At 50.4% G+C, this 57,671-nt stretch carries 48 protein-coding genes, 2 pseudogenes and 2 riboswitches (1 of these 52 only partly in view); of the genes and pseudogenes, 39 read left to right on the top strand and 11 right to left on the bottom strand.

What is annotated here, in order from left to right:
• The first annotated feature begins 3 nt into the window (after positions 1-3).
• The 6 genes from QOR60_RS02850 to QOR60_RS02825 all read left to right on the top strand — a co-directional run bounded on the left by QOR60_RS02850 (position 4) and on the right by QOR60_RS02825 (position 7,567).
• Positions 4-945 (top strand): alpha/beta hydrolase, encoded by a 942-nt coding sequence (locus QOR60_RS02850; protein ID WP_283581846.1) that lies wholly within the window; start codon positions 4-6, stop codon positions 943-945.
• A 107-nt stretch (positions 946-1,052) separates the two neighbouring features.
• Positions 1,053-2,390, top strand: coding sequence for a D-serine ammonia-lyase (locus QOR60_RS02845; RefSeq protein WP_283581845.1), 1,338 nt, complete (start codon positions 1,053-1,055; stop codon positions 2,388-2,390).
• A 427-nt stretch (positions 2,391-2,817) separates the two neighbouring features.
• Positions 2,818-3,963 (top strand): NAD(P)-dependent malic enzyme, encoded by a 1,146-nt coding sequence (locus QOR60_RS02840; RefSeq protein WP_283581844.1) that lies wholly within the window; start codon positions 2,818-2,820, stop codon positions 3,961-3,963.
• 58 nt (positions 3,964-4,021) lie between these two features.
• Entirely contained in the window at positions 4,022-4,993 is a 972-nt protein-coding gene (locus QOR60_RS02835) for an AEC family transporter (protein ID WP_283581843.1), read from the top strand.
• Between the two features lie 38 nt (positions 4,994-5,031).
• Positions 5,032-6,714: an alpha-keto acid decarboxylase family protein gene (locus QOR60_RS02830; RefSeq protein ID WP_283581842.1), complete on the top strand. Its 1,683-nt coding sequence runs from the start codon at positions 5,032-5,034 to the stop codon at positions 6,712-6,714.
• A gap of 85 nt (positions 6,715-6,799) precedes the next feature.
• Positions 6,800-7,567 carry an alpha/beta hydrolase gene (locus tag QOR60_RS02825; protein WP_283581841.1) on the top strand — a complete coding sequence of 256 codons (768 nt, stop codon included), beginning with the start codon at positions 6,800-6,802 and terminating at the stop codon, positions 7,565-7,567.
• 70 nt (positions 7,568-7,637) lie between these two features.
• Here the strand turns inward: QOR60_RS02825 and QOR60_RS02820 are convergent, their stop codons facing one another.
• Complete coding sequence (locus tag QOR60_RS02820; RefSeq protein WP_283581840.1) at positions 7,638-7,925, bottom strand: chromosome partitioning protein ParB; 288 nt, start codon at positions 7,923-7,925, stop codon at positions 7,638-7,640.
• A 131-nt stretch (positions 7,926-8,056) separates the two neighbouring features.
• A riboswitch (Fluoride riboswitch) is annotated at positions 8,057-8,117 on the top strand.
• 60 nt (positions 8,118-8,177) lie between these two features.
• Here QOR60_RS02820 and eno point away from each other — a divergent pair.
• A complete protein-coding gene (gene eno / locus QOR60_RS02815) occupies positions 8,178-9,464 on the top strand; it encodes a phosphopyruvate hydratase (protein ID WP_283581839.1) in 1,287 nt (428 codons plus the stop codon).
• 66 nt (positions 9,465-9,530) lie between these two features.
• Complete coding sequence (locus QOR60_RS02810; protein WP_283581838.1) at positions 9,531-11,798, top strand: HAD-IC family P-type ATPase; 2,268 nt, start codon at positions 9,531-9,533, stop codon at positions 11,796-11,798.
• Between the two features lie 65 nt (positions 11,799-11,863).
• Here QOR60_RS02810 and QOR60_RS02805 read toward each other — a convergent pair.
• Positions 11,864-13,012: pseudogene (locus QOR60_RS02805) on the bottom strand (MFS transporter); the annotation flags it as partial.
• A 105-nt stretch (positions 13,013-13,117) separates the two neighbouring features.
• Here QOR60_RS02805 and QOR60_RS02800 point away from each other — a divergent pair.
• The 7 genes from QOR60_RS02800 (at position 13,118) to QOR60_RS02770 (ending at position 18,685) form a co-directional block, all read left to right on the top strand.
• Positions 13,118-14,047, top strand: a complete 930-nt coding sequence (locus QOR60_RS02800; protein WP_283581837.1) for a GDSL-type esterase/lipase family protein — start codon at positions 13,118-13,120, stop codon at positions 14,045-14,047.
• Positions 14,019-14,630, top strand: a complete 612-nt coding sequence (locus QOR60_RS02795; protein ID WP_283581836.1) for a YpmS family protein — start codon at positions 14,019-14,021, stop codon at positions 14,628-14,630. The genes QOR60_RS02800 and QOR60_RS02795 overlap by 29 nt, the downstream gene beginning before the upstream one ends.
• Before the next feature lie 12 nt (positions 14,631-14,642).
• Positions 14,643-14,870 carry a YozE family protein gene (locus QOR60_RS02790; protein ID WP_283581835.1) on the top strand — a complete coding sequence of 76 codons (228 nt, stop codon included), beginning with the start codon at positions 14,643-14,645 and terminating at the stop codon, positions 14,868-14,870.
• 49 nt (positions 14,871-14,919) lie between these two features.
• A complete protein-coding gene (gene ylqF / locus QOR60_RS02785) occupies positions 14,920-15,768 on the top strand; it encodes a ribosome biogenesis GTPase YlqF (RefSeq protein WP_283581834.1) in 849 nt (282 codons plus the stop codon).
• A gap of 2 nt (positions 15,769-15,770) precedes the next feature.
• Positions 15,771-16,184 carry an EbsA family protein gene (locus QOR60_RS02780; protein ID WP_283581833.1) on the top strand — a complete coding sequence of 138 codons (414 nt, stop codon included), beginning with the start codon at positions 15,771-15,773 and terminating at the stop codon, positions 16,182-16,184.
• A 101-nt stretch (positions 16,185-16,285) separates the two neighbouring features.
• Positions 16,286-17,938, top strand: coding sequence for a formate--tetrahydrofolate ligase (locus tag QOR60_RS02775; RefSeq protein WP_283581832.1), 1,653 nt, complete (start codon positions 16,286-16,288; stop codon positions 17,936-17,938).
• A gap of 234 nt (positions 17,939-18,172) precedes the next feature.
• Positions 18,173-18,685 (top strand): hypothetical protein, encoded by a 513-nt coding sequence (locus QOR60_RS02770; protein ID WP_283581831.1) that lies wholly within the window; start codon positions 18,173-18,175, stop codon positions 18,683-18,685.
• Between the two features lie 53 nt (positions 18,686-18,738).
• Here QOR60_RS02770 and QOR60_RS02765 read toward each other — a convergent pair whose 3' ends face one another.
• Positions 18,739-20,184 (bottom strand): APC family permease, encoded by a 1,446-nt coding sequence (locus QOR60_RS02765; RefSeq protein ID WP_283581830.1) that lies wholly within the window; start codon positions 20,182-20,184, stop codon positions 18,739-18,741.
• A gap of 244 nt (positions 20,185-20,428) precedes the next feature.
• Between QOR60_RS02765 and QOR60_RS02760 the strand changes: the two genes are divergently transcribed.
• Positions 20,429-22,564, top strand: coding sequence for a putative ornithine decarboxylase (locus QOR60_RS02760; RefSeq protein WP_283581829.1), 2,136 nt, complete (start codon positions 20,429-20,431; stop codon positions 22,562-22,564).
• A 44-nt stretch (positions 22,565-22,608) separates the two neighbouring features.
• On the top strand, positions 22,609-23,373 hold the full coding sequence (locus QOR60_RS02755) for a DUF1003 domain-containing protein (protein WP_283581828.1): 765 nt from the start codon (positions 22,609-22,611) through the stop codon (positions 23,371-23,373).
• 64 nt (positions 23,374-23,437) lie between these two features.
• On the opposite strand, the gene QOR60_RS02750 is transcribed toward QOR60_RS02755, so the two are convergent.
• Together QOR60_RS02750 and QOR60_RS02745 are read right to left on the bottom strand one after the other, a co-directional pair.
• Positions 23,438-24,802: a DHA2 family efflux MFS transporter permease subunit gene (locus QOR60_RS02750; protein ID WP_283581827.1), complete on the bottom strand. Its 1,365-nt coding sequence runs from the start codon at positions 24,800-24,802 to the stop codon at positions 23,438-23,440.
• A 142-nt stretch (positions 24,803-24,944) separates the two neighbouring features.
• Positions 24,945-26,504, bottom strand: coding sequence for an MFS transporter (locus QOR60_RS02745; RefSeq protein ID WP_283581826.1), 1,560 nt, complete (start codon positions 26,502-26,504; stop codon positions 24,945-24,947).
• A gap of 204 nt (positions 26,505-26,708) precedes the next feature.
• Here QOR60_RS02745 and QOR60_RS02740 point away from each other — a divergent pair, with 204 nt between their 5' ends.
• The 3 genes from QOR60_RS02740 to QOR60_RS02730 all read left to right on the top strand — a co-directional run bounded on the left by QOR60_RS02740 (position 26,709) and on the right by QOR60_RS02730 (position 35,099).
• Positions 26,709-30,536 (top strand): PD-(D/E)XK nuclease family protein, encoded by a 3,828-nt coding sequence (locus QOR60_RS02740; protein WP_283581825.1) that lies wholly within the window; start codon positions 26,709-26,711, stop codon positions 30,534-30,536.
• A complete protein-coding gene (addA, locus tag QOR60_RS02735; RefSeq protein WP_283581824.1) occupies positions 30,526-34,695 on the top strand; it encodes a helicase-exonuclease AddAB subunit AddA in 4,170 nt (1,389 codons plus the stop codon). The genes QOR60_RS02740 and addA overlap by 11 nt, the downstream gene beginning before the upstream one ends.
• 44 nt (positions 34,696-34,739) lie before the next feature.
• Positions 34,740-35,099: an MFS transporter gene (locus QOR60_RS02730; RefSeq protein WP_283581823.1), complete on the top strand. Its 360-nt coding sequence runs from the start codon at positions 34,740-34,742 to the stop codon at positions 35,097-35,099.
• Positions 35,060-35,158: riboswitch (purine riboswitch) on the top strand. (Overlaps the previous gene by 40 nt.)
• Before the next feature lie 126 nt (positions 35,159-35,284).
• On the opposite strand, the gene QOR60_RS02725 is transcribed toward QOR60_RS02730, so the two are convergent.
• Together QOR60_RS02725 and QOR60_RS02720 are read right to left on the bottom strand one after the other, a co-directional pair.
• Positions 35,285-35,668: a VOC family protein gene (locus tag QOR60_RS02725; protein ID WP_283581822.1), complete on the bottom strand. Its 384-nt coding sequence runs from the start codon at positions 35,666-35,668 to the stop codon at positions 35,285-35,287.
• A gap of 18 nt (positions 35,669-35,686) precedes the next feature.
• Positions 35,687-36,217 carry a GNAT family N-acetyltransferase gene (locus tag QOR60_RS02720; RefSeq protein WP_283581821.1) on the bottom strand — a complete coding sequence of 177 codons (531 nt, stop codon included), beginning with the start codon at positions 36,215-36,217 and terminating at the stop codon, positions 35,687-35,689.
• Between the two features lie 129 nt (positions 36,218-36,346).
• On the opposite strand from QOR60_RS02720, the gene QOR60_RS02715 reads away from it, so the two are divergent.
• The 5 genes from QOR60_RS02715 to QOR60_RS02695 all read left to right on the top strand — a co-directional run bounded on the left by QOR60_RS02715 (position 36,347) and on the right by QOR60_RS02695 (position 40,763).
• Positions 36,347-37,030 carry a DUF554 domain-containing protein gene (locus tag QOR60_RS02715; RefSeq protein WP_283581820.1) on the top strand — a complete coding sequence of 228 codons (684 nt, stop codon included), beginning with the start codon at positions 36,347-36,349 and terminating at the stop codon, positions 37,028-37,030.
• Positions 37,031-37,107: 77 nt separating this feature from the next.
• Positions 37,108-38,103 carry a DNA-processing protein DprA gene (locus QOR60_RS02710; protein ID WP_283581819.1) on the top strand — a complete coding sequence of 332 codons (996 nt, stop codon included), beginning with the start codon at positions 37,108-37,110 and terminating at the stop codon, positions 38,101-38,103.
• Between the two features lie 9 nt (positions 38,104-38,112).
• A complete protein-coding gene (locus QOR60_RS02705; protein ID WP_283581818.1) occupies positions 38,113-38,532 on the top strand; it encodes a nucleoside 2-deoxyribosyltransferase in 420 nt (139 codons plus the stop codon).
• A gap of 619 nt (positions 38,533-39,151) precedes the next feature.
• Positions 39,152-39,730 (top strand): hypothetical protein, encoded by a 579-nt coding sequence (locus tag QOR60_RS02700; protein ID WP_283581817.1) that lies wholly within the window; start codon positions 39,152-39,154, stop codon positions 39,728-39,730.
• Positions 39,711-40,763: a hypothetical protein gene (locus QOR60_RS02695; RefSeq protein ID WP_283581816.1), complete on the top strand. Its 1,053-nt coding sequence runs from the start codon at positions 39,711-39,713 to the stop codon at positions 40,761-40,763. The genes QOR60_RS02700 and QOR60_RS02695 overlap by 20 nt, the downstream gene beginning before the upstream one ends.
• Before the next feature lie 90 nt (positions 40,764-40,853).
• Here the strand turns inward: QOR60_RS02695 and QOR60_RS02690 are convergent, their stop codons facing one another.
• Complete coding sequence (locus tag QOR60_RS02690; protein WP_283581815.1) at positions 40,854-41,210, bottom strand: MmcQ/YjbR family DNA-binding protein; 357 nt, start codon at positions 41,208-41,210, stop codon at positions 40,854-40,856.
• Between the two features lie 215 nt (positions 41,211-41,425).
• Here QOR60_RS02690 and QOR60_RS02685 point away from each other — a divergent pair, with 215 nt between their 5' ends.
• A complete protein-coding gene (locus tag QOR60_RS02685) occupies positions 41,426-41,842 on the top strand; it encodes a hypothetical protein (protein WP_283581814.1) in 417 nt (138 codons plus the stop codon).
• Between the two features lie 72 nt (positions 41,843-41,914).
• On the opposite strand, the pseudogene QOR60_RS06920 reads toward QOR60_RS02685, so the two are convergent.
• Positions 41,915-43,042 (bottom strand): annotated as a pseudogene (locus QOR60_RS06920) (tyrosine-type recombinase/integrase).
• A gap of 163 nt (positions 43,043-43,205) precedes the next feature.
• Between QOR60_RS06920 and QOR60_RS02670 the strand changes: the two are divergent.
• Positions 43,206-44,465, top strand: coding sequence for a tetratricopeptide repeat protein (locus QOR60_RS02670; protein ID WP_283581812.1), 1,260 nt, complete (start codon positions 43,206-43,208; stop codon positions 44,463-44,465).
• A gap of 68 nt (positions 44,466-44,533) precedes the next feature.
• Here the strand turns inward: QOR60_RS02670 and QOR60_RS02665 are convergent, their stop codons facing one another.
• The gene (locus QOR60_RS02665) at positions 44,534-45,430 is read right to left on the bottom strand and encodes a YitT family protein (RefSeq protein ID WP_283581811.1); all 897 of its coding nucleotides are present in this window, start codon (positions 45,428-45,430) and stop codon (positions 44,534-44,536) included.
• A gap of 147 nt (positions 45,431-45,577) precedes the next feature.
• Between QOR60_RS02665 and QOR60_RS02660 the strand changes: the two genes are divergently transcribed.
• The 10 genes from QOR60_RS02660 to rseP all read left to right on the top strand — a co-directional run bounded on the left by QOR60_RS02660 (position 45,578) and on the right by rseP (position 55,527).
• The gene (locus QOR60_RS02660; RefSeq protein ID WP_283581810.1) at positions 45,578-46,792 is read left to right on the top strand and encodes a CCA tRNA nucleotidyltransferase; all 1,215 of its coding nucleotides are present in this window, start codon (positions 45,578-45,580) and stop codon (positions 46,790-46,792) included.
• Positions 46,792-48,693, top strand: a complete 1,902-nt coding sequence (locus QOR60_RS02655) for an ABC-F family ATP-binding cassette domain-containing protein (RefSeq protein ID WP_283581809.1) — start codon at positions 46,792-46,794, stop codon at positions 48,691-48,693. Before QOR60_RS02660 ends, QOR60_RS02655 begins: the two co-directional genes overlap by 1 nt.
• A gap of 18 nt (positions 48,694-48,711) precedes the next feature.
• Entirely contained in the window at positions 48,712-49,668 is a 957-nt protein-coding gene (locus QOR60_RS02650) for a thymidylate synthase (RefSeq protein ID WP_283581808.1), read from the top strand.
• Positions 49,669-49,679: 11 nt separating this feature from the next.
• On the top strand, positions 49,680-50,183 hold the full coding sequence (locus tag QOR60_RS02645) for a dihydrofolate reductase (protein WP_283581807.1): 504 nt from the start codon (positions 49,680-49,682) through the stop codon (positions 50,181-50,183).
• Positions 50,184-50,325: 142 nt separating this feature from the next.
• Positions 50,326-51,135: a 7alpha-hydroxysteroid dehydrogenase gene (gene hdhA / locus QOR60_RS02640; protein ID WP_283581806.1), complete on the top strand. Its 810-nt coding sequence runs from the start codon at positions 50,326-50,328 to the stop codon at positions 51,133-51,135.
• A 174-nt stretch (positions 51,136-51,309) separates the two neighbouring features.
• Entirely contained in the window at positions 51,310-52,032 is a 723-nt protein-coding gene (pyrH, locus tag QOR60_RS02635) for a UMP kinase (RefSeq protein ID WP_283581805.1), read from the top strand.
• 1 nt (position 52,033) lies between these two features.
• Complete coding sequence (gene frr / locus QOR60_RS02630) at positions 52,034-52,597, top strand: ribosome recycling factor (RefSeq protein ID WP_283581804.1); 564 nt, start codon at positions 52,034-52,036, stop codon at positions 52,595-52,597.
• 71 nt (positions 52,598-52,668) lie between these two features.
• Positions 52,669-53,454 carry an isoprenyl transferase gene (locus tag QOR60_RS02625; protein ID WP_283581803.1) on the top strand — a complete coding sequence of 262 codons (786 nt, stop codon included), beginning with the start codon at positions 52,669-52,671 and terminating at the stop codon, positions 53,452-53,454.
• Positions 53,455-54,240: a phosphatidate cytidylyltransferase gene (locus QOR60_RS02620; protein ID WP_283581802.1), complete on the top strand. Its 786-nt coding sequence runs from the start codon at positions 53,455-53,457 to the stop codon at positions 54,238-54,240.
• 15 nt (positions 54,241-54,255) lie between these two features.
• Complete coding sequence (gene rseP / locus QOR60_RS02615; RefSeq protein WP_283581801.1) at positions 54,256-55,527, top strand: RIP metalloprotease RseP; 1,272 nt, start codon at positions 54,256-54,258, stop codon at positions 55,525-55,527.
• A gap of 156 nt (positions 55,528-55,683) precedes the next feature.
• Here the strand turns inward: rseP and QOR60_RS02610 are convergent, their stop codons facing one another.
• Complete coding sequence (locus QOR60_RS02610) at positions 55,684-56,106, bottom strand: YjdF family protein (RefSeq protein ID WP_283581800.1); 423 nt, start codon at positions 56,104-56,106, stop codon at positions 55,684-55,686.
• Between the two features lie 233 nt (positions 56,107-56,339).
• Between QOR60_RS02610 and QOR60_RS02605 the strand changes: the two genes are divergently transcribed.
• Complete coding sequence (locus QOR60_RS02605) at positions 56,340-57,578, top strand: beta-ketoacyl-[acyl-carrier-protein] synthase family protein (protein ID WP_283581799.1); 1,239 nt, start codon at positions 56,340-56,342, stop codon at positions 57,576-57,578.
• 10 nt (positions 57,579-57,588) lie between these two features.
• Positions 57,589-57,671, top strand: the 5' portion of a protein-coding gene (locus QOR60_RS02600) for a beta-ketoacyl synthase N-terminal-like domain-containing protein (protein ID WP_283581798.1). 1,114 nt of this gene lie beyond the right edge of the window; the window shows 83 of its 1,197 coding nt (coding positions 1-83); its start codon is at positions 57,589-57,591; its stop codon lies beyond the right edge, outside the window.

Here is a 57,671-nt window from a genome sequence, read left to right as displayed (position 1 = left end):
CAAATGTGGAAACGGATAGTGCGGTGGGGAACATGCCTGGTGGGTGCCGTGGTGATTTCTATTATCGTTGCGGACCTGTATTTTTTTCACGTGGCGTTTGTCCCAGCAAAAAAGGACTTTCTTGAAAAGCCCCTTCCCCTTAGACCCGGGACGGCCCTGTACCAGCAACGGTTGTGGTATCACGATGTTCCTAAGCAACACTGGACGATGGAATCAGCCACCGGCCGTTACCGGTTGGGCGCCAACTATATTCCAGCCCGTCATTCTGATAAGGCAGTGCTAATTTGTCACGGCTACATGCAAAATAAGAACGATATGGGGGCATATGCGGCCATGTTTCATCAAATGGGATATAATGTTTTAGTCCCTGATGCCCGGGGAATGGGGGATAGTCAGGGGAAGTATGTCGGGTTTGGCTGGCCGGAACGCTATGATGAACGGAAGTGGATGAAACGGTTGGTTCATCATCTCGGGCCGCACGTCAAGATTGTAATGTTTGGGGTCAGCATGGGCGGTGCCACCACGATGATGACGAGCGGGTTGCACCTTCCTAAACAGTGTGTTGCGATGATTGAAGACTGTGGGTATACCAGTGTAAAGGCGGAAATTACCCATGAAGCAAAGGACATGTACCACATGCCCGCCATTCCCCGGTGGCCACTGATCCCGGTCTTAAGTTTGATGACTAAGTTGCGAATTGGGTACTTTATGGGCGAAGCTAGTTCGGTGCGGATGCTTCATCACAACCACCGGCCCATGCTCTTTATTCACGGAGCCAAGGATACGTTCGTGCCAACGCGGATGGTTTATCAGAATTACCGGGCGGATCGGGGGCCAAAAGAGTTATGGGTTTGTCCGGATGCAGACCATGCACATTCGCTCCGGACCCATTCAAGGGAATATGAACGCCACGTCCAGCAATTCTTGAATAAGTATGTGCATTAAAAAGAAGATTTGCCGCGTAAAACCGCGTCTAGTAGGTGTCTTTTTACACCGGAAGCATGGTAAAATACGGGTGATGACGATAGTGAATGGATAGTGGAGGAAGCACCATGGCAATTGACTTACAACCATACATTGATGCGCAACCAGAACTCGCTGGAATTTTTAAGGGTCAGCCTGGTTTTTGGTTGAACCCGTTTATGAAGGCGACGGAACAGGAGATTTGGGAAAACGAACGGTTGGGATTGGCGGACATTAAAGCAGCTGATGCCGACCTCCGGCGATATGCCCCGCTGATTGCGGCGCTTTTCCCGGAAACCAAACCAACTAACGGAATTATTGAATCAGCACTGGAGCCGATTCCGCAAATGCGGGCGCGACTTGCTAGCCAGCATGAACTTCATGGGGACCTCTTTTTGAAGATGGACTCTGACCTTCCGGTGTGTGGCTCCATTAAGGCCCGCGGAGGAATGTATGAGGTGCTCAAGCATGCGGAGGAACTGGCCTTAGAGCATGGGTTGTTAGCTTCTAAGGACGATGATTACACGAAACTGGCAACCCCGGAAGCTAAGCAGTTCTTTGGTCAATATAAGGTCCAGGTTGGTTCGACAGGAAACCTCGGCCTCTCAATCGGGATTACTGCGGCTGCCCTTGGATTCCAGGCAATCGTTCATATGAGTAGTGATGCGAAGGAGTGGAAACAAACCCTTCTCCGGCAATGGGGAGCCACCGTGCGCGAGTACGACACTGACTTCAACACGGCAATTAAGACGGGACGGAAGGAATCAGCTGCTGACCCGTACAGTTACTTTGTGGATGATGTGCGGTCACAGACGCTGTTCTTAGGATACGCGACCGCAGCCCTGCGGTTAAAGGATCAGTTAGCGGCGCAACATGTGCTGGTTGACGAGGATCACCCGCTATTTGTTTACAGTCCGGCCGGAGTTGGGGGCTCTGCCGGCGGGGTAGCGTTTGGGTGCAAGGCTGTCTTTGGTGCGGCCGCACACGTCTTCTTCGTTGAACCGGCACCGTGTCCAAGCATCATTTTGGGGATGTTAACCGGCAAGAATAACGATGTTTCCGTGATGGATATTGGATTAGACGGGAAAACCGAAGCGGATGGGTTGGCATGCCCGAGTCCGTCCGCCTTAACGCCGGATATTTTAAAGCCGCTTCTAAGCGGAATCTTTACCGTTGCGGACGGCGCACTCTTTGATTACCTGCGGGATCTTCATGACAGTGAGGGAATGACCATCGAGCCTTCCTCGTGCGCAACGTTTGAGGGTCCGACCAAACTCTTTGAATCACCGCAGGGGCAGCAGTACTTGGCGGCGCACGGGTTAACCGATAAGGTCGATAACATCCACCACATTGGCTGGGCAACGGGCGGTTGCATGGTGCCTGCAGAAATTAACGAACAAAACCTAAACACACATATTGACTACTAATTACCATTTGCGGGGGTGGTAAGGCACACCCCGTTTTTGGTCATTGCGGATAATTTAATTAACGAGTGTTGCAAACGTGCACAGACCAGCGAATCACCACTTTGTGATTCGGTCGACGCACGGGTTGTGGCACTCGTTTTTGCTTTATTTGAACTGGGAGAAAAATAGTTTGGAATAATTTTTAATTTCACAAAACGCACAATGAATTTTACAAGATAAGAATTATGAGGTGAAGTTAATCGCTTTCAACTGCCGTTAATTCGGCGTTTACAGTCGTAACTTAATGCGGAGATTGTGAAAACTCTCATTGTGTATTCGCATACAAACACCGGCAATTCAGCGTTTGCGGCATAAAACGAAAGCCCTTTTTATTTCACAAGCGCTGTGATTTGCGCTATAACAAAAATCGAAAGGAGATGCATTCCACATGGCAGAGGATGAAATTTTGAAAATGCATGGGGGTGCTGAACCCGGGGTTTTAAGTATGGAACCTCGGTTTGACGTCACTAGTAAGACTGATCTTGGAAAAGCCTATACACCAGGGGTCGCTGAGATTGCGAAGTTGATTCAGGCCCACCCGGAAGCGAAGGCGAAGTACACGATGAGCGGAAAGCTGGTTGCCATCGTTACGGATGGAACGGCGGTGCTTGGTTTGGGAAACACTGGGCAGGCTGGTGGATTACCGATTATCGAAGGGAAGGCTTTGTTATACAAGGACCTTGCTGGGGTTGATGCGGTTCCGTTGGCCCTTAATCAGGTTCCGGTTGACGAACTGGTAACGACACTGAAGAACATTTCAACGTCGTTTGCCGGATTCCACCTGGAAGACATTGCAGCGCCGCGGTGTTTCGAGCTGGAAGAAAAGCTTGCAGATGCGGTTGATATTCCGGTTTACCACGATGACCAGGAAGGAACGGCGATTGTTGTCCTGGCTGCACTAATGAACGCTGCTAAGGTTGTCGGCAAGAACCTGAAAGATTTGCGGATTCTCGTAAACGGGGTTGGCGCTTCCGGCTACGCAACCGCTAAATTATTGATGGATGCTGGCATCATGAACATCACGTTAGTTGATGCTGACGGACCGATTACGGCAGATGATGACCGGTTCAATTCATACCAGCGGGCTTTGGCTAAGCGGAGTGCGGTAAGTGAACGCTTCACGTCCCTTGATGATGCCATTGAAAACCAGGACGTCTTTATTGGGCTATCCGTTGGTGATATTTTAACGGCTGACCAGATTAAGAAGATGGCTGATCAGCCAATCGTCTTTGCACTGGCAAACCCACGGCCAGAAATCGACCCGCAGGTTGCTCACGATGCAGGGGTGGCCGTAATGGCAACTGGTTCAAGTCAATATCCGAACCAGGTGAATAACGTGCTGGTCTTTCCGGGATTATTCCGGGGGTTACTCCGTTCCGGGATTAAGAAGGTGACCCCAGAACTTGAGGTTGCCGTTGCACGGGGGTTGAGTGCGTTGGTTGCTCAGCCACAGGCGGAAGAAATTATTCCGGGTGTCTTCAACAGTAAAGTGGTTGACACCGTAACGCAGGCTGTTATTCAGTTTGCACACTAAAATATGTTAGTTTTGCCCAGGCTAAGAGAGAAAAATTCAACTAAGGGAGTGACCTTAAATGGGCGTTTTTTGGACATCAATTCAGAGTGTCTTATCAATTGTAATCATGATGGCAGTGGGGTACTTCTGTCGGGCCAAGGGGTGGTTTGGTGATAAGTTCTCTAAGGGACTGTCTCAAGTGATCATGAAAATCGCATTACCATGTGCCATCTTCATGTCAATGCTGCAACGGTTTCACCTTAACCAGTTACGGAGCCTTTCCAAGGGATTGGTTTACACGATCCTTGCAATTCTGATTGGTTACGTAATTAGTTGGATCGCTGTGCGGGTCTTCAAGATTCCGCGGGGGCGGCGGGGATTGATGATGACCGGAATTAACGGTGCCAACACCGTTTTCATTGGGTTGCCATTAAACGTTGCCCTGTTCGGGAACGTTTCAATCCCATACCTGCTGGTTTACTACATTGTTAACACGATTATTATTTGGACGCTTGGTGTCTGGGTCATTGCGGCTGACGATCCAACGACGGATCAGGGGAAGGCCCACATTGACTGGAAGCATTTCTTACCAGCACCAATCTGGGGTTTCATCATTGCCCTTCCGTTCTTACTGTGGATGCCAAACGCCGCAACGCAACTGCCGCCGTTTATCACGCGGACATTAACTGATATTGGTGGGTTAGTTACCCCGTTGTCACTGATGTACATCGGGATTATGCTGCGGGACTTCGGAATCAGCAACATTCGCTTTACGAAGAGCTTAAACCTGTCACTGATTGGGCGGTTTATCGTGTCGCCATTAATCATGTTTGCGATTATCACGGTTGGGCTGCACGCCGGCATTACGTTAACGCCAATCTTCCACAAGACGTTAATTATCCAGGCTGCAACGCCATCACTTGCCGTCCTGCCAATCTTAGCTGACCAGTATCACGGGGACGTTGAGTTTGCAACGGACCTGGTTGTGGCAACCTCTGTGCTGTTTGTGATTGTTGTGCCGGTTATTATGCTGATGATGAGTTACCTCTAATTTATTAATTAAAAATCAAACGAAAGGGTGGATTTTAAATGGCAAAGATTACGGTTATTGATTATTTAATTGAACGGCTACACGAAATTGGCGTTGATGATATCTTTGGGGTGCCAGGGGACTACAACCTGTCCTTCCTGGATGACGTTGAAAAGAGCGACCAGGTGAACTGGATTGGTGATTGTAACGAACTAAATGCGGCTTACGCTGCTGACGGCTACGCCCGGAAGAAGGGTGTTGGAGCGTTAATCACCACGTTTGATGTGGGTGAATTAAGTGCTTTAAACGGGGTTGCTGGGAGTTATGCTGAACACATTCCAGTAATTGCCATTACCGGGGCTCCAACAACGAAGGTTCAGGAAAACAAGATGCTGATGCACCACACGGACGCAACGGGAAACTTTAAGCGTTCGTACCGGGCATACAAGCAGTTCACGGAAGCACAGGCACTGCTAGGCTTTGAAAACGCCGGGCGGGAAATCGACCGCGTTTTAACGACGGCAATTATTAAGAGCCGGCCGGTTTACATTTCACTGCCACTGGACGTTGCCCACAGTAAGATTGATGCTCCGGCAGAACCATTGAACTTGACGGTCGAGAACACCGACCACACGGAGCGGGTTGCTCAACGGCTTGCTGACGAATTAAAGAAGGCCAAGAAGCCGGTAATCCTTGCCGGAAACGAAATCATGACGTTCCGGGCCCGGGAAGCCTTTGAAAAGATGATTAACCAGTTGCATCTGCCGGTCGCAACCGTATTGTTAGGGAAGTCATCAATCAACGAAGAGAACCCGTACTTCATTGGAACGTACTACCCACAGTTCGGTGATAAGCGGGTCTTAAACTACGTTAACGAAAGTGACCTCGTTGTCATCTTTGGGAGCAAGCTGATTGACGTTAACACCGGAAGCTTTACCCAGTGCTTCACGCAGGATCACACCGTGGTTTTGAACTCAGACAACACGGACTTCTTTGGGACGAAGAGTCGGGGAGTAAACATTAACAACCTGATTGCTGATGTTACTAAGAAGGCAACGCCGTTTAACTTTGACAGCACTGGATTACAAAACGTTGAACCAGACGTTAAGTACGAAGACAACGATGATGCTGAGTTGAACCTTGGCCAGTACATGTACGCCTTCAAGAACTTCATGCAGCCAAACGACACGATTTACACCGAAACGGGAACTTCCCAGTACGGATTATCATTTATGAACCTGCGTGAAGGTACAGACTTCCAGGCCCAGCCGCTGTGGGGTTCAATCGGCTACACGCTGCCAGCTGTTCTGGGAAGTCAGATTGCTGATCCGGAAGGGCGGCACATCCTGTCAATCGGTGATGGTTCTGCTCAGATGACAGTTCAGGAGTTGAGTCTGATTCAGCGGCACCACCTGAAGCCAATCATCTTCCTGGTGGACAACGACGGATACACCATCGAGCGGGTTATTCATGGGGCCCACGCTCAATACAACGACATTGCTGCATGGGACTACACGAAGATTCCAGCTGCTCTTGGAATTACGCCGGACGTGATGGACGTGAACGTGGCAACAACGAAGGACGAACTGAACGCCATCATGAAGGAAATTGCGGATGATCGGAGCAAGGCCCACTTCGTCATTGTTAAGACCAAGCCACTGGATGCTCCAGAATTAGTTAAGAAGATTGGGAAGTCAATGAGCTTGATTGATAAGTCACACTTCTACGGTGAGGAAGACTAATACTGTTAGTAGTTAAAAAGAATCGGGCGGTAACTTTTATCGCCCGGTTCTTTTATTTTATAATCGGAGTAAGGAAGTGATTCAAATGGAAGCAACGGTTTTGCGTGATGGTTTAACCTTACGTGGTTTTTATGATGTTCCTGCGGGGAAGCCAGCGTTTGATTGTGCCATTATTTTTCACGGGTTTACGGGAAACTGTGGGCGGCAGAAGGAATGGATTGAGTACCAGGCGGCCCAAACGTTACTTGATGCCGGGATGGCCGTGGCCCGGTTTGACTTTAACGGGCACGGAAAAAGCGATGGTCGCTTTGAAGACATGACGGTGTTAAACGAACTGGATGATGCGCGCGCGATCCTCCGTTTTGTCCGGCAGCAACCCGGTGTTCAGCGGATTATGCTGGTGGGCATGTCTCAGGGTGGGGTGGTTGCTAGTATGCTGGCTGGTTACTACCACGACGCGATTGATCAGGTGGTGTTAATGTATCCAGCCGCAACGCTCAAGGAAGATGCCCAGCACGGTGAAATGCAGGGGCTCCATTATGATCCCCAGCAGATCCCCGCCGTTCAGGTCTGGCATTCAGATCACGGTGATTTTCCGGTAGGGGATTTTTATTTCCGGACGGCCCAGACGCTGCCGATTTATGAGGTGGCGAAGCAGTATCGTGGCCCGGTTTTGCTTATGCACGGGGATGCGGACCCAATCGTTCCCCGGAGCGCCTCGGAACGGTATCTGCCGGGATACAAGCACGCTGAGTACCACGTAATCCCGGGCGGCGACCACGGGTTCCACGCTCCCGCGGCCAGAAAGGAAGCGCTGCGGTTGCTCAGGGAGTTTGTGGATAAAAGCGAATAGTTTAGCGGAAGGTAAAAGAAGAATCCGGGAAAATTATTCCCCGGATTCTTCTTTGCTTAAAATAGTATTCTTATAACCCGATTTCGGCGAGGGTATTAACCGCCGCCCGAATTTCATCACGCTGTTTTTCACGTTTGGCAATTGGACCATCAACCTCCGTCATTACGATCCGGACGATGTTTGTCCGGCGCAGATCAACGAGGGTTTTATCGTTAATTTTAAGGCAAATAAAATCGTCATCATAGCTCTCAACGGCATCGTGCCAGATATCCGCTCCGGTTTTGGCAGAAACAATGCCCCGCTTAATAATTGTTGCGCCGTCGACGGTGTGGAACTTAACGTTATAGAACTTTTCCATGTGATCAGGTCCTTTCAGTAACCGTTTTCTACCATTAATATACCATTTTTGATAGAGAATGAACATTTGAGGATATTATTATAAACGGTGTTGTTTAAGTTGCATTATAAAAAAAAGATGTTAGAATGAGGATGTATCAAGGCAATGACGTTTGCCATAACCGCTTAATAAGCTGATAACGTCTATCAACCTGAGGGGTTGGTGGACGGTTGTCTAGCAACCTCCTCAGGATTTTCGGGGAGGTTTTTTTAAATGGTTGCAAAAATCGAAGAAGTTAAGGCACGGGAAGTTTTTGATTCACGTGGGAATCCGACCGTTGAAGCTGATGTAATTTTAAGCGATGGAATAATGGGGCGGGCGGAAGTTCCTTCTGGTGCTTCTACCGGTGAAAAGGAAGCCATTGAGCTTCGTGACGGTGGTAGCCAGTTAATGGGTAAAGGAGTATTACAAGCTGTAAAAAATATCAATACGGAAATTAATACTGCTCTCCATGGGTTAAACCCATTAGCCCAAGCTCATGTTGATCAAACGATGATTGCCCTTGATGGTACTTCGAATAAAGCGCGACTAGGAGCTAATGCAATTCTTGGTGTTTCCATGGCCGTTGCACGGGCGGCAGCGAACGAAACCAAACAACCGCTTTACCGCTATTTAGGTGGAACGGACTTGGAGTTACCCCAGACATTTCATAATGTCATCAATGGAGGAGAACACGCTGCTAATGATATTGACATGCAGGAATTTATGATTACGCCAGTTCAGCGGACAAGTTTTCGGGATGGGTTTGAAAAAATTGTAAATACGTATCATACCCTGAAGCAAATCCTTGAAGAACGAGGGTACTCAACTGGTCTTGGTGATGAAGGGGGCTTTGCGCCTAACCTGAAATCTTCCGAAGAAGCACTCCAGTTATTGCATGATGCAATTAAAGTTGCCGGCTATGTTCCGGGAAAGGAAATTGCAGTAGCGTTTGATGCGGCAGCGTCTTATCTATATGATTCTCAAACGGGAAACTATCGGTTAGAAGGAAAAACGTACACACCGGATGAATTAGGTAAGTATTATGGCGCCCTACTTGATAAGTATCCAGAGATTATATCGATTGAAGATCCGTATGGTGAGGACGATTGGGAAAACTTTACGCGTTTTACTAAACAATACGGCCACCGCGTCCAATTAGTAGCCGATGATCCGGTGTGCACAAATCCTATTTTGGTGCGAAAAGCAATTAAAATGGGAATGGGGAATAGTATTTTAATTAAGTTGAATCAAATTGGAACAGTAACAGAGACGTTGGAAACAATTCGGCTTGCACGCAAAAATGGGTATACAACGATGATGTCACACCGGTCGGGGGAAACGGGCGATACCTTTATCGCTGACTTTACGGTTGCTACTAACGCTGCTGAATTAAAATCAGGCGCACCTGCCCGCTCCGAACGGGTTGAAAAGTACAACCAGTTACTCCGAATCGAAGAGGAGCTCGGTGAGGATGGAACGAGACTTGCGCATTATCCAAACGATGTTGATAAGGATTAAGTTCATAATGAATTGGCCCTGATTAGGGGGCAATCTCCTGTCAGGGAACTGATGGGAGGTTTTTTTATGAATCAGGGGTTGTCTAGCAAAGTTGCAGCCCAAAGATTAGCTACGGACGGTCCGAACGAAGTAAAAATGAATAAAACTAATTTATGGACTTTGATTGGACGACGGTTATGGGAGCCCACTGCGTGGATAATTGAAGGTGCGTTGGTTATTGAATTAATCGCGGGAAACATGCTCCAAGCTGGTTTTATCGTTGCATTGTTATTTTTTGCGGCTATTAATGGCGCACTCCAAAATCAGCGGGCGGTTCGAGCGCTTGCTCCATTAACCAAACAGGTTGTTCCGGATGTTAGTGTTCTTCGCGATGGACAGTGGAAAATGATTCCAGCGCGCTTACTTGTTAGGGATGATGTGATTAATTTACGGAGCGGAAACTTGGTTCCGGCTGATGTTCAGATTATTGATGGAATGATTGCAACAAACGAGAGCCTTATTACCGGAGAGAGTGAGGCAATTCAACGGAGTGTTGGGATGACGTTGATGGCTGGTACTCAGGTTGAACGCGGGGTTGCAACTGCTATTGTTCTTAGGACAGGGGCAGCAAGTCAGGTAGGGAAAATCACCCAGTTAGTGACTACCTCCCATGCACCCGGACGATTACAACATCTTCTTCAGCGAATTATTAATTTACTTGCAGCTGTTGATGCGGTTCTGGTGGTGGTTTTGGCTGGGGCAGCGTTGATGCGGCATGAACCACTGCTTAATTTGCTACCGTTAATTGGCGTCCTTTTTATTGCAACAATTCCAATCGCGATGCCTTCAAGTTTTAGTGTGGCTAATTCACTGGAAGCGCGAAAGTTGAGTGATGAACGTATTATTGTTCGTGAGTTGAATGGAATTCAAACGGCGGCAACGGTTGATACGGTTCTCTTTGATAAAACGGGAACGCTAACTACAAATAAGCCAGTGATTGACCAGATGGTTAATTTAAGTGATTATCCAGATAAAATTATTATTGCGTTTGCACAAGCGTTAACTGATTGGCGGCAACCCAGTCGTGTTGATCAAGCATTGCAGAATCTATCAAATCCAGTAAAGGATGAAGTTACGATAAAAGATTATCAGGAGTTTAGCACCCTTACAGGATATTCAGCGGCGACGATTATGTGGAACCATCATCAATATAATGTCCAGTTAGGGGCACCACGGATAGTTCATAATGGATCGTATTTAGTAACGATGAAGTTTAAGCGGCCGGTGGTAGGACAGGTAATTGTTCTTACGATTAATAACCGACCAGCAGCACTTTTTGCACTTGATGATCAACTGCGATCAGATGCCCAAGAAACTATTAATCGATTAATAGCCAATAAAATTCATCCCGTAATGGTTACGGGCGATAGTATTCAAGCAGCGCGAATAGTTGCTAAAAAGCTCGGAATTCCCGGAAGGGTTATTACAGGAAACGAATTGGCAAGGATAAAATTATCTGACGTAGGTTGTGTTGCGGAGGTATTACCGGAAGGAAAACTGGCACTTGTTCAGCAGTTTCAAGCTGCTGGACACGTTGTTGCAATGACAGGAGATGGGGTGAACGATGCACCCGCATTGAAAAGAGCAGACGTAGGAATCGCGATGTATAATGCATCGGCGGTTGCTAAGAGAACGGCTAAAGTAACAATGCTTGATGCAGGACTCTTACCATTATTACGTTTGTTTGCGAGTGGTCATCGGGTCTATCAACGAATGATGACGTGGACGATTACTAAACTAGCACGCACCGCTGAATTAACTGTCATTTTAACATTAGGGTACGTAATAGCGGGAATCCTACCTGTTAGTTTAAATGCGATTATAATGTTAGCCATTTTAAATGATGTAGTTACAATGGTTTTGGGGACCGATCGGGTTCAGGTAACATTTCAACCCGAAAAATGGAACTTTAAACGTCTAACATTAATTGCAGGGTTATTCACCGTTTTTTGGACTGCCTTAGGATTAGGATTGTTTAGCTGGCTCTACTATGGCGTTTATGTACAACCAACGACGATTGAAACAGTTATGTACCTGTATTTAATGTTCACCGCAATGGATACGATTTGGATGACGCGGACAACGGGGTTATTTTGGAAAGAGATCCCTAGTGCAGCCGTTATATACACTACTTTAGGGAATTGTTTATTATCGTTTGTTTTTGCGGTAGGAGGAGTTGTGTTAGCACCAGTTCCTTGGCAAGTGGGGGTAATTATTTTTGGAGGATGTCTTCTTTTAAGTTTTGTAGTTGATGGATTAAAGGTGATGTTTTATCGCCGTGAAATCAAAAATTAATAGGATCATTTTAAAAAAGCGGCTGAAATAGTGTTTCTATTCCAGTCGCTTTTAGTTAAGTTAGTTTATTCGTCAGTAAGAGTAACGTCGTGACTTTCTGGTTCCTTTTTCAGTGAAAGGGCGATCAAAACCCCAACCACCGTCAAAACAACGGTAAATGCCATCCCAAAGTGAACCCCGTTAGTGAATGCTGCAGCGTGGTTAGCGCCGTGGTAAGCTGCCGTCCCCAGTCCTAGAAAACTTGTTGCTAACGCCGTGGCGATGGCGCCGACAATTTGCTGGAGAGTATTAATAATTGTACTTCCATCCGCAGATTCAAATAGTTGCAGGGCGTTAAGCGCGTGCGTTTGGGCGGGTGACATTGCTAATGGACATCCCACCATTAAAATAACGTGGGCGGAAATGACGTACCAGCCGGCAGAATGGGGTGTAACGCAGGCAAGCATCACGGCCCCCACGGTGGCAATCAGGAACCCGAGTGTCGTCAGCATCTTCGCACCGTAGTTATCAAAGAGGCGGCCGGCAAGGCCTGAAACCAGTGCGTTCACAATTCCTCCCGGAAGCATAATAATTCCCGTGAGGGCGACCGGAAGGAGCAGGCCGTTTTGGATGTACTGGGGTAACAGGTACATTGCGGATAAAATCACCCCAAAGTTAATCATTACAAGAAGCGTCCCCTTAGTAAACGAACTGTTTGCAAAGATTCGGAGGTTTAAGATCGGGTGCTGCTGGGTTAACTGCCGGTGCGTGTATAACCCCAGGACGATGATCCCAATTAGTAAGCATCCTAAAACAATGATGGAAGTCCAGCCGAAGCGCGCTGCAAAGCTAAAGCCCATTACAACCAGCCCGAATCCGCAAGCAGAGAGAATGACTGCGAGGAAGTCCACGGGTTCACGGGTCAGTTTGCTGATGTTTGGCAAGAACTTGAGGTCAAAGAATAAAGCAATCAGCAGGAATGGGACAAAGAGCCAGAAAATCCAGTGCCATGAAAGTTTGGCCAGGATCAGTCCTGTCAGTGTCGGTCCAACCGCCGGGGCAAACATAATGACCAGTGAGCAGGCGCCCATGGCTGTTCCGAGCTTTTCAGGCGGGAAAATGTTCATCGCCACGGTGAACATGAGGGGCAGGATTGTTCCTGTTCCGATTCCTTGAATCATCCGTCCAGCCAAAAGCAGGGGAAAGTTAGGAGCCAGTGCTGAAATAATTGCTCCACTTGATGTAAGTTTTTTTGATGGTGGTTTAAAAATAATTGGCTTTGGCTAGTCAAGGAGTTTTTTTCCCACTATAATGGAAATAATTTGATTGGAGGGAACGGGATGCGGCTGGTTAAACGGGTAGCTCAATATTTAGGATTCCTCGCAGGACTGGTGGCAGTTTTCTTTGCGCTGGGATGGTTGCTAATGTGCCCAGCCCGGCATTCCCAATCGAGGCACCCCGTAAGGCGCCAACCAATTCAGCTGGTTGCTGTTGGTGATTCCCTTACCCAGGGTGTTGGCGATTCACAAACGGCGGGGGGCTTTGTGCCGCTCGTTGCCCACACCCTTGCACACAACGCGCCAGTTCAGGTAAGCACGGTAAATGCCGGGGAGGCGGGTGATACGACCGCGCGGATATTAACCCGGATTAACCGCAATTCGCAGTTGCAGCGGCACCTGCGTCAGGCAAATATTATCACCGTGACGGCGGGTGGAAACGACGCGTTAGGGGCGATTAGCGCAGCCCGCAAAGAGCTTTCCCAAGCCAATGCGGAGCACTTGATTGCTCCGGCAGCCGCAACATATACCCAGCATTTGCGGGCTCTTTTAGAACGCATTCGGCAACTGAACAGTACCGCTCCCGTTTTCGTGCTGGGGGTTTATAATCCGTTTTACGTAGAACTGGCAACGAACCCAGTTTTAAATACCGGGGTGACAATTTGGAACCAAGCAATTCGGCGGGTTACGCGGCAGCAGCGGAACATGTACTACGTCGATATTAGTAGGATAGGATACGGTCAATACGGGGAAACGCGGCCTTCCCACCGGTTACGTCAATTTGCGGCGGCCAACACACCACTGCTTGCTAGTGCGAGTGTTTCGCAGTTGCTGGTAACTGCTCAGGGGAAGAATGCATGGCTTTCCCCAGCAGACCGGCTCCACCCTAACGCACGGGGATACCGCTACATTGCCCAGCAGGTTGCCCATCAGATTAACCAACAACAAAGGAAGTGGCTTCATCATGGAACAACGACGACAGCAAGGCCGTAAATCCCGGCAGGTGAACCCGTGGAAGTGGGCGTTTACCATCTTGGTAGCACTGATTATTGCGGGGGGAGCACTCCTTTTTTGGCGGATTACGACCCCAAGCGTTCCGCAAAGTGAAAGTGAAACTAGTGTCCCGGCAACGGGCGCTTCGCTGACAACGACGTTAAATAATAATCAGCTCACGGCAATTTTAGACTGTTTTTTAAACCAGCAAACGGACGGAAACATCCGGTATCATGTGCAGTTAACTCCGAATGAAGCATTAATCACGGGGCGAACCAGGGTGATGGGGCAGGCGGTCACCTTTACGATTACAACGGTTCCCACGACAACCCGGCAAGGGAATTTACGGCTGGCTGTTCACCGGATTACGTTTGGTCGGGTGGCGGTTCCCATTGGGCTAACAATGCGGTACTTTAAAAACAATGTTGCTCTCCCGGCATGCCTTATCATTCAGCCAGCTAAAAAGCAGGCAATTCTTAATTTAAATCGCCTTGTGCCCAAACAGCGGTTTAGTGTGCGGATGACGCACCTTGACCTCAAGAATGGCCGGTACCGCGTTTTGGTTGGTTTACCGCGAAAATAAAGGAGGACGTTAATGAAGTACCGTCAAAGTTTTTACCAGTACCTGATGACCCAGCGAAACCCGGATGACCACCGGGCATTGGCGGAATTTGCCAACCGGGCCTTCTATGACCAGAGTTTTCCTAAGCAGTCCTGTGATTACGACGAGCTCTCCCAGTACCTCGAGTTGAACGGAAGTTACCTTCCTGGGATGACCGTTTTTGATGAGGCGTGGCAGAAGTACCTTGCTCAAATGGAATAGTAAATGTCTCCGAATGATTATAGATTTTTAAGGCGAAAGGGTGGTTAGTATGGCAAATATTCAGTGGTTCCCGGGCCACATGGCAAAGGCGATGCGGCAGGTAAAGGAAAACCTGCGGCTAGTCGACATTGTCCTTGAATTGGTGGATGCCCGGTTACCGGAGTCTTCCCGGAATCCCCAGATTGCATCGGTGTTAAAAAATAAACCAAGTATCATTGTCCTTACCAAGCGGGACCTGGCGGATCCTCAGATGACCAAGCGGTGGGTTGACTACTATGAACAACACGGGCAGCCGGCCATGGCGTTTGATAGTACCCAGGATAATCTCCGGTCGCTTGAAACTAAGATCCGGGAAGTGCTGGCCGACAAGCTGGCACAGCGGGCTGCACGGGGAATCAAGTCCCAACGGGTAAAGGTAATGTGTTTGGGAATTCCTAACGTGGGAAAGTCAACGTTACTGAACCACCTTGTTCATAAGAAGATTGCCCAGGTTGGAAACCGCCCCGGGGTAACGAAGTCCCAGCAGTGGTTAAAGGCGGGAGATAGCTTGCAACTGCTGGACACGCCTGGAATTCTGTGGCCGAAGTTTGAGGATCCGGTTGTTGGCAAAAAGTTAGCCCTAACCGGCGCCATTAAGGACACGCTGTTCGCCAAGGATGATGTTGCCCTGTACGCCCTCGAACACTTCGTTAACCACCACGCCCAACTACTTGAGAAGGTCTACCACCTCACACCGGAGGAATTGGATCAGCCGACCGTTGAGGTCCTGCTGGCCCTGACAAAGCGGATGGGCTTTCGCGATGACTACGACCGGGCCAGTGAGCGGTTAATCTTTGACTGCCGGAAGGGAAAACTTGGCCGGTATACGCTTGACAAAATTCCTGCAAAGAAGGGGTAAAAATGACAAAGAAACTCTACGTTCAACCGGATTGGCCGACAAGTATCATTTGCTGGGCCTTTTCGCTGATGATTCTTGATATGAGTTTATTACTATGGCTTGAAATTACGGTCTTTCAGGTGTGGACTGTGCTGGCATTTTTGTTGTTTATTGCGGTTGCCGCCGTTCAAGTTATCGGCCGGTACGTTGTTTTTGGGGAAGACGTTCTGACCGTTCATACCGTGATTAGCTTTAATTCCAAGAAGATTAAGTATGATCAGATTAAGCAGGTAACGGTGTTGCGGACCCAGGTAATAATTGCGGGGCGGTACCAAACGATTAAGGTGCTTGCTTCTAAAAAGGTCCGGCAGCAAATTGTTGATGGGATACAGAAACACGCTCCTTTAGTGAAAATCACGAACAATTTTGCGAAGTAATGCCAAATAAATTCGGAAAACCATAACATAACGGTTAAATCCATGGTATGCTAATGGTGACGATAAGGTCACTTTGAGGAACACACCGAGGAGGAACGCACATGAACGACATTGAAATTGCGCAGCAGGCCACGATGGACCCAATCACGAAGATTGCGGACCAGGCTGGATTTGCCCCTGAGCAGGTTGAACAGTACGGAAATTACAAGGCGAAGTTAACGGTTGACCCAAATAAGCCACTTCGGGGAAAACTGATTTTGGTTACTGCCATTAACCCCACCCCAGCAGGTGAAGGGAAATCAACCGTTTCAATCGGGCTGGCGGATGCCCTGCAACTGGCAGGGAAGAAGGCTATGCTGGCTTTGCGTGAACCTTCCCTGGGTCCTGTAATGGGGATGAAGGGTGGCGCCACTGGTGGGGGTTACTCCCAGGTGCTTCCGATGGATGACATTAACCTGCACTTTACGGGTGATATGCACGCATTAACGGCGGCTAATAACACGTTGGCAGCGCTTATCGATAACCACATTTACCAGGGCAACGAATTAAACATTGACCCGCGGAACGTAACGTGGAAGCGGGTCCTTGATATTAACGACCGGGCTTTACGGCATACGGTAATTGGCCTTGGCGGACTCAAGCAGGGGGTCCCGCGGGAGGACGGGTTTGAAATCACCGTTGCTTCCGAGTTGATGGCCGTTCTGTGCTTAGCCACTGACATGGCTGACTTGAAGGCCCGGATTGGCCGGATCGTAATTGGGTATACCTACGATGGTGATCCCGTTACCGTCGAACAGCTGGGGGTAGTTGGCGCCATCGCAACGCTCTTGAAGGATGCCATCAAGCCTAACCTGGTGCAGACCATTGCCCACACGCCGGCGCTGGTTCACGGTGGTCCGTTTGCCAACATTGCACACGGGTGCAATAGCGTGATTGCGACGCAGACGGCCCTGCAGTACGCCGACTACGCCGTTACGGAGGCCGGCTTCGGGGCGGACCTCGGGGCCGAGAAGTTCTGCGACATCAAGGTGCCGGTTCTCGGGAAGACCCCGGATGCCGTGGTTGTTGTGGCAACGGTCCGGGCCCTGAAGATGAACGGTGGGGTCGCGAAGGACCAGCTTGAAACTGAAAACGTGGCTGCTGTCACGAAGGGAAGCAGCAACCTCATCCGCCACATCAAGAACATGCAGCAGTACGGGGTAAACGTGGTGGTTGCGCTGAACCGCTTTACCAGTGACACGCAGGATGAAATTAAGGCTGTTCAGGACGCGTGCGCTTCACTCGGAGTGACGGCCCACGTTGCTGACGTATGGGGCAAAGGCGGTGCTGGTGCGCAGGAACTTGCCCAGGCGGTCATTGATGCGTGCGAACAGCCGCATTCGTTTGAAGCGGTCTACGCGGCTGACGACGACCTGCAAACAAAGATTGAAAAGATTACGAAGAAGATCTACCATGGAGCGGCGGTTGAGTACGGTCCGAAGGCTAAGCGGCAACTGCGCGAATTTGCGGCCCACGGGTGGGACCACCTCCCGGTCTGCATGGCAAAGACGCAGTACTCGTTTACGGATAACGCGAAGTTACTCGGTGCGCCGACCGACTTCACGCTTCATGTCCGGGAATTCATGCCAAAGCTTGGGGCGGGCTTCATTGTTGCCCTGACTGGGAACGTTCTGACGATGCCGGGGTTGCCAAAGGTACCGGCCGCAAATGGAATTGACGTGGATAATAACGGCCGGATCAGCGGGTTGTACTAAACTAAGACGGCTAAACTGAATGACGATAGAAACGGGATTTGCTGAGGCAGGTCCCGTTTTTGGTATGGTGGGGTTAGTCTAAATTACGGCGGGAAACCATTTTTTGACACCATTCTAGCAATTTATCCGTTGACACGGCTCTCCTAATTGATATACTAAAACCAGAACATATGTTCGATAATAAGTTGATGCTTTCCCGGTTAAGGGAAGCAGGCGAAAGGGGAGCAGACCTGAATGACAAAGATTGATGCAGCTGGATTTACCCCAACGGAACACGCGGTTAAGCGTCTTAATCAGCGGTTTAACGTTCCTAAGTGTGATGCTCACCGGTGGGTGCGGCGCTTTATGGTGGATGCGACGGCAATTGATGATCCATCTAATAACAACCCGAAAGCACGGTTATTTCGTCGGGGACAGTGCATTGCGGTTGTCAACCTGACACAAAAGCGGGTGATTACCGTTTATCAGTTAACCCCGGTTAATAAGGTTAGTAGTTGGGGACAACGCCTAATTCCCTACCTGCAGCCGTACGGAAAGCGGATTTGCCGGCATTACCAACGCGACCTTGCCGCTAATTTATGTCGGTCATTCATTGGGCTCGTCTGGGGTGCCATTGATTACCAGTTCATGCACCATGATGAGGATGTGCTTACGGCACTGAGCGAGCGAGCAGGGCAGTTACGTGATACGTTAGCGATGGGGGCCGATGACCTGCAGATGTTCCGGCAGTTGTTTCGGACAAAATAAAAAGCACCTCCGGTTAACTTCGGAGATGCTTAGTAGGTCATCTAACGCCGTCATTAATTAGTTGCTTTCCGGCGGAGTTCCAGTTTCCGCAGGAGTGGTAACAGGAATCCAAGGACAATCAAGAAGCCAACGGTTACAAAGTTCATGATTAACTGGTGGTTAAAGGCGGCTGTTCCCGGATTAGCGTCCTGTGGGATAAAGCCGAGGGTGGCGCATACAAACGTAAAAATGAAGCACCATAGTCCCATTGCGAGGGCGCCCGTTCGGTTCTTAATATAAACGTAGTCCGAATGGAATTCCTTTTCGTGCCACCGAATAGCCAGGAAGGCCACGAAGACCAGAGCCGTCTTGTACGGCGAAACAATTCCGTTCAGGTTTAGTAACCAGTTATAAATTGAGTTAATACTTGGGAGGGTGCCACTCAGGAGAAGAATTAACAGGCTAATCCCGGCAGTTAAGATGTAACTGTTAACGGGTTTGCCGTTCTTATTCTTCTTGGTTAACCACGTTGGCATGTATTTATTGGCCGTGTCACTCGCAAAGACCCGGGCTGCCGCATCGATTAGGATTGCCAACTGGGCAAGCATAAAGAGTAACTGAACAACGGCAAATACGTACATGAGCGATTTTCCAAGCCCACACTGTTCTCCGAGAAGACGGAAGGCGTAGTACGGGCCGTTCATCTTAAAGTCGTGCGGAATGTGGTTGGCGTTGAAGAAAACGGCGAGGGCTAACGTTCCAAAGATTGTTAGGAATGCCGTCATCAGCGCTAACGCCCACATGGCCTTCGGGAACTCTGATTTCGGGTTTCGAAGGCGGATAATGTACGGGGCGGCCAGCTCAGCCCCGGACATCGCAAAGATTAATAGTCCGGTTGTTGAGAAGTAGTGGAGGCTAAAGCTTGGCTTAAACGCTCCCCAGCTGAAGTGGGTGGCGATGTGGGCCCCGTGGAGCAGCGCCCAGCCCGTCATAAAGACAAACAACATTGAAATGAGGAACATTGCGCCCCCACCGATGAATGACAGAATCTCCAAAGAGTTTTTGACCTTGTTTTCAAAGAGAATAAATAACAGGATGATGATGAAGGTCATCAAGCCGAACGTCGTTGTCGACATGTGCTTGTTCAGGGTGTTGTTCCCAAGAATAATCCAGCTAATGGAGACAACGACGGAGTTGGAGACGTCTACCAGGTACGGGATTGTCTGTGTCCAGTACATCCAGGACGTGATGTAACCAAACAGGTCGCTGTGGGTTCCCCGCCGAATCCATGAGGCAAGTCCCCCAGACTGATTATCAAACGTTAACCCAAGCTGCGTCGCGATTAACGCGTAGGGGATAACGTATGAAAATAGCAGGAACAGCCACGAAATGACGACTGATAATCCCTGGTTTTGAAACGGATAAAAAATGTTTTCAAAGCTAATGATGGTGACGAAGTCTAGCAGTGCTAGCACTGGCCAACTCATGTAATGCTTCTTTGGTTGTAGTGTGTTTTCCATTGTCCTTCCTTTCATGGTTCTTAGTAACGAATAAATAGAACCATGCGGGGCGGATGGTGGTTAAACCGCGACAACGAGCAGTTCAATGTCTTTCCCTCACTCTCTTTTTCATTTAATGAAAATTGATTATGAAACAATCAACGCCTATTTTACGGCACGGGTCCGCCGTCCGCAACGGGTGAAATAGCTTATAAGCGGGCAAGTGCGGTAAGATAGGGGTAGTTTACTGAAAGAAGGGTGAAGGATGAAGTACCTTAAGATTGCGGTGACTCCTGGGATGGAACGGCTAGTACCACCGGATTGGGAATCCGTAGCACTAGCGCCAACACTTAATCCGGCGGAACTAGCAACGATTGTCGTTACGGACGCCGCTTCGGCTGCCATGGCTCAGCGGTTGGTTGAACAGTCGGGGTTATCAGTGCCCGTTGTTCGGGTTTATGCGGCAGCGCAACCAGCAACCGTTCAGCAGCAAATTGCGGATACTGCGGCGGAATACGTTCACCAGAACGTGCCGGGGTTCTTACGTGATCTTGTGGCGTTTGCTGACCAACGACCGGTAAGTTTTACCACTCCGGGACACCACAACGGGCAATACTACGGTCTTCACCCGGCCGGCGTTGTCTTTAACCGGTTCTTTGGAAACAACATGTTGTATGCTGACACGAGCGATACGGTTGCTGAGTTAGGCGATACAATGACGCATGCCGGAACACCCCTGGAAGCGGAGCAAAAAACGGCGGCGGTTTATCACGCGGATAAGGCGTACTTTGTGCCTAACGGGACAACGGGGTCAAACGATATTTGCGTGAGTGCGGTGGTGCGGCCCGGTGACCTGGTTCTATTTGACCGGAACAACCATAAGTCTTTGTATAACGGGGCGTTGGTGATGAATGGGGCCCAGCCTGTTTACGTTCCCACCGATCGGAATGCGCACGGGTTAATCGGTGGCATGGATCCTGCAATGCTGACCCAGGAAAAACTGCGGGCGGCCGCCGCTCAGGTTGACCCACAAAGGGCTAAGCAACCGCGGCCGTTTCGGATGGCGGTTGTTCAGTTGGAGACGTATGATGGGGTGTTTGCGAACGCCCAGTGGCTCCTTGACCGCATCGGACAGTTATGTGATTATGTGTTGTTCGATTGTGCCTGGGGTGGGTACGAGCAATTTGTTGACGTGCTTGCGGACCTAACACCGTTGACCCGCACGTTTGGTCCCGAAGATCCGGGGATTCTCGTTACCCAGTCACTCCACAAACAGCAGCTTGGAATGGGGCAGGCTTCCCAAATTTTAAAGAAGGATGCGCACATTAAGGGGCAAAAACGGTACGTCGACCACCTGCATTTTAATAACGCATACTTAAAGTACGTAACGTCGAGTTATAACTATCCGCTCTACGCCTCAATGACGGTTAATCCGTACGTAGCGGGGAGTTCAGCCAACCACGACTGGTGGCAAGCGGTGATGCAGCGGGGGATTGCGGCCCGAAAACGACTTTTACGGGAGTCGACACTCTTTAAGCCGTTAGTTCCGTCAACGATTGACGGGCACCCGTGGGAGCAGGTTCCTGACGACCGGCTTCTGCACGACCCGCAATGTTGGGAGTTAACGTCAGCGGGCCAATCCTGGCATGGTTTTAAGAAGGTGGCAGGAGGACAGGCCCGGCTTGACCCGCTGAAGTTGACGATTACCACGCCGGGAATTGACGAAGCTACGCAGACGTACACTTCTTCCGGAATTGCGGGGGACATTGTCGCGGAATACCTCACGGAGCACGGGATCTTAAAGGCTAAGGCGGACCTCAACTCCCTCCTGTTCTTATTGACTCCAGGTGACACAACTGCGGATTTGGATCAACTTGTAGACGCTTTATTGGCCTTTGAACGACTTTACAATGAAGATGCCCCGCTTGAAGAGGTCCTTCCACGGTTAACGGCCCGCTATCCGCAACGGTATGCGGGATATTCGCTTCGTCAATTGTGCGATGAAATGCACGCGTATTACCGGGCTCACCAAACGTTTAGTCTGCAGCAACAGCTATTTAGTAAGGATAAGATGCAGGAATACACCCAAACACCGGCGCAGGCTGACCTGGAGTTTCGGCGGAATCACGATGAGCTGGTTGATCTCGATCAGGTTGTGGGCCGAATTGCGGCTGAAGGGGCGTTACCGTACCCGCCAGGCGTGTTTATCGTGGCACCGGGGGAAAGGTGGCGGCCAGTTGACCAGCAGTACTTCCAGGTTTTAGTTGGCGCGATGGAGCGGTTTGCTGGTTTTGTGCCCGAAATCCAGGGAGTCCATTATCAAGAGCGCCCAGACGGTCACATTACTGTCAAATGCGCTGTCTTAACCGAAGAAGAAACGCTACCCAATTCAGACGACTGATGATAAGATGATTAGCGGAAAACGGATAGGAGAAGGGTGAGAAAATGGCAAATAAGAACCGCGCCACCTGCGTAATGTGTGGCAAATCATATACAGCATTGGAAGGCTTCTTCATTAAAAGCCTGGGAAGGGATTTAGTGGAAGCAATTAAGGAACGCAACCCGCAGGTGCGCCCGTCTTCGTTTATTTGCCTGAATGACCTTCAGCGGATTCGGTTGCATCAAATGGAACAAACCATCAACCGTGACCTGGATTCAAACCGAAAGATTAACGATAAACTCGAAAAGGAACTTAATAGCAACACCTACGTCATTAAGAACACCAACGAAATGAAGGTGACGTTTGGTGATAAACTGGCCGACTTAATTGCGAAGTACGGTGGGTCGTGGTGGTTCATCATTGGCTTTTGTATTTTCCTGTTCTGCTGGATGACGGCCAACACGCTGCATATCTTTGGGATTCACTTTGACGAGTACCCGTTCATCCTGTTAAACCTGTTTCTGAGTTGTTTGGCGGCCTTCCAGTCCCCAATCATCATGATGAGCCAGAACCGGCAGGCTGAACGTGACCGGTATGACGCCGAAAACGACTACCGGACGAACATGAAATCGGAGATGGAAATCCGGAACCTGCACGAAAAGATTAACCAGTTAAACGAAGTGCAGTGGCCCCACTTGTTGGACATTCAAAAGACGGAGATTGAAGTTTTAAACGAAATCGAACTAGAAATCCAGCAGTTAAAGGTTCGCCAGGATGAGCTGGTAAGAAGCAGGCAGCGGCAAACGCGCCACCGGAGCAGGCGAGAATAAATTACTGAATTTAAGCCTAAAAAAACAGGAGGTGATGACGAAAGTCACAACCTCCTGTTTTTGTCTAGTTTGTTTGCGTTCGTTTTTCCCGCATAAGGTACCACGAGAAGAGCACGATAATCCCCACCGCAAGGCTACTGATAATTGCGACGGCCAAGTGGGTTCCCACGGTCAGGGAGCGGGGAATTCCTGCCAGAACAACGCACAGGGTAACGGCAATGGCCCCAGCCACCTGCCGGAGGGTGTTGTTCAGCGCAGTTCCGTGACTGTTTTCTTCTGGTGTTAGGTCTTTAAACGCCTCAGACATCGCCGGTGAGAAAATCAGGGAGTTTCCCGCCAATCGGACCGCGTAGTCAACCGTAATTAACCAGAGTGGGGTGTGTTTGCTCATCCATACGAGTGGAAGCGTCGCAACCAAAATCAGTGCGGCGCCGAGGAACACGGGATACTGCGGTCCCGAGTTGTCGTACCACCGCCCGGCAAAGACCGCGACCGTTGCGTTGACAAGCGCTCCCGGAAGAATTACTAACCCCGCGACAAAACTTGAGGTTCCCGTAACGCCTTCCGTAAAGACCGGAATAAGTTGTTCGGTTCCTAAAAGAATCATGAATGCGAGAATGCAGATGACTGTCATGGTTGAAAAGGAGCGGTATTTAAAAATTCGGAGCTGCAGGACCGGGTTGATTAACTTAAACTGCCGGACCGCAAAAATACTGAGAAGAATAACCCCGCCGATCAGAAGAAGCCATGCCTGGTGAGCATTGGTGGTAAACGTGGTGATGCTGGTCAGGGCCATGCTGGCGCCAACGAGGGCCAACCCGACGGAAAGTACGTCAATTTTGATATTACGGGTCGGGGAGAAGTTGGGCAGTTTTACGAACCCAATCACCCACACGATGACCATCACGGGCAGGACAATGATAAATAGCCAGCGCCACGATAAGACCTGCAGAATGAATCCCGCCACGGTGGGTCCGATTGCCGGTGCCGTGGAGACGATGAGGCTGGAAATTCCCATAATGGTCCCCCGTTTTTCCGGCGGATAAATCGAAATCAGGGCCGTCATGGTGTACGTCATTAAGATACCGCTTGCGCTGGCCTGAACGAGGCGGGCTAGCAGAAGAAGCCAAAACTGGTGAGCCCAACATCCCATGAGGGTTCCGGTGATAAACGTGCCGATGATGCCAAGAAACACGGTCCGGTTCGTGAACTTCTCGTAGAGGTTGGATGAAAGGGGGGTAACGATCCCGATTACCAGGGTATACCCCGTTGTCAGCCACTGCGCGGTATCAAGGGTAACGTGCATTAAGTGCTGGATTACCGGCAGAGCGGTGACCATCATTGTTTGACTGGCAAGGCTAAAGAAGGTTGCAGTCAACAGGATTGCCGCCACAATAATTCGGGTTTGCTTACTAATTGTTTTTTGCATGGGAAATCCTTTCTTGGTAAGGGCTACACAAAAAAAGAACCCACCCACACAAAAGTGAATGCGTTCTTAGGAAGTTGTGGGTAGCACCAGATAACCGTAATTGCTACGGTCATTCTACCAGTAATTACGGCAGTGATGCAACCTAGTGCTGGTCGAGGGGAACGTCACTGGACGGCTTCCGCTTCAGGAGGAACCAGCAACCCACCGTTGACAGGACAAAGATTACCGTGATGACACACAGAAGGCGGTGGACCCCATCATAGTACGCGTGCTGGATAAGCGGCAGAATGTGGGGTACCCGGGCGAGGTGCTTGGCAAGTGCCATTCCGGCAAACGGCCCGGCGGTGACGATGTGCTGGGCGAGGACGGAATGGTGAAGGCCGTTCATGATACTGGTCCGGTAGCCAGCACTTAGAATTAATCCCTGAACAACGATTCCAAAACAGTTGCCGAGCTGCCGGAACACGCTGTTGATTCCAGAAGCCATCCCCATGTTTTGGGGGGCAATGTTTTCCAGGGCCGCGTTTGAGATGGCAGGATTAATCCCAGCATTTCCCAGTCCCATAAAGATAAAGGCAGGAATTAAAACCATCCAGGTAAGGTGATAGCCCAACATGACGTGCATCAGGAAAAAACCGATTCCTTCAAGGAAGAGGGCGGCGCACGCAATCAGTCGGTTTCCAATCCGCCCGACCAGGTAACCAACAAACGCGCCAAGGACCAGTGGGAACGCGCTGATTAATAGCCGTTGGCACCCGACTGCCAGTGGTGAGTAGCCCATGTAGTCCTGCATGAGGATTGTCATGTAGGTGAAGAAGGCGAACAGGCCGAAGGAAATCGTAGCGGCCGCAACACACGAACCGACAAATGTCCGTTCCTTAAAGAGGGCGAGGTTCATCATCGGGTGTGGCACGTGGATTTCCCACAGAATGAAAATGCCTAGCAAGACGACTCCGGCAACCAACCATCCAGCAATTTGGGGTGTCAGCCAACTTTGGCTCAGGTCGTTTTCCTTATTAAGCAGGCCAATGACGATGCAGGCGACGGTCAGGGTACTCAGCACCATCCCTAAGAGGTCCACGTGCCGGTCCGTTGCGTGGAATTTTTCGGTAATGTGCCGGATTCCCAGGTACATCGCAATTAGGCCAACCGGAATGTTAATCAGGAAGATTGCCCGCCAGTTAAAGTACTGCACGAGAACCCCACCGACTAGTGGTCCGACCGAGGTTCCAAACCCGACGATACTTCCCCAGATTCCAAGGATGAAGGCCCGCTGTTTGCCTTCGTAGTTATCACCGACTAGGGCCATTGAAAGGCCGAGAATGCCGGCACCACCGACACCTTCAATTCCCCGGGAAACATTGAGAAATAAACTGTTGGGGGCCACTGCACACAGGAGCGATCCGAACGTAAAGACCGCCATGGAAAGCAGGAAGAACCGTTTCTTTCCATAAAGATCGCCGAGTTTACTAATCATAAGGATACTAATGGCGTACGTGGCGGTGTACGCGTTCACAATCCATTGCGTGCTGATAAAACTCGTGTGAAATTCCTGCTGGATGGTTGGAAGCGCCACGTTGACGATGGTGACGTCAAGCATTGCCATCAAAACCCCCAGGCCAATTGAAATGAGAATCAACCAGCTAGCCTTATGGGGCTGCTGGGTTTGGGTTGATTCCGAAACATCTTCGTTATGCATCATAGTCACTTTCTCTCCGAAAAAAAATTAGCCGCGGGGGTTAGCGCCGTCCGCGATTCATTGAATATAATACTCGTCACTTTGTTGCCAGTCAACAAAATAGCGGTGAAATAAGGGAAAAGCTTCCGTGAAGTTTGCGCGGAGGAATGGGCGCTCGCGCAGGGAAATAGTATACTAAAGGAAACACTTAATGAAGGGGGCTTTTTGGTGGGCTTAACGGTAGTATACGGGGATGCAACGCGGGACCACGACCGCGCAGCATTAGCATTACTTCAGCAGGAACGGACGAGCCATCCGCAGGACCAACTGTTTATCGTGGTTCCTGACCAGGTAAAGTTTGAAGCGGAAGTGCATTTCTTACAGAGCCTTGCGGGCAATTCCGGGGAACCGTTTGCGGCGGGAAACGTCCAGGTCTTTTCGGTGAGCCGATTGGCATGGTACTTTTTGCGAAACGATCCGGCAATGCAGCGGTCAATGTTTAGTAGTGCGGGGTTGACCATGCTGGTCAGCGACCTTCTGCAACAAATTCCAGCGACTCAGCTACGGGTTTTTGCGGGGGAGCGCAATCATCCGGGGTTTGCCAAGCAGCTTGCTAACCAGTTAATTGAATTGCGGCAGGGGGGCTTTACCCCCGCAGACTTGCAGATCCTGCAGGACCAGGTAACGGATTCCACCCTGCAAGCAAAACTGGCTGATTTAACGACCGTGTACACGGCGTTTGTTCACGTGGACCTGGAAAACTACGTGGACCCGACGACGGTGACCCAGCGATTGGTGGACCACCTTAAGCAGCGGACGGATCTTCAGCAGACCAGCATTGCCTTTTTAGGATTTGATCACTTTTCAGCCGTAGAGCACGAATTGATCCGGGTACTCCTCTCCCGGATGCGGCAGGTAATTGTTAGCTTAGTAATGTCACCGACAGCCCGGCAACTGGTAGAAGACCAGGAGACGGTGGCACCGACTTACCTGTATTACCAACCGGTGCGGCTTGCCCGGCGACTCCGGGCAAGTGCGCGGCAGGCCCACGTGGCGGTTACCTGGAAGATGGCTCCTGTCAGGACGTTGGCGCCGGTGCTCCAGCAGATTGCCCACCAATGGGAAAACCGTTATACGGGTCAAACGCCGCGCCCAACCAGCACGCCAGCAAGCGCTGATTACGGCTTGACCGTAACGCAGTTGATGGACCGTGCCCATGAGGTGAAGTGGGTCGCCGGTCAAATTCGGCAATTAGTGGCCACCCGACACTTACGGTACCGCGATATTGCGGTGTTTGTGCCGACAATGGCCCCGTACGCTAACCTAATTGAACCCTTCTTTACGCAACAGGACGTCCCCGTTTTCGTTGACCAGCAGCACCAGATGGGCGGGCATCCCCTCGTTGCCCTGATTACGACGCTCTTGGCGATATATAACGATGGTCAGCATTACGACTTTACGCTGACGATGATGATGCGCCTATTAAAAACCGAGCTGCTGGTCCCGGAGTTCGGCGATGATGATGCCGATAACCGGCACAACCTCGGGACGTTCCGGGCAACGTTGGACGTTGTTGAAAACTACCTGTTGGCCCGGGGAATTAATCACCTTGCGGCCTGGAAGCAGGAGTGGACGGTGGTTCCGGTTGAAGTTGGAATGAACCCCGCAGACCGCCGCGCCGCTGACCGGGTTAACGCCAATGCGAACGTTATCCGGCAGACAGTGGTGGACTGGTTATTGCCGTTTTTTGATCAGGTGAAAACGGCAAAAAGCGGAACTGAATTTGCCCAGGCTCTCATGGACTTCTTAGTGAAAAGTGGTGTTCAAACGCAGCTGGAAGGATGGCAACGGACAGCGGAATACGTGTCCACGACTGCCGAAGAACACTTTGGGTTCGGCGGTGCCACCGCTGATCCGACCCGGTCAGAGCAGGTGTGGAACCAACTATGCCGGTTACTAGACGAATACGTGGTTACGCTGGGTGACCGCCCGTTTGACGTGGTGGCCTTCACGCAGTTGTTTACGGACGGGTTTGCAACTGCCACGTACAGCCGAATTCCGGCCATGCTTGACCAGGTAATTGTTAGCCCCCTGAACGGGATGCACCTTCGTAACAAGAAGGTGGTTTTCATCATGGGCGCAACGGCCGCGGACCTTCCCGGAACGGTGACGCAAAATACCATTTTAAGCGCGGATGACCGGACGGCGTTGGCTGCCCAATTACTGGAGGATGATGGTCCCCAGTTAGCGGACGGCGCTGACCTCAAGATGGCCACAGCGCCGTACCGGTTGTTGCGGGATTTGTTGGTGGCAACGGATGCGCTGTTCGTTACTTTCCCGGTAAACGGTCGGGATGGGGCGACCTACGACGTTGCCCCGATGATTGCCCAGATTGCGACGTGGTTAAACGTGACGGTCAACCGGGTGCGGGCAATTCCTGCGCCGACTGATTCGTTGTTACCGTACGGGGGAACGGCGCAGGGAATGCTCGGCGAACTTATTGCGTTGTGTCGGCAGGCCCTCCAAGAAGGCACACCAACGCTCAGTGACGGATGGCGGGCGCTCCTTCACCGTCTCGGGACCATCCCTAAGGCGCGGGCTGCCCTTGCCGGGTTAACCTACGTCAACGCAGTGCTTCCGGCGAGTGCACCCGTTAAGGGAGAAATATCGTTTGATCCGGCGGGGGACAAGCAGCTGGCCCCGGCGTTGGTTCCGTTGCTTTACGGGGAACGGTTTCGGGGATCAGTTTCAAGTATTCAGGAATTTTGGCAGAACCCGTACGCCTTTTTCCTCAATCACGGGTTGCGGTTGCGCCCCCGGCCCGTTTTTAAGGTTGACCCGCTAAATACGGGTAATTACCTGCACCGGGTGATGGAAGTCTTTGTAAAGGAGGTCGTTGCGGCGGGCGCGACGCTGCGGACGCTACCGCACCACGAGTTTGACCGGTTATTTGCGCAGGCCATTACGCAGGTGCAGCAGGAGGATGACTTTGCCGTTTTCCACAATTCAGCACGGAACCGGTACCTCCAGCACCGAATGAACCAGACGCTTCACGGCTTAACGGGCGCTTTTTACCGGCAAGAACGGCGCCAGCCCCTCTTTCCGGTGGCGGCAGAAACGAAGTACAGTGGGCATAACGCTCCGTTGCGGGCCCTGCACCTGGGAAGTGGCTCCCGGCAAATGAACGTTAACGGGAAAATTGACCGGATTGACGTGGTAACGACTCCGACCGGGCAGTTGTACTACAACGTGGTGGACTATAAGTCGAGTAACCCGGCCAATAACTACCTCGACCACTTCATTGTGCGGCTGAAAAACGGGCTATCGCTGCAGCTACTTACGTACTTAAACGTTTTGCGCCAGCCCAATAACCAGGCTAAACTGCACGAATTAATTGAACAAGCGGGGATCCCCGCGTTTGTTCCCCACAATGCTTCGCCCAAGCTTTTGCGGGGCAGTGGAACTTACGTAACGGTGCGGAGTCCCCAGGTGGGGCAGTCCACCGTTAAATCAGGAACGACGCCGCTTACCGTGTTAAACGACCAGTTCAAGTACAGTGGATTATTTACGGCGGACGAGGATGACGGCTTCCTCAACGCGCTGACGGCGACTATCATGAACATTACGGATGACGGGCAGATTGTGACTCAGGCAACCACCACGCCGAACGTTGAGCAGTATGGGCTGGGAACGACTAAGAATAACGTGTTTAAGGGTCAGGGAAAGAGCCTGATGCTGACGCCGTCAGACTTTGCAATGCTCCTGGATTATGACCTGTATAAACTTGACGCGGCCCGGCAGCTAATTTATGACGGGGTAATTTCCATGTACCCGTACCGGCTGCGTACGAGTAACGCGGTCCAGCAGTCGGACTACCAGCAGGTAATGTTGTTTGATCCTGGACTGGGGAATACGTACCACGACCTGGAGCAGGAGGTCACGGCCCAGCCTAACAAACTAGCCGCTCAGTTACAGGCGCTCAAGAACGACGAACGGTTTATTCAGTTCAAACAGCATACCCGGAAAGAACAGGAGGACGCGACGGATGACAAGTAGTTTTATGGACCGGGCAACGCCTGCCCAGAAAAAGGCGGTTCTTCATGGTGGCCATGATATTTTGGTAGCGGCTTCCGCTGGCTCGGGGAAAACCCGGGTGCTTGTTGAACGGGTGATGCACCTCCTGACAACGAAGGACGAACATGGAAGGTACGGTGACCTTCGGCGGATGCTGATCACCACCTTCACGAACGATGCGGCCGCAGAAATGCGCACCCGGTTGCAGGCGGATTTAGAGGAGCGGTTAGCAACGATGAGTGCTGATCCGCAGGCCGACGCGCAGCTGGTGGCCCACCTTCAAGAGCAGTTGACCGCCGTCAACGTGGCGGATATTAGTACCCTCCACGCCTTTTGTTTACGGCTGTTGCAACAGTATTACTACGCCGTTAACCCCACCGGTGAGCCCAACGCCACCCTCGACCCAGATTTTCGGTTGCTGGCGGACGATGCCGAACGGGAAATCATGTGGGATGACGTGTGGGAGAAGGTGCGTGAGCGGTTTTACCAGGAAGCCCTGCGGCACCTGGATGATGAGGGGCTGCCCGTTGATGAACTGGGACAATCCTACGCAGACGTTTTAAACCTGTTAAGCGGTGACCGGGAACAAGCTGACGAAGCGTTGACGGAGGTGGTGGCGGCTTTAGATACCGCTGCGGGGGCGACCGCTCACCCGGACAAGTGGTTGCAGACCGTTCCGCGCCAGCTATACGCCATTCCGGAAAACGGAACGATTAATGATACCGCTTTTTGTCAAACCGTGGTGGCGCCGCTGTTTACCGCCACCATTAGCCGGACCAGGGAATGGATTGCGCCGATCACCGCGGGACTTGCGGCTTTGGCGGGGATGACCGTCGAGAAGCCTACTAAGGCGGTTAAGAAGATTCAAGAAGAGGTCCTTCCGGCCATGCAAGCGGCGTGGGCGGACCTGGAAAGACAACTGATGGCGTGGGATGACACCACGTCTCCTGACTGGGATACGATGGTGGCGTTGGTTAACCAGATTAGGGAAATCCCGAACCCGCTTAAGGATCTTAGTGTCAGGACCAAATTGGTTAAGGATCACCTTGATGATGTGTTATCGCCGGTCATTGTTGCGGCCGTTAACTTCTACCGGGCGTGGGGATTGGACGACAAACTACCAGGAGGAAAGACGCAGGTTATGGAAGTGTACGGGAATGCTCCTGCCAAGGACCGACAGGCAACCGCTGATCCGGTGGGGCAGTACCTGCAGCTTTCGGCAACCCACCTGACGACTTTAACCCGGCGAATGGCGGCGGTAATCGACCTATTGACTACGCTTACCGAACAATTCCGGACAGCCTTTTTGCGGGAAAAGTTACGGCGGCACGTGCTGGAATTTGATGATTTGGAACACTACGCCCTGCAATTACTGGAAAACGACGAGCTGTGTGCCTCCCTCAAGCAAAAGTACACGACAATCATGGTTGACGAGTATCAGGATACCAACGGGGTACAGGAAGCCCTTATTCAGCGTTTAGCCACCCACAACGTCTTTATGGTGGGGGACAATAAGCAGTCAATTTACCGTTTCCGGCAGGCGGATCCACACCTTTTCCAGCACAAGTACGATACGTTCCAACCAGCAGAAGACGGGCAGTTGCCAGCGCAGACTCCGGGGGAGTTGATTGTGCTGCAGCAGAACTTTCGGTCAGTGAAAAACGTAGGGCAGCTGACAAACTTCCTCTTCCGGCAGTTAATGGATAACCAGATTGGGGCGTTAACGTACGATGACCAGGCGCTGATGGATAACGCCAACCCGGTTTATCAAGCAGCAGGAAGGGCGGTGCAACAAACCCCGGCAGAGGTTCTATTATATGCAGAGGCGCCTGCTTCGGCGGACGATGCCGCGGACCCTGATTTGCAGGGAAACCAGGGCCAATTGGTGATGGTCGCCCAGCGGATTCGGCAGATGTTGGACCAGCATGAGACCATCTTTGACCGTCAGACTAAGGAGCGGCGGCCGGTAACGGCGGGCGACATTGCCGTGCTGGCATCAACCCGGACTAGCGGGGAAGCCCTGACGACGGTCTTTAAACGGTTTGATATTCCGGTGGCAGTTGACGAAACCACCAACTTCTTCCAGATGACGGAAATCAAGATTATGCTTGCGCTCCTGCAGGTGATTGATAACCCGCACCAAGACATTCCGCTGGTGGCGGTACTCCGGTCACCGTTATACGGCATCGACGAGAACGAGCTGGCGTTAGTCAAGGTCAATGGGCGCCAACAAACCGATTTTTATACGAAACTGACGCGGTATGCGTACCTCGTTAAGCACGACCGCAAGCAACTGGTGGACTACCACCCGGATTGGGAAGAAGATTTAATCGCCAAGGTTCAGCAGTTTTTGGATGACCTGACAGCTTACCGGGTTCAGGCGCACCGGGGCGACATTGCTACTTTGATTTGGACCATCTATAACCATTCGGGTTTTCTGGATTTTGTGGGCGGAATGCCAAACGGGCCCCAGCGGCAGGCAAACCTGCACGCGTTGTATGAGCGGGCCCAAGAATACGAGCAGACCAGCTTTAAGGGGTTATATCAGTTTATCCGGTTTGTGCACCGGTTGGAAGACCGGCAACGTGATTTATCCAGCCAAAATCCCCAGGAAGAGGCGGATAAGGTCCACTTCATGACGATTCACAAGAGTAAGGGACTGGAATTTCCGGTGGTCTTTGTAATCGATACTGACCGAAAGTTTCGTTTGGGGGAGCGGGACCCGTTTATTATCAACAAGGATATTGGGATGGGTCTGCGCCTTGCCGTTGATGGCGGGGCCGAACCGGAATTAGCGGGATTGGCCGTTAATGACGACGACACGGAAGCTGGTCGGGAAAACGAACACCTCATCGTTCGGTTTGCACTTCCCCAGATGCATTACCTGCAGCAGCAGGAAAAACTGCAGCTGTTAGCCGAAGAAATGCGTAAGCTATACGTAGCGGTTACCCGGGCCGAACAGAAGGTCATCATTACCGGGCGGCTGCGGAGTAAGCCAGAAAAAGTGACGCAGGACCTTGCTGAGCGATTGGCGGTTGCGAGCCAAACCAGTGCTGAGGTTCTCCCGTACGAGCGCCGGGCGACGGCAAAGTCGTATTTAGACTGGCTTTTACTGTGCCTGGGCCGAATGCCGAACGGAACCGCCCAGATTACGGTTCACCAGGTTAAGGATGGGGAGATGACCACCACAACAGGGCTTCCGGGATGGGAGCAAACAACAGTTCCACCGTTCTTTGCCACCCACGTGCCCCAACTAAAAATGACCGTGTGGGACCAACCATCCCTTGCGCAGGCCATTTCCCCGCAAAATCAGGGAATGACAGCGTACCAGCACCAGCAGCACGCCGTTGAATGGCTGCGGGCGCAGGATACGCTAGCGTCGTTGCCGGAGTCCATCCAGCAGGTCCTGGAATTCACGTATCCTAATGAGGCGGCCACGCGCACGGCGGCATATCAGGCGGTAACGAGTATCAAGCACTACTTCGATGATCCGGATAAGGCGGTAATGCCTGAATTAACGGTCACTGACCGGGTTCACCATTCTGGTCGGCGGGCGCCACGGTTTAACATGCCCCGCTTTTATCAGGGCCCAACGGAACAAAAGGAAGCGCCATTAAGCGCGCAAACGCTGGGAACCGCAACACACTTGGTATTCCAAAACGTTCCGCTTGCGCAACCGGTAACGCCGCAGGTGGTTGAGCAAACCTGTGCCCGGTTGGTCGCCCAGCGGCAACTAACCAAGCGGGTTGTGGCCGCCCTTGATGTTGAAGGAATCGTTGCGTTTTACCAAACAGCAATTGGCAAGCAGCTGTGGCAGTATGCTACAGTCGCTCACCGGGAAGCGCCGTTTGCGATGCTGTATCCGGCGAACCAGCTGTTTAACGATTCGACACTTCCGGACCAGCCTGTTTTGATTCATGGGATTATTGACGGGTATATTCCAACTAAGGAAGGAATTGTCCTGTTTGACTATAAGACCGACCAACTCGCCACGAAGCCGGGCGGGTTGGAGCAGCTCGCAACCGAGTATCAGGGACAGCTCAACCTGTATGCCCAGGCCCTAACCCTCATGACCGGGCAACCAGTTATTACCAAGGCGTTATATGCGGTGGGTGCCCGGCAAATCGTTACAATTAAGTAGTGATAAAAACATTCTGGTGATTAGTCGGATGAGGGGATGATGAGGTGTCAGTTAGAAAAAACGGGGTTGCGGTTGTCAGTGCCAGTTGCCTTGGGTTTATTGGAATTTTACTGGGCGCCTCCCTGGTGGTGACGTTTCCCACGTTAATGCGGCAGTTTGCCGTTTCGCTGGCGGTCGTTCAGTGGCTTTCGGCAGGCTACTACCTGGTAGCAACCATCACGATGAGTACAACGGCATACCTAATGAAACGGATGGCGTTACGCCGCCTCTTTTTAATGGCGGGGGTGCTCTTCATTCCGGAATGTTTGTTGAGTAATGATTTCGCATTTGGTAACTTTTTGCGTATAATAAAAACGATGAATGATTTGTTCTTCATCGTCCTGGTGGTATATGACTATGGATAAGGCTGGTCGTTTCTACCTGAAGCCGTAAACTTCAGACTACCTCGGGTGATGGTGAAGTTCGTGATTGCATGCGGTGGTCGCAGGACTGCCGCTTTTGTTTTATCGTCTTTAGACCTAGTTAAGCACAGAAACCGTGCGCAATAAAAACCACGCCTAAAAGACGTGGTTTTTACTTTTACGTTTCCTTACTTGTACGAGGCAATTTCAATTAGGTTGTCATCTGGATCACGCAGGTAGATGGAATGCATTTGTCCCTCCGATCCCTGCTTGGCAACCGGTTCACTTTCAATCTTCACGTAGTAGCTCTGAAGGTGCCGGTAGACGTCTGCCAGGTCATCACGGGTAACGATGCACAAATCAGCACTGCCGACGGTTGGGTGGGCAGCTTTACGGGCATTCCGGTCGGCCTCCTGCAGGCGAATAAGTTGGTGCCCGCACCGCAGTGTCGTTACTTCTGCGGTACTCTGTTGTTGGATGACTGGCATGTCAAAGACCTCGTGGTAAAACCGGGTCGCCTGCGCTACGTCGCTTACCGTCAGGACAATGTGATCAATACGACTAATCTTCATGGAAAATCCTTCCTTTGGTTAATGATTATCAGTTGGGGTGAGGAGTTGCTCGTACGCAATGCGGTTGGGGTCAGTGGGTTCGTCAATGATTTTGATAAATCCACACTGGATAAACCCCGCGTTTACCGCCGTTTTTTGCATTGGGAGGTTAAGCTGGTGCGTGTCAATTCGCATGCTGTGGTAGCCATTTTGCCGGGCGCGGTCAACCAGTAACTTTAGAAACGGGGTGGCCATTCCCTGTCCCCGCATGCTCCTTGCAAGGGCTACCCGGTGAATTGCGCAGTAGTTGGTGCCCGCAGTGAGCCACTGACCGTCAATGTGCTGGTAATTTGGGTCGGCCCCACCAACCATGGCGGCATAACCAATTACCGTTTGCTCCTTTTCAAGGACGTACGCAACGTGGTGTTTAATATCAGTGGCAATGGTCGTACTATTCGGGTAACCGTTTTGCCATTGAGGGCTGCCAACCTGCTTTAGGGCGGCGATGGCCCCGTTAATGATTTCCATTATTACCGGTTGGTCATCTGTCGTTGCTAATCGAAGTTGCAAGTTAGTCCCTCCTCAATTGTAAACTGTCATCATTGTACACAGGCCCCCGTTATTACTGCAAGCGCCGTTGCCGTTCTGCCTAAGAATTCGTATAATTTAGGGGAGATTAAACGAACGGAGTTAAGAATTGTGCTGTACGTTATTTTGGATTTAGTGGGAATTGTGATTGCCAGCTTACTGAGTCAGCCGTTGAAACACGTGTTAACGACCACCCAAACAAGTGCGATGCTGGACGCGGCAACGCTGTGTGTGGGCATTATCGGAATTCAGGGAGCCATTACCACTAAGCAGCCGCTCCTCATGTTGGTTAGTCTTGTTTTAGGAACACTGGTGGGCTATTGGTTGGATATTGACGGTCGATTTACGGGAGTCGGTCACATACTGGAACGTCGGCTTCACGCGGCAAACGAAGATTTTGTGACCGGGTTTGTCGCTGCGCTGATGATTGAGTGCATTGGTTCAATGGCGATTATCGGCCCGCTAAACGAAGCGCTGAGCCATAATCCCGATATTATGCTAATGAAAATTGTCCTGGACGTGCTGGCGTCGTTAATTTACGGGGCGGCATTTGGCCCGGGCGTGTTGTTTGCGGGACCATTCGTTTTTGCTTACGAGACGGTCATTTATTGCGCGGCTGCGGCGCTCCACCCGTTTTTAACGACAGCGGTTATTACGGAAATCGGGGCGGTCGGTTCGGCCCTCCTTGTTGCGCTAGCCATTGACGTATTAAAGATTCGTCAACTGAAGGTGGCAAACATGTTGCCCGCCCTGTTGGGCCCGCTTCTTTATGGGTTATTGCTCGGGTTAAGGTAGTTGAAGGGTTTGCTGCCGGCGTTTTTCCGGGAGCGCGCTATACTAAAAACGGAAACTAAGTAAGGGAGTGCAGTATGGTGGAACCATTAGATTATTCACGGTTGATTATGGCGTTGGAAATGATTAAGGGCGTGGGGCCGAAAACTGCCCGGCAAATTTTAGCCCGGATTCCCGCTGCCCGGCTTGCGCAGGCGGGCTGGATTCCAGGGTGCCGGGTTGCAGCGGTCCGCAAGCAGTATTTGGCCGGCAACCTCGACCCGCATAAGTGGCTCGATATTCAACAGGACGCCGCTGACTTACTGGCCAAGACGGTTAAGGATGGCGCTCAGGTAATTAATTACCAGGAAGAGGCGTACCCGCAAAACATGCGACGGTTGGTGAACTTCCCGCTCCTTCTGTACGTCAAGGGGGATGCGGCGGTGCTTAACACGCCAAGTGTGGGCTTTATTGGAACCCGGCGTCCCACGGATTTAGGAGCAAAGATGAGCCGGCGAATGGCACAGAAGTTCGCAACGGACGGCTACACGGTGGTGAGCGGCCTTTCAATTGGCACAAATACCGCTGCACACCGGGGCGCCTTGGATGTGCCTGACGGGAAAACCGTTGCGATTCTAGGAGAAAGCCTGGAACAACCGATTTATCCGCCAGAAAATGAACCCCTGGCGGATGAAATCATTGCCCGGGGGGGCGCGCTAGTGTCATCGTTCCGCTACGGTACGGCTGCGCGCCGGCAGTTTCTTGCGGCCCGCGATGAGTGGGAAAGCGGGATAAGCGACGGCTTGGTGGTCGTTGAAACCGACCAGAACGGAAAGACCGAAATGGCCTTGCAGCACGCGTTTAAGCAACACCGCCCGGTTGCCATGTTAGACCACAGTCAGTGCCCGCAGATTGACGATGTGACTAAGATTCCTGAGGCCCTGGGCAATCAGGAATTCATTAAGGCCGACCGGGCCATGCCGCTCTGGCAGGAGGATAGCCTGGAAGTCTTTGAGCGACGGATGGCGAGTGCCCGGCGCCGGCGGTTAGCAGAACGACCGGCAACGCCGCAAAGCCGTCAAATGCACCTATTTTAGGAGGGAATCATGGAAATCTACTTTGCTGCTTCGATTCGGGGTGGACGGGATGACCGCCAGCTATATGAACGGCTCATTACGTTTTTAAACCAGCAGCACCACGTTTTAACCGAGCATATTGGGAACCCTAATTTAACGGCGAATACCGAAAGCGAGATGAGTGATCAGGAAATTCGGGACCGTGACGTTGCGTGGCTAACGGCTAGCGATGTGGTGGTAGCTGAAGCAACCCATCCAAGTTTAGGAGTGGGGTATGAGCTGGCAATGGCGGAGCAGTTGAAGAAGCCGACCATTATTCTGTACCGGCCACAAGTCGCGCGCTTATCCGCAATGATTGCGGGGACATCCTTCTTTAACAGGATCTATGAATACGAGACGGTCGAAGAGGCGGAGAAGGTTTTGGAAAGGGAACTGGCACGGTTAAAGTAGGTGCTTATTTGTGAAAAACAACAGGATTGTACTTAGAGAATCGGTAGCAGGATGGGCGTTTTTTGTATGCTACTTTTTGGCAATTTTTCTTTTACCCATCGCTTTTATTTTGTATTTTTCGTTTCACGAATCTTATTTTATTTTTTATGAGTCTTTTTTGAAAAACATAAAAGTATACGTCTCGATTCTGGTAACCGTAGCAATCAGCATGCCCGTATTTCTATCATTAAGTTCACCGTTAGAAATCGATTTCGATCGACGGATACTTATTCCTCAGAATCTTATTAGCTTAAACATAGGAGGAGTAGGCGATTCTACCAAGAGCGCAATTGAAATAAGTTTTGATGACATCTTAGCCATTGACGTTTCCGGGTTAAGTACTAATTTTATAAACTATAAATGTGCTGTTCTTACAGTAAAGACTAAGGAAATCCACGACTGTAGTATGAGTGATATTACTAAGGGTGCGAACGCCCTTACGGTAAGTTTGTATTACCTAACTCATAAAAGTCGTAAAGAGTTACGTTCGGTAATCGATAGGTTACAGACAGAATTGGGGTTAGGGTGAGTTAACTATTCTCTTTGTTAGATAATAATGCCAGGATAAAGGAGACGGGTTTTGAAGAAGAATAGGTGGATTGTTGTTTTTGTGTGCGTGTTAATGTTTTTTACCCCAACCGTTGCATTAGCACGTGGCTTTCATGGAGGCGGCCACATCGGCGGGGACCATTTTGGGGGCGGCCACACAACGCATACGTTTCATGACGATGAAGGAACGGGAGGCCATACCTTTCATGACGATAATGAAGATGAGGATGGGACGCACACTCATTTAGATGATGACGAGACGGATGATGAACCGCAATCGTTGGGATCAAGGGTAAAGGATACTGTTAATTATTTGATTCCGCGAAGCTGGCATGGGCACCATTCTCGGTACTATCACGTTGATAGTGCTACATACTATGATAACCAGGAAACGGCGCTGGACCAGTTGATAGACTGGCTGGAAGACTTATGCGTTGTTTACTTTGTATTTGCTGTGGTATGGGCGTTTATCCCGGAAAAGTGCAGGCTAAAGGTAGCGGTGAAGCGGATAAAAAACATGGTTAGCGGGTCAATCAGTGGTTTGTTAGGCTATAACGGTGCTGCGCCTGGAAAGCATGCAATGAATGATAATGGAAGCGATGGCGAATAAGTTGCGGGCTTCTATTAAGGAGAAAAAACGTCCCCCATTTTGGTGGTTGATAACAATGATTGAAGAAAAACGAGAATTAAAGAACCAACGTGGTGGTGAGAATCGCTCACCATTATCTAAAAAGCGATTCATTAGTCTTGTAATTGGGTTTATTTTGACCGGGTTAATTAGTTCGCTATGGTGTGCACGGTACGTCCTAACTGGTGCTGGTCCCTGGATATTGATTTTGACTTTAGGCGGAGCATACTTAATTTACATTATTCCGGAAATTTTAATGGGGATTACGCTAATAAATAAGAGTAAGCTATTGATAATAGTTTCTATAATTATTAATATTATTTATTTGTTTATTTTTAATGGTCTTTTTCAACGTCCACTTGTTTATGATGACGAGGGGGGAATTCAGTATCATTACGCTTTTACCTTGCGTTCTGTTTCATTGAGCTGTTTGATTATTAGTACCGCGTTAGGAATCATTTTATTGATCCTACTTAATCGCTCGAAGTGGTCACGGAAAAAGAATTGGGTTGCTTTATGGGCAACTGTAATTATTAGTTATGGATTAATTGAGGGGATTGGAATGATAACTACAACCCAACGGCAGTCAACATTAGTAATGATGAAAAAACAGTACGCTAAAAATCGAAGATTATACGAAAATGATCAGTTGTCAGGACTGAGTTCCTATGTAACCGGGATTAAAACAGCAAAGTTTGCAGTCATTCCAACTTCAAAAATTACTTTGAACTCAACAGATGTATGTAGGGATGATAGGGATGTGCAAAATCTTCAAAGTAATGTTGTTTTAATTGAAATCAACGGTAAGTCACTTTCAAGTTATGATTATGACTATCTAACTGGTGACGCCAGCGAACACGAACCATTTAGTAAACGGCAAGAATTGGCTGCTAAATACAATCTAACAATGCGACAGCACGAAAAAAAGAATCATCAAGCAGAAAAACACATTAAAAAAACGGAAATTCATTGGACAAAAAAGCAAATTTATAAATATCAGGGAATCGGGAATTAAAGAATAGAAGAATATCTCTTCGAGTAGCGATTAAAGTGCCCCCAATCTTGGAAGTTTGATCCACGATTGGGGGCATAGCATCACTGCCAGTTATTCAGTCAATTGAAAACTGTCTGCAATCAACGGAATAATTTTTTCAAGGGTAAACTGGTCCAAGATAATTGAAATCCAGTGTTCCTTGTTCATGTGGTAAGCCGGTTTGAAGCCGGCTGCTTTTTGTAAAAGGCTGATTTTTTCGGGATCCATTTTAACGTCGAGAACTTCTATTTCGTTGTCAGGAGAATTGCTTATCCCGACTTTTAGAGGATCAACGTTCATAACGAGGGCGAACCACTTTTTATTTTCTGGGTGGCGAAAAACGGCGTACTTAGGGTGTTTTTTCCACATGAATTCCGGAGAAACGTCATAGGTGTTTAGTAGGTATTCAAATAATTCGTCGCGTGTCATGGAGTACTCCTAAATTGTTCATTAACTAGCTATTGTTTATGATAGCATGGTAGTAAGAAAATTGGGATTTTAATCAGTAATAACAATGTATTCATTAGCTATGTGTTACCGTAACGTTAAAAATATGATTTTTTAAGTGTTAATAAGGCTGAACGATAATTTATAAATAAGATTGAGCTTTGTAAAGCACTCCAAAATAAAAGGGAGTTTTTAAAGTGAATAAAAAGGATAGGAAACATTGGAAAACGAAGAAAGAAGAATTTAATGAGTTTGTTGATTTTCTTCGCCATAAGGACTGGAAAAAATCCGGAATAGTAGGGTATTTTGTTCATAGTGATTACAATCAACCCGGGAATGAAGAAGCATGTTGTTTAGTAAGCGTAATAATCTTTTTAATTTCGTTCTGTTTCTTTCATGGGTTGAATTATTGTTTTAGACTTATAGGCATTTATTGGATTATTAGGAATTTGGTAGAAACCGTTATAGGTATTGTTTTTTGTTGTTTGGGTTTTTATATTGCTTTTGGTAAGAAGACTGATAGGCGCCATAATGAATTGAATAGATCTACCCGTATTGATTGGTTTGTACTTACAGTTTTTGGTATTTTGTTAGTGGTTTGGAAAGTTCTTTGATAAAGTAAAAGATAATTTATTCTATGATAGTGTGATTATACATATTTGATTACTTGGCTTATGTTTTCGTTCTCATGTTGTTCTCAATTCATTTGAGTTTTCGTGTCGGGCAGATTTTAATTTCTCAAGGTTTGCAGCAATTAGATCATCCGTCCGAGTTTTGAATTCATCAATTAGGTATGAATAAACGCGAGTGGTAGTAGTAATATCCGAATGCCCTAAACGTTTTGCTATCGCGTAAATATCAATACCCTCGGACAATAAATAAGCAACGTGTGTGTGGCGCAATGAGTGAAAGTGGAATCCCTTTTTGTTAATGGTGCAATCAACTAGACATTCACGCAATGTTTTGTTTACAGTTGCTGAAGTCGGGATTGTTTGGTATTGATTTTCAAATACCATTTTTTTACCGTTCTTCTTAAGATCAGATAATAAGGTCAATAATTCATCATTGACCCGGATAAATCGTTTGCTAGATTCGTTTTTGGTATCTTTAAAAGACTTAGTTGTGTCATACTATGCTTTATTGATTTCAATCGTTTTGAATTGAAAATTAATATCATTCCATGTCAAAGCCTGGATTTCACCTAAACGTGCACCTGTTAATAGGGCGGTCAGTATCATATATTTTCCAGTAAAATGCCGGTTACGTGTTTGAATCAAGTAATCGCATAACTTTTGCATATCATCGATGTTTAAGTATTCGATGGACCGGGTCTTATCTTTATTAAACGCAAGATCAACGTTTTCGATAAAGTCACGTTTAACATCGCCGTTATAAAGAGCTTCTTTAATGCAAGCATGATATAGCGAATTATACTTACTAACAGTTGATTTAGCGTGTTGGTGTCCGTATGTGTTTAAAAACTGGCGATATTTTTGACGATTAATTCGACTAATAGGAACACGAAGGTATTTGTGTAAAGCGTTATATGCCTGACGGTAAGTTAATTTAGTACGTTCACTTACGTTCGCTTCCTTAAATTGTTCAAACCAGTTCCAAAAATACTCAGCGAAAAGCGTATCGAAATTAACAATGGAATTACCGAGATTTAATTCGTTTTCCTTTTCGGTTGCCCAAATAGTAGCTTCTTTTTTTGTTTTAAACCCTAGTTTGCTTTTGGCATGGCGAACATGGTCTAAATCATAATAATAAATTTTAGCCTGCCACTTGTTGCCACGTTTAGTTATGATTGCCATGGAGATCGCCTCTTTTGTAGTGGGCGGAAAGTGTCATTGCTTATTGTTATTTCACAATATTATCCCAGTCTTTTTTTAATAGTCCGTGTATACATTTTAGCTGGTGTAACCAGGAAACGTGCTATAATGAAACAACGCATAACAGTAAAGAAGGGACGATGGCATGAGCTTTTCAGAACAGACGCTGGACCTGCTGACGGCGGGTCAGTACGAAGAAGCCAAGAAGAAGTTTGCGTGGGCCCTGCGGAAGGACGACGATGAGATGGTCCACAGCCTGGCCGAGGAGTTGGCGGCCCTCGGGTTCACCAACATGGCCAAGCGGGCGTACGAGAAGCTGCTGGAGCGCTATCCGGACGAGGATGAACTCCGGGTGGACCTGGCGGAGTTGGCGGTCAGTGCCGGGGATGACGACCAGGCACTCGACTACCTGGCGCAGATTCCCCCAACGTCACCGGCGTACCTGCAGTCGTTGCTAGCAGCAGCGGACTTGTACCAGACGCAGGGGCTGTTTGAGGTTGCAGAACAAAAGCTCCTGGAAGCCCAGCGGTTAGCGCCGGACGAGCAGGTCATTCAGTTTGCCTTAGCGGAGCTGTACTTTGACATCAAGCAGTACCGCAAGGCGGTGGCGTACTACCTGGACCTAATTAAGCAGGGGGTCACCCATTTTGCGCAGGTTAACCTGGTTCAGCGGCTGGGCGTGTCCTACGCTGAAGCCGGAAAGTTTGACCAGGCGCTCGGGTACCTCGAACAGATCCACGAGGAGGACCTCGATGCGGATGCGCGGTTCCAGTTGGCGTTTACGCAGCTGCAGCTCAAGCACTACGACGACGCACGCCAGAACTTTGAAAAACTGCGTGAACTCAACCCGGACTACGCGACGCTGTACCCGTACCTGGCTGACATTTACGTGCACCAGGGGGATTCGCGCCAGGCGTTGGCCACCCTGCAGGAGGGGATTGGTGTGGACGAGTATAACCCGCAACTGTACGAGCGGGCGAGCCGGCTAGCCGAACAGCTAGGGGATGCCAAGCTCGCCCGGCAGTACCTGCAGACCATCGTGGACCAGGACCCGGACAACGTGACGGGCGTGCGTTTGCTGAGTGACTTGCTAGTGCGGCAGGGCGATGCGGCGGCCAACCGCGAACTGCTGACGACATACCTGAAGGATGGCAGCCCGGACGCCCACCTGTTGTGGAATCTGGGCCGGGCAGAGGCGGCGCAGGATGACTACGCTGCTGCCCTGCAGCACTACGATGCGGCGCGGCCGGAACTGATGAGTGACGCGGCGTTTGTGCGCGATGCGGCGCTCTTTTACCGCAATGCGGGCCGCCGGGATGATGCGCGCGAGTGCGTGGCGGCGGCCCTGCGGTTTGAGTCGGACGATCCGGACATGCTGCAGTTACAGGACGAACTGCTTGATTAGGGATGCTTTTAATATAGAAAAAACGGAGGACGTGACTGACTGGCACGTCCTCCGTTTGGGTTTAAGCATTATTTACCCTGAACTTCATCCTCAACCCGGTCCTCCGGGGCGTAGGTAAACCCTTCACCGACGACCTCGTTAACATCCAGGATCGAGATGAAGGCCTTGTTGTCAATCCGGTCGACAATCCGTTTGACCGTGGTGAGTTCTCCCTGGTTCATCACGCAGTAGACGGCCTTGCGTTGTTTGCCGGAGTAGGCGCCCTCGGTCATCAGGTAGCTGGCGCCCCGGTTGGTTTTGTCCATGATGGCGTGGGCGATTTTTTCCGGAAACTGCGTCATGATAATCATCCCGCGGGCACTGTACGCGCCGTCCTGGATGAAGTTGACGATCCGGGAGAACACGAAGGATGCCAGCAGGGTGTACATCATCCGCCGCAGATCAATGTAGGACAGCGAGGCGGTCAGGACGCACGCGTCCAGGGCAAAGAGGGTTTGGCCCATCGGAATCCCCATCTTATGCTCGAAGATTTTGGCAATCACATCGGTTCCGCCGGTCGTGCCCCCAAACCGGTAAACCAGCCCGGAGCCACCCCCGCCGAGAATCCCGGCCAGCACCCCGGCGATGAAGAGGTCGTGGTGGATGTTGATGTGGATGGCGGGGAATCGTTGCCAAATCCAGATCCACAGTGATAGCATGACCGTTCCGTAGACGGTGTAAATCAAAGACTTTTTCCCGAGGTAGTGGTACCCAATGATAATCAGGGGAATGTTGATTAACAGCGTTGAGTAGGCCGGGTTAATGCTGAACCAGTACCGCAGGATTAGCGTGATTCCCGTCACGCCTCCCTCGGCTAACCGGTTGGCGATGTTGATAAACACCAGCCCAAACGCGTAGATGGCGGTCCCCGCACAAATCATCAAAAAGTCCACGAGGCGGAGCCGTTCGTCTGTTGTTGTCGTCATAGAAATGCCTCCTTTATTTTTAGTCGCTTTGCATATCGTATCATACGGGGCAGCTCGCGGCTAGCGAAGGGGGACTGCCGGGGACGAAGCGGACGGGGTGTGCTAAAATGAAAGGCAGTGAATTATGCGGAACGGAGGGACGAATTAATGAAGATTACGAACCTACCACCAGCCTTTGAGAAGGCCAAACCGGTGTTAGCCACGATTGAGCAGGGCGGCTACGAAGCGTACTTTGTCGGCGGGTGCGTCCGCGACACGCTGCTGGGGATTCCGCTCCACGACGTTGACATTGCGTCGAGTGCCTACCCCGCTGAAATCAAGCAGCTCTTTAAGCACACCGTTGATACTGGTATTGAACACGGAACGGTGATGGTGCTGGATCATGGCACGGGCTACGAAGTCACGACCTTCCGGACGGAATCGGCGTACCAGGATTTCCGGCGACCCGACCACGTGGAGTTTGTCCGCTCCCTCGGTGAGGACTTGAAGCGGCGCGACCTGACGATTAACGCGCTGGCGATGCGCTTGGACGGGACGGTGGTGGACCACTTTGACGGGTTAACCGACCTCAAGCACGGCATTATCCGCGCGGTGGGCGAACCCGCCGAACGGTTCCACGAGGACGCTCTCCGGATGATGCGGGCGGTCCGCTTTGGTAGCCAGCTGGACTTCCGGATGGATCCGGCGACGTTTGCGGCGATTAAGGAAAACGCCCCGCTCTTAGAAAAGATTGCGGTTGAACGGATTCACGTTGAATTTATCAAGCTCCTATTGGGAAAGAACCCGCGCCAGGGAATCGAACAGTTCACGCAGGCTGAATTGTACCGGTACTGTCCGGGAATGGCACAGGCCCGCCCAGCACTGGAGCGACTCGTGCAGTTGCCGACCATTGATTTACCGGACGAAAACGCGGCGTGGACGCTCCTGACAGCGGTGATGGGGCTGAACGAAAAACAGACCGCCAAGTTTTTGCGGCAGTGGAAGTGTGCCAACGATACCATTGCGGCGGTTACCGCTGCCCGGACGGTGGTAACTAAGCTGCAGGCAACCGGCGTGGATGCGTGGACGGCGTACACGGTGGGCCGGCCAGCGTTGGAACGGGCCGAGGTGGTTGCGGGCTTGCTGGGCATTGCCGTTCCGGAAAATTTGCTGGCGCGGTACGATGCCTTACCGATTAAGGACAAGCATGAATTACGGCTAACCGGGCAGGACCTGATGAATGAATTAGGGGTGCGGCCAGGGCCGGCATTTGGCCGGGTGCTTGCGCAGGCGGAGCGGCGCGTGGTTGCCGGCGAACTACCAAATGACCACGCAGCCTTAATTGCGTTTGCCCAAACCGTCCTAAAGGAGATGAGCGACTAATGCAAACGTTACGGGTGGAACACCTGACGAAGACCTACGGTGAAAAGACGCTGTTTGACGACCTGAACTTCATCGTGAACGAACACGACCGGATTGGCGTGATTGGGACGAACGGGTCCGGGAAAACAACGCTGATGAACGCCCTGAGTGGGGTGGACCCGGCCGATTCTGGGCAGCTGGCTAAACCCAACGATTATCGGATTGGCTACCTGATGCAGACCCCGCAGCTGGATCCGGATAAAACGGTGCTGGCGGCCGTCTTTGACGGGGCGGCGCCGGTGTTTCAAACCATCCGCGAATACGAAGCGGCGGTCGCGACGTACGGGGAACACCCTGATGATCCGCAGGCGGAGCGGCGCTACGTGCGGGCGGAAGAACGGATGAATCAGGAAGATGCGTGGAATGCGGATAACGAAGCGAAGGCGATCTTAACGCAGCTGCACATCAAGGATTTTAACCAGCGGGTGGGGACGCTGTCAGGCGGTCAGCAAAAGCGGATTGGCATGGCGCAGGTGCTCTTACAGGCGCCCGATCTCTTAATCCTGGACGAACCGACCAACCACCTCGACTTTGATTCGATTGCGTGGTTGGAGGAGTACTTACAGGGATACAAGGGGGCGCTGATTATCGTCACCCACGACCGGTATTTCCTCGACCAGGTGGCAACGCAGATTTTTGAGCTGTCATTCGGGAAGCTGTACCAGTATACCGGGAACTACGAGGATTTTGTGCGGCAAAAGGCGGCGCGGGTTGACCGCGAGTTGACCCAGGAGCACAAGCAACAGCAGCTCTATAAGAAGGAGTTGGCGTGGATGCGGACCGGGGCCAAGGCACGCTCAACCAAGCAGCAGGCGCGGATCAACCACTTTCATGAACTGGAAGACAATCTCGGCCACGTACAGGTCGACGGCCAGGTCAACATTAACCTCGGCCAGCAGCGCCTCGGCAAAAAGGTGTTGGAGTTAAAGGATGCCGCGCTCACGCTGGGTGACCACCGCATCATGCAGGACTTTAACCTGCTGATTCAGGGCGGGGCCCGGATCGGCATTACCGGGATGAACGGTGCCGGCAAGACCAGCTTTTTAAACGCCCTGGTTGGTGATCAATCCCTTGATGCGGGGAAAGTTGTCCGCGGTGAGACCGTTCGGCTTGCCTACTACAAACAGCACATGGAGCAGTTGCCGCCGGACAAACGGGTCATCAGTTACCTAAACGAGGTCGGTCAGAGTGTTGTTAACAAGGACGGCGACCGGATTAGCACCACGCAGCTGCTCGAGCAGTTCCTGTTTCCGCGCTTCATGCACGGGACGCTGATTCGGAAGCTTTCCGGGGGCGAACAGCGGCGGCTGTACCTCCTCAAGCTCCTGATGAGCCAGCCAAACGTTCTGGTGCTTGACGAACCAACCAACGACCTGGATGTCGGGACCTTAACCGTGCTGGAGGATTACCTGGAGCAGTTCAAGGGAACTGTGATTACGGTTTCCCACGACCGCTACTTCTTAGATAAGGTCGTGGACCAGCTCTTAATCTTCGACGGGGACGCGCGCATTGAGCGCTACACCGGCCGCTTTACGGAGTACCTGGCGGCTAAGCAGAATGCAACCCAGGAGAAAGAAAAGACGCAGGCCAAACCAAAAGCAGCGGGAAAGCCGAACGACCCGGCACCGCAGGACACGCCAAAGAAGAAGCTGACCTACGCGGAGCAGCTGGAGTTTGATAAACTAGAAGATGAGATTGACGCACTTGAGGAGCAAAAGCAGGCCGTGGCGCAGGAGATGACGGCCAGTGCGGGGGACGATTACACCCACCTGGCAGAGCTTCAGCAGCAGCTTGACGACCTGAACGCCCAGATTGACACCAAGATGGCGCGCTGGGACGAATTGAGTGCGTATGTCGACTAACTGAAAGGAGTCGGGGAAATGGCAATTGTTGAAACGCCGTACCTGGAAATGATGCGGGACGTGTACGAACACGGATACAATAAGGATGATCGGACGGGGACGGGCACCCGGAGCCTGTTTGGCTACCAGATGCGCTTCCACTTGGCGGATGGCTTTCCGCTGTTGACCACCAAGCGGGTCCCACTGGGGCTGATTAAGAGCGAGCTTCTGTGGTTCCTGCACGGGGACACCAATATTCAGTACCTGTTAAAGCACAACAACCACATTTGGGACGAGTGGGCCTTTGAAAAGTGGGTGGCTAGTGACGAGTACCAGGGGCCGGACATGACCGACTTTGGGCTGCGTTCTCAGCGCGATCCGGTGTTTAACGAGGAGTACCAGAAGCAAAAGAAGCTGTTCTGTGAGCGCATCGTAAACGACGATGCGTTTGCGGCGAAGTACGGCAACCTCGGCAACGTCTACGGCGCGCAGTGGCGCCACTGGCAAACCCGGCGGGGAACAACGATTGACCAGATTGCCAACGTGATTGAACAAATTAAGACGAACCCGACGTCCCGGCGGCTGATCGTGTCAGCGTGGAACCCGGAGGACGTCCCGGCAATGGCGCTCCCGCCGTGCCACACGCTCTTCCAGTTCTACGTGGCTGACGGTAAACTCAGCTGCCAGCTGTACCAGCGGAGTGGGGACATCTTCCTGGGCGTGCCGTTTAACATTGCCAGCTACGCCCTCCTCACGCACCTGGTGGCCCGGGCAACGGACCTCGAAGTTGGGGACTTTGTGCACACGCTCGGTGACGCGCACATCTACAAGAACCACTTCAAGCAGGTGGAAGAACAGCTGAGCCGCAAACCGGTGGATGCCCCAACGCTGTGGCTGAACCCAGAGAAACACGATTTAGCTGATTTTGACCTGGATGACATCAAGGTTCAGGATTACCATCCGGCCGGCGCAATTAAGGCGCCCGTGGCCGTCTAGGAGGGATCGGAATGCTTGCGTTTATTTGGGCAGAAGATTTCGCGCACCACATCGGGGTGGATGGCCACCTCCCGTGGCGGTTGCCGGATGACCTGCAGTATTTTAAGCACACGACGCTCAATCACCCGGTTGTGATGGGGCGGCGGACGTTTGAGAGCTTTCCGCACCCGTTACCGCACCGCCATCACGTGGTACTAACGCACGACCGGCAGTTGGCCGCCCAGTATGCGGATAACCCGCAAGTTGAGTTTGTGTTTGACCAGGACCAGCTGGATGACTGGCTGGCAGCGCACGAAAATGAACTGGTCTTTATCATTGGTGGGGCCACGCTTTTCCGCATGTACGCAGCACGGGTGGACCGGCTGTACGTTACGCAGATTGAAGAAACGTTTCCGGCTGATACGACGATGCCGGCGCTTGATTACGACCAGTTTGAGGAAGTGCGTCGGGTTGCGGGAAAGATGGACGAACGGAATAAGTACACCCACACTTTTGTGGTCTATCAGCGGAAATAAAAAATTGCCCTCAAGTGGGGTTGAAGGAATATCGTTAAGCTAATCGCCTTTTAATGAGCGGTTAGCTTTTTTATGGTGTGGTGGTTTGCTATAATGGAGCCACGGCATTTAGTACGAATTATCAACTAATAGGAGTGATAACATGACTGATTTAACGAATAGGGTCGCCATCGTCACGGCGTCCAGCCGGGGAATCGGCTTTGCGATTGCGCAGGAAATGGTGGCGGCGGGGGCCATCGTGTACATGGCGGTGCGCGACAGCGAAAAGAACCGCAACCTGGTAACGAAGCTCCATGCGGAAAACAACCGTTACCGCCACGTGATTTACAACGCCTTTGAGTTTGACACCTACGAACCGATGATCAAAGAAGTGGCTGAAAAGGAGGGTCACGTGGACATCCTCGTAAACAACTTTGGCCGGACGGATACCGACAAAGACCTGACGGTGACAACGGGCGACCCGGAGATGTTCTTCACGATCCTTAAGACGAACGTGGCGAGCGTTTACTACAGCTGCCGGTACGCCATTAAGCAGATGCAGCAGCAGAAGACCGGAGGCAGCATCATTAACATTTCGTCGGTTGGCGGGGCCACGCCGGACGTTGCCCGGACGGCATACGGGACGTCCAAGGCGGCGATTAACATGCTGACCCAGCAGGTCGCCACGCAGTACGCCCACGACGGTATCCGGTGCAACGCAATTATGCCGGGACTGATTGCGACGGACGCGGCCGTTGATAACATGTCCGGCCAGTTCTGGGACACGTTTATCAAGAACGTCCCGTTAAACCGGCCGGGGAAACCGGCAGACATCGCGAAGGCGGCGGTCTTTTTGGCAAGCGACGACTCATCCTACATCACGGGACAGCTGTTACCGGTTGCCGGTGGCTTTGGGATGTCGACCCCGATTTATAACGCAACGCTGGGGAAGGATAATCATTTTGAAAAGTAACCTAAGGAAGGAAAGGGGCCGCTTGTGGCCCTTCCTTTTTTCGGCTGCACACATCTTTTTATAAATGTAACCGTTCTTCCGGATGATTTTGTGTTCATCAATTCTAGAGATATGGTAGAATACCACTAATGGTTCGGATTTTCGAACACGGAACAAACCTTGAGGAGGACGGACATGACGGACGTAAAGTATAAGCGCGTACTGTTAAAGTTAAGTGGGGAAGCCCTTGCCGGTGAACAGGGCCGGGGCATTAACCCGCCGGAGATCATGAAGGTTGCTAAGGAAATCAAGGATGTCCATGATCTCGGTGTCCAGGTTGCCATCGTTGTTGGCGGGGGCAACATGTGGCGCGGGGAAGCTGGCGCCCAGATGGGAATGGAACGTTCCCAGGCGGACTACATCGGCATGCTGGGGACGGTAATGAACGCCCTGGCGCTGCAGGACAATCTCGAGCAGCTTGACGTACCGACCCGGGTTCAGACATCGATTGAGATGCGGCAGATTGCCGAGCCATATATTCGGCGGAAGGCCATCCGGCACCTTGAAAAGAACCGGATTGTGATTTTTGCCGCCGGAACGGGCTCCCCGTACTTCTCAACGGATACCACCGCAGCACTGCGGGCATCTGAGATCAATGCGGACGTGATTTTAATGGCCAAGAACGGCGTTGACGGGATTTACTCCGCTGACCCGCGGAAGGACGAAACGGCCACGAAGTTTGATAAACTGACCCACATGGATATCATTAACCGCGGGCTGAACGTGATGGACACCACGGCATCATCCCTATCCATGGAAAACGACATCCCGTTGGTGGTCTTTAACATGAACGAGCGGGGCAACATCAAGAAGGTTGTTGAAGGGGCCCCAATCGGAACAACAGTGGAGGGCAAGTAAAATGAAGGTTACGGATCCAGTATTAAAAGACGCACAGGAAAAAATGAAGAAGGCTGAGCAGAACCTCCAGCGCGAACTCGGAAACATCCGTGCTGGCCGGGCGAACGCCAGTCTCTTAAACCGGATTATGGTGGAATACTACGGCGCCCCAACGCCGTTAAACCAGATTGCCCAGATTACCATTCCGGAAGCCCGGGTGCTCTTAGTCACGCCGTTTGACAAGAGTTCCTTGAAGGACATCGAAAAGGCCATCCTGGCATCTGACCTGGGAATTGCGCCGATGAACGATGGGTCGGCTATCCGGTTGGTAATCCCGCAGTTGACCGAAGAGCGGCGGAAGGAGCTCGCCAAGCAGGTGAAGGCAACCGGTGAAGAGGGTAAGATTGCTGTTCGGCGTGTCCGGCGGGAAATGATGGACAAGCTCAAGAAGGCCCACAAGGCCGGTGACCTAACGGATGACGACCTGCACGACTTGGAAGATCAGGCCCAACAGCTTACCAACGAAGGAATCAAGCAGGTTGAGGACATCGTTGCCGCTAAGGAACAGGAAGTCCTCGAAGGGTAAAAATGAAAGTAACGGGGGCCGGTCCCAGCTGACCCCTGTTTTCTTTTGCGTTGGTTTAAAGGAGGAATGAGATGGAACTCGGGTTTAAAAATCACCGTCAGAATGAAGCCGTTCCGGAGCTTGACCACGAGCGGATTCCGCACCACGTGGCAATTATCATGGACGGCAACGGCCGGTGGGCGCAGAAACGCCACCTCCCGCGGGTTGCGGGGCATAAGCGCGGCATGGAAGTCGTCAAGGAAATTACGAAGGCGGCCAGTCACCTGGGAATTAAGGTACTGACGCTTTATGCGTTTTCAACGGAAAACTGGAAGCGGCCGGATGCTGAGGTCAACTACCTGATGGACTTACCAGTAAAGTTTTTCAGTACGTTTGTCCCGGAATTAATCGAAAATAACGTGCGGGTCAACGTGATGGGCTACATGGACCAATTGCCGGCAAGGACGCAGAAGGCCGTCAACGACGCGATTGCCCAGACCGCCCACTGTACGGGCATGGTGCTCAACTTTGCGCTGAACTACGGTGGTCGCGCGGAAATCGTTACCGGGGTACAGCAGATTGCCCGCGAAGTGCAGGCTGGGAAACTTACTCCGGATGAGATTACTGAAGAAACGCTCAGCGCCCATATGATGACGGCACCGCTAGCCCCGGACGCCGATCCGGACGTTTTAATCCGGACGAGTGGTGAGGAGCGGATCTCTAACTTCCTGTTGTGGCAATTAGCTTACAGTGAATTGGTCTTTACGGACGTGTACTGGCCGGACTACACTCCCGATGAACTGGCGCGCAACATTGCTGCGTTCCAGCAGCGGCACCGGCGCTTTGGGGGACTTGATGACGGAAAGGACGAAAAATAAATGAAACAACGTGTGATTACGGCCATTGTGGCCATGATTATCTTTATCCCGCTGCTGATTTGTGGCGGGACGCCATTCAGCATCCTGGTAGTAGCGATGGGGCTGGTGGCAATGTCGGAAATGTTGACGATGAAAAAGAAGCTCCTGGTTTCTCCGGAAGCCGGTCTGAGTTTTCTAATGATGGCGGGCATGCTGGTGCCGGATTCATGGTTGCGGGTTATTCCGGGAATTACGCACCTTGATTTGCTGTACTTCTTTGCCCTGATTCTGTTACTGTACACGGTGGCGTCCAAGAACCGCTTCTCGTTTGATGATGCCGGGGCGCTGGTCCTGTGTGCCGTATACGCCGGGCTGGGCTTCCACTACATGATTGCCGCCCGGAACGTCGGGTTAACAACGATCTTATACGGCCTATTAATTGTGTGGATCACCGACAGTGGGGCTTACATGATTGGGCGGCAAATTGGCAAACACAAGCTGGCCCCGAAGATGAGCCCGAACAAGACCTGGGAAGGGTCAATTGGTGGGACCGTTGCGACCGTGATTTTGGTCGGAATCTACCTGTACTTCTTCCCGCTGAAGAAGTACTCCTTACCGGTGATGCTGCTGATTACGCTGGCGCTGTCAGTTGCCGGCCAAATCGGCGACCTGGTCGAATCAGCCTTTAAGCGGCACTACGGGGTTAAGGACTCCGGGAAGATTTTGCCGGGGCACGGTGGTATCCTGGACCGGTTTGACTCGTTACTGTTCGTCTTACCGCTGATGCACCTCTTTGGTTTGATTTAACGGGGGACGCCGAAAATGATTATTACGATTATTGCGTTTGTTATTGTTTTCGGGGTGCTGGTCACGGTGCACGAATTCGGGCACTACTACGTTGCGAAGCGGTCCGGAATCCTTGTGCGCGAGTTTTCCATCGGAATGGGCCCCAAGCTCTTTGCGTACCGGAAAAACGGCACAACGTACACGATCCGGATTCTCCCGCTGGGCGGTTACGTCCGGATGGCGGGGTTGGACGATGAGGACGCCCTTCAAAAGGGAATGGCTGCCCTTTTAACGACGGATGACGATGAGGTCGTTCGAACCATTGATCTGCGCCGCGACCACCCGAGTTTAACTGGTTTACCACTGGAAGTGACGGACTGGGATTTGCAGGACAAGCTGTGGATTGAGGGGTATGAAACCGGTGCCGGCGAAGAGGTGCACCGGTTTAAGGTTGCGCGCGATGCGACGGTGGTTGAACCGGACGGCACGCCGGTGCAGGTTGCGCCGCGGGACGTTCAGTACCAGTCGGTGAGCGTGTGGAAACTGATGCTGACGAACGTGGCGGGGCCGTTCAACAACGTGCTATTAGCCATTGCGGCGTTTATGCTGGTTGCGTTTCTGCACGGCGGTGCTCCTCAGGTCACCAATGCCGTTGGGCGCGTTGAACCCCATTCAGTTGCCCAGAAGGCGGGGTTACGCGCCAACGACCAGATTCTGCGGGTTGCTGGACACAAAACCACTAACTGGACGGAACTAACACGGGCAATCGAGCAGCGCGGTGGTCAGAAGACGACGTTTACCGTCCGCCGGGGTCACCGGGTCCGGCAGATGACGCTGACGCCCAAGGTGGTTAAGCAAAACGGGAAACGGCTGGGTCAGATTGGCATCATGGGAAAGGTGGTCTTAAACCACCATTTCTTTACGATGGTCGGATATGGTTTTACCCAGACGTGGACGATGACCAAAGCGCTCTTCGGGGCGTTGGGCACAATGATTACGCACGGATTCCACCTCAACGATTTAGGGGGGCCGGTGGCCATGTTCTCGTACACCGAACACGCCGCCAAGCAGGGGCTTATCAGCATTGTGAGCCTCACGGCGTTCCTATCAATCAACCTGGCGATCATTAACCTGCTACCGATTCCAGCCCTTGACGGGGGGAAAATCCTGTTAAACCTGATCGAGGCGGTCCGGCGGAAGCCGATTAGCCAGAAGGTGGAAGAGACCCTGACGTTGATTGGGTTTGGGTTTTTGATGGTGCTGATGTTCCTGGTGACGTGGAACGATTTGCGCCGGTACTTCTTTTAACTAAATAAAGTGTAACGAAAAAAGAATGTTAAACTGCATTAGCAGGATTTAGTGTAAAGCCGAAAAGTGATGACTAGGCCTTAAATGCTTAATTATCACTTTTTTATTATATAATTTATGTCGTTTTAGGAATGTATTTTTTGAGAATGTATTAGTTTAGTGTCCTCTGTGTTTTTGCTTCTTTTTTTGCTGTCTTAATATGAATCTCCTTTCTTTTTGCTTTTCGGTATCGATTTTTTTCTTTTTTTTTCTTTTTTTCTTTATATTTTCATGTTGTTTTTGTAGTGCTTGTTGGGCTTTTGTTCCCTTAAATTTAAGTGTTTTCTTTTTATCTTGCCTTATTTTTTTTTGGATTTTTTTAATGTTAACGTGGTCATATTTTTCTTTGATTATATTTTTTTCTTTGTAAAATTGGATTTGGTTCCAATTATTTAGAATTAAATGATAGATATCTCGTGTTTTAGGCTCAGAAGTTCCTAAGTTAACTGATGCAACAGAGTACGATTTTCCATTCATTTTTTCAAATATCGCTTTATAAAATGGAGCATCAAATACGATAGTTAGTTTTAGTTTATTCATATAAATTCCTCCTACATTTATTTTGTTTTCTACGAAGAAGCATAACTTATAAGGATGGGTACTTACAATATTATTTTACTATCGGTTAAATAATATTTTTGATTCATAGTTCACTGATTTTATTATACCAGATAAAAAATAGTTTGAAATGTATAGAAACACGTATTATAATCAACGTGTGTTGATAATTAACTAACATTAATTATTAATTAAAGGATTAAAAGGAGAATTTCATGGATGACATTGTAATTACTGGGATTGGAGTTGTTTCGCCCTTGGGAGTTGGATCACAAGAATTCTGGGAAAATGATTTTAAAGGAGTATCTAAAATAAAACATTGTAAAGTAATGGAAGATAATAATTTAAAATCAAAAGTCTATGTTCCAATCCAACATTTTAATATAAAGGATATTATAAATGATGATGAACTTTGTAAGAAAGCAAGGTTTATACAAATGGGAGTTGCTGCTGGTTTTCAGTCAATTTTTGATGCTGATTTTAATGAATATTATGATCCAAAAGATATTGCAGTTATCTATAGTTCAGCTATTGGAGGAACACCTGAGATTCAAAAAATTTATGAGCAAATGACCTCTAATGGCACAACTTCAATCAAAAACAAAGAGATTGGTGAAGAATTTTATAACGATGGGATGTTTAACTATCCTGCAACGTATATAGCTGAGAAATTTGATTTCAAAAACGTTTGTTGTTCTTTATCTACGGGATGTACAGCTGGTTTAGATGCTATGATAACAGCAATTCAGTTATTAAATAGTAATGAAGCCAAAGCGGTTGTTGTTGGAGCATCAGAAGCCCCATTATGCAGTTTGACATATTCAACACTAGATGCAATAGGTGCTCTTTCTAAATGGAATGGGAAACCTTGTGAAGCCTCTAGACCTTTCGACAGAAAAAGAGCAGGTTTTGTTATTTCAGAAGGGGCTACGGCATTAGTATTAGAGAAAAAGGAATATGCAGAAAAACGGAATTCTAAAATATTAGCAAAGATTTCCGGCGCATTTAGTTTAAATAATGCGTATCATATGACAGATTTAAAAGATTCAACCGTATTAGAACACGTAATAAAACGAGTAATGGATATGAGTAAATGTTCAGCCACTGATATTGATTACATAAATGCTCATGGAAGTTCAACTTTACAAAATGACAGTTGTGAAGCAAATGCAATCAGGAATGTGTTTGGAGGTAATGCTAAGAATATTCCTGTGAGCTCGACTAAGTCTATGATGGGGCATTCACTTTCTTCCGCGAGTTTAATGGCAATTGTTAGTACAATAGGTGCGATTAAATATCAATACCTACCTCCAAATATAAATTACAGATATGAGGATCCTAAATGTAATTTAAATATTGTTAAAAGGCCAAGAAGGGGAAAAGTGAATAATGCTTTAGTAATGGCGAGTGGTTTTGGAGGAATCCATTCAGCATGTATTTTACAGAAAGTGTAGGATTGTTAGATTGAAGGATAAAGTTGTTATAACAGGTATTGGAATTGTAAATCCCTTAGGCAATAGTCTTCAAGAATACTCAAAAAATTTATT

Origin of the sequence: Ligilactobacillus hohenheimensis (assembly GCF_947381805.1) — a bacterium.
GTDB lineage: Bacteria > Bacillota > Bacilli > Lactobacillales > Lactobacillaceae > Ligilactobacillus > Ligilactobacillus hohenheimensis.
This window is presented reverse-complemented; position numbering and strand designations above follow the sequence as displayed.

Bases quoted from the DNA above. Each gene is read 5' to 3' on its own strand.
- QOR60_RS02790 (WP_283581835.1), top strand. From the start codon at position 14,643: ATGAAGTACCGTCAAAGTTTTTACCAGTACCTGATGACCCAGCGAAAC.
- ylqF (WP_283581834.1), top strand. From the start codon at position 14,920: ATGGCAAATATTCAGTGGTTCCCGGGCCACATGGCAAAGGCGATGCGG.
- pyrH (WP_283581805.1), top strand. From the start codon at position 51,310: ATGACGGACGTAAAGTATAAGCGCGTACTGTTAAAGTTAAGTGGGGAA.
- QOR60_RS02670 (WP_283581812.1), top strand. From the start codon at position 43,206: ATGAGCTTTTCAGAACAGACGCTGGACCTGCTGACGGCGGGTCAGTAC.
- QOR60_RS02605 (WP_283581799.1), top strand. From the start codon at position 56,340: ATGGATGACATTGTAATTACTGGGATTGGAGTTGTTTCGCCCTTGGGA.
- QOR60_RS02655 (WP_283581809.1), top strand. From the start codon at position 46,792: ATGCAAACGTTACGGGTGGAACACCTGACGAAGACCTACGGTGAAAAG.
- QOR60_RS02745 (WP_283581826.1), bottom strand. From the start codon at position 26,504: ATGATGCATAACGAAGATGTTTCGGAATCAACCCAAACCCAGCAGCCC.
- QOR60_RS02830 (WP_283581842.1), top strand. From the start codon at position 5,032: ATGGCAAAGATTACGGTTATTGATTATTTAATTGAACGGCTACACGAA.
- QOR60_RS02760 (WP_283581829.1), top strand. From the start codon at position 20,429: ATGAAGTACCTTAAGATTGCGGTGACTCCTGGGATGGAACGGCTAGTA.
- QOR60_RS02755 (WP_283581828.1), top strand. From the start codon at position 22,609: ATGGCAAATAAGAACCGCGCCACCTGCGTAATGTGTGGCAAATCATAT.
- QOR60_RS02625 (WP_283581803.1), top strand. From the start codon at position 52,669: ATGGAACTCGGGTTTAAAAATCACCGTCAGAATGAAGCCGTTCCGGAG.
- QOR60_RS02750 (WP_283581827.1), bottom strand. From the start codon at position 24,802: ATGCAAAAAACAATTAGTAAGCAAACCCGAATTATTGTGGCGGCAATC.
- QOR60_RS02825 (WP_283581841.1), top strand. From the start codon at position 6,800: ATGGAAGCAACGGTTTTGCGTGATGGTTTAACCTTACGTGGTTTTTAT.
- QOR60_RS02800 (WP_283581837.1), top strand. From the start codon at position 13,118: ATGCGGCTGGTTAAACGGGTAGCTCAATATTTAGGATTCCTCGCAGGA.
- addA (WP_283581824.1), top strand. From the start codon at position 30,526: ATGACAAGTAGTTTTATGGACCGGGCAACGCCTGCCCAGAAAAAGGCG.
- eno (WP_283581839.1), top strand. From the start codon at position 8,178: ATGGTTGCAAAAATCGAAGAAGTTAAGGCACGGGAAGTTTTTGATTCA.
- QOR60_RS02695 (WP_283581816.1), top strand. From the start codon at position 39,711: ATGGAAGCGATGGCGAATAAGTTGCGGGCTTCTATTAAGGAGAAAAAA.
- hdhA (WP_283581806.1), top strand. From the start codon at position 50,326: ATGACTGATTTAACGAATAGGGTCGCCATCGTCACGGCGTCCAGCCGG.
- QOR60_RS02845 (WP_283581845.1), top strand. From the start codon at position 1,053: ATGGCAATTGACTTACAACCATACATTGATGCGCAACCAGAACTCGCT.
- QOR60_RS02660 (WP_283581810.1), top strand. From the start codon at position 45,578: ATGAAGATTACGAACCTACCACCAGCCTTTGAGAAGGCCAAACCGGTG.
- QOR60_RS02690 (WP_283581815.1), bottom strand. From the start codon at position 41,210: ATGACACGCGACGAATTATTTGAATACCTACTAAACACCTATGACGTT.
- QOR60_RS02820 (WP_283581840.1), bottom strand. From the start codon at position 7,925: ATGGAAAAGTTCTATAACGTTAAGTTCCACACCGTCGACGGCGCAACA.
- QOR60_RS02765 (WP_283581830.1), bottom strand. From the start codon at position 20,184: ATGGAAAACACACTACAACCAAAGAAGCATTACATGAGTTGGCCAGTG.
- QOR60_RS02620 (WP_283581802.1), top strand. From the start codon at position 53,455: ATGAAACAACGTGTGATTACGGCCATTGTGGCCATGATTATCTTTATC.
- QOR60_RS02810 (WP_283581838.1), top strand. From the start codon at position 9,531: ATGAATCAGGGGTTGTCTAGCAAAGTTGCAGCCCAAAGATTAGCTACG.
- QOR60_RS02725 (WP_283581822.1), bottom strand. From the start codon at position 35,668: ATGAAGATTAGTCGTATTGATCACATTGTCCTGACGGTAAGCGACGTA.
- QOR60_RS02705 (WP_283581818.1), top strand. From the start codon at position 38,113: ATGGAAATCTACTTTGCTGCTTCGATTCGGGGTGGACGGGATGACCGC.
- QOR60_RS02775 (WP_283581832.1), top strand. From the start codon at position 16,286: ATGAACGACATTGAAATTGCGCAGCAGGCCACGATGGACCCAATCACG.
- QOR60_RS02850 (WP_283581846.1), top strand. From the start codon at position 4: ATGTGGAAACGGATAGTGCGGTGGGGAACATGCCTGGTGGGTGCCGTG.
- QOR60_RS02665 (WP_283581811.1), bottom strand. From the start codon at position 45,430: ATGACGACAACAACAGACGAACGGCTCCGCCTCGTGGACTTTTTGATG.
- QOR60_RS02835 (WP_283581843.1), top strand. From the start codon at position 4,022: ATGGGCGTTTTTTGGACATCAATTCAGAGTGTCTTATCAATTGTAATC.
- QOR60_RS02780 (WP_283581833.1), top strand. From the start codon at position 15,771: ATGACAAAGAAACTCTACGTTCAACCGGATTGGCCGACAAGTATCATT.
- rseP (WP_283581801.1), top strand. From the start codon at position 54,256: ATGATTATTACGATTATTGCGTTTGTTATTGTTTTCGGGGTGCTGGTC.
- frr (WP_283581804.1), top strand. From the start codon at position 52,034: ATGAAGGTTACGGATCCAGTATTAAAAGACGCACAGGAAAAAATGAAG.
- QOR60_RS02610 (WP_283581800.1), bottom strand. From the start codon at position 56,106: ATGAATAAACTAAAACTAACTATCGTATTTGATGCTCCATTTTATAAA.
- QOR60_RS02840 (WP_283581844.1), top strand. From the start codon at position 2,818: ATGGCAGAGGATGAAATTTTGAAAATGCATGGGGGTGCTGAACCCGGG.
- QOR60_RS02645 (WP_283581807.1), top strand. From the start codon at position 49,680: ATGCTTGCGTTTATTTGGGCAGAAGATTTCGCGCACCACATCGGGGTG.
- QOR60_RS02795 (WP_283581836.1), top strand. From the start codon at position 14,019: ATGGAACAACGACGACAGCAAGGCCGTAAATCCCGGCAGGTGAACCCG.
- QOR60_RS02770 (WP_283581831.1), top strand. From the start codon at position 18,173: ATGACAAAGATTGATGCAGCTGGATTTACCCCAACGGAACACGCGGTT.
- QOR60_RS02650 (WP_283581808.1), top strand. From the start codon at position 48,712: ATGGCAATTGTTGAAACGCCGTACCTGGAAATGATGCGGGACGTGTAC.